Here is a 57,671-nt window from a genome sequence, read left to right on the forward strand (position 1 = left end):
CTTCCTCGTGCTCACTGTATGAAATGTCACGTCAGTTATTATTGGATATTCAGTTATCACGGTGCGTTTTAGGGAGTCCTTAAAGCTCCTCTAATTACTAAAGTCAAATGACTTCGGAAGATGCAAAAGATTTTGAAAAATTTTTTAAAAAAATTTATTCATATACATTTCACGCATCTTATTAAGAATGGATTTCAGCTTGTATGACAGCATCTGTCTGGAAATTCCCATAATCTCTGCCATCTGTGTCTGTGTCTTGTTTTCAAAGAAAATACCGTAAATAATCATGCGTTCCTCGGAGTTCAGCTGATTGATCACTTTGTGGATATCCTGCTGTTCCATTTTTGTCAGCACACTATGCTCCACATCACAATTCAGATCCGGAAAATCCTCTATCATAAAGCCTTCTCCATCAATGGACTGACCACTGTAAGGTACTTCCCTCAACATCTTGTCCACGACCTCTCCCAATTCGTTTTTGATTTCTACCTTTTTTGCCTTGCTGCTTCTATAAAAATTGTTCATCGCATACGCAACCTCTTTTGTAATCTCAATCATCTCTCCATCAATATTTGCGTAATACTTTCCTTCATAAAAATATGGGTGTTCAATATACATGTCCGTTCCTCCTGAATTTGAAATCTCGTTGCTTGTTTCAAATCCAGAAGGCGGACCTCTGTTTAGAATCATGCCTGCTCCGCCTTTATCCTGCCGGGACATACCCGCAGTTATTGGCTGAGAAATTCAGGCACGAAAAAAAGCCCCAGTAGTTTTTTTCTTAACTACTGAGGCCTTCGTCTCTTTCTTATATTCAGTTATCTATGCCTTCTTTCATCAGCATAATCATTGTATCAGGATAAAGTTCACAAAGTATCCGCAATACATTCCTATAAGTTCACATCATTATTGAAATCGTACATATTTCAGTATAAAAAGTTCACCGTGTTATTCTTCTACTTCTTTTCCATCTATATATAGTTGAAATTTATCAGGATTATTGACAACATCATAGTCCTTTCCATATTCTACAGGTCTGTATTCGGCTGTCATTACCGATTCCCCATCTTCAATATCCTCTTTCCATAAATAGATGTTCATATCAAGACTCGTCGCATATCCCCTGTCTGTGGAGAATTTTGTCGAATGAAAAGAATTCTCCTTGTACATCTGCAAAAGTTCTCTTGCAAACGCTTCTCTATCCTCAATATTTTCCCGGTTAGCTACTACGGTTAGATTTTCATCCTGATTTATGGAAAATGTTCCTACTACATCAGGTTCACCTTCCTTATGACCAGATTCAGGTTTCCCATAAATACTTCCTGTAGCAATTATCAAGATGACTGCTCCTGAGATTACTGCAATTATCTTTCTTTTCATATTTTCATTAATTTCCTTTTAATTGTTTTACTGCGTAATTGATTACTTCTTCCGGTGTGGGTCTGTCTCCTTTAAGTGTCATTTTCTTCCATTCTTCCTGCACATCCGGATCAGGATTATCAAATCCTGCATCTATGGCTATCTGCATTTCTCTGCGTACCTCTTCTGGTGTTGTGTTGTACTTTTTTGCAATTTTCTCATAAATAGTTTTCTCTCTCATTCATTTTCCTCCAATATATAAGTAGAATTACACATTGTTCTATAGAACTAATTTAGCATATTTCTATTATCATGAAAAGACACTTTACAATTTAAAGCGGAATAAAAAGTCAAAAAAAAGAAGAGCTACTTGCTCTTCCCATTTTGTCATATTACTCTTCCAATAATGTATGAATTACTTTGATAATTTTTTTCTGCTCTTTGATCGGAAGTTTTTCTATTTTCTCTGTCAGCTCATTGGTAACACCTGTAACTGAATGTGCCACAACATCAATCAAAAGAGTATCTGCAGAAACATCTAATGCATTTGCAATTGCAACAAAGGTATCCAATTTTGTAACTTTCAAGCCTCTCTCTATTACACTCACATGCGTCGGACTTAAATTTACTAATGCAGCCAGTTCCTCTTGCGTGAGATTTTTTGCTTCTCGTGCTGATTTGATTCGCTGTCCTACTGCCTTCAAATCCATCGTAACACCTCCTCCAGAACGAATAATCGTTCTGGATTTAGTATACTTGTGGATATCTTAAATATACAGAATCGCAAAGCCAAGTTCTAATTCTACAGAACTATATTTCAAGATTTTCTTTGCATATTCGTAAAATAGAGTTATGATTGAAGCAGCTAAATCAAAGGAGGTATCAAATCATGAAATCACATAAATACTGGTCCCTAGGCGCACTTTTCTGTATGTTGGGATGCATTTATTCTGGAATCAGAAAATCTATGACTGCACATAAATACTTTGCCTATTCTTCATTGCTTTGTATGGGCATGTCCATTTATTCCGGTCACAAACTGGTTTCTCCAAAGAAGAAAAAAATCACTGAATCAAACAATAGTGAAAATAATTGAACAAAAATTGACCTCTATTCATCAAAGACAAAGTTGCTGGAGAGTTTTTTCCCTCCAACAACTTTCTTCATCTTTAAGCCATTGAAACACAATACTGTCCAATCAACTTCATCCAACTATTATATTTATTCTTTTCACACACCTTTCGGCAAATTTCATTTTCCATCAGTACACAGAACATCTTATCATAATCAAATGCCCAAACAGCACCATTCACATGGTTTTCCACTGCTTTCTGATCTATGCTTTTCAAGCGTGTGACCATTTTCTCAATTTCTCCATTTCCCAAGTTACCGATATTTTTGCAGATAAACCGAAAGAAATTCAACGTTGCATATTCGTCATGCCAATGGAACTCTTCTGGATTGTTTTTTATTTTACTGGCTCGCTGCTGTTCTTTGATTATCTGAGCAGCTACACCTTTCATCGAATCTTCGTATCTCATATTACTCACCTACTCTTCCTCTACGCCCAGTGACGGTTTAAATCTTTTATCCTTTGCCTGCGGTACCACGATCTCATAAAAATAAAATCCTAAATATCCAAGGGCCTGCTTCTTCATCTTATAAAAAGAAGTCCTGCCTATTCCCAGTTCCTGCTGCACTTCCACATCTGTCTTATTGTAATGACTGCAAAAGCAGGAATGAAGAATTTCACTGAGTGTCACACCATTGGGAGCATAAAATTTCACCAGTGTCATTCCCCGATAGATCATGTCCGACAGTCCATAAATAATCATCAGGTTATTCATCTCCCGGTGCATCTTTGGCACGTTCAGCTGATGATTATAAATGCTCAGGTAGCTTAACGCATATGCCATATCTTCATTGATCTTCTCCTGGCACTCCATATCCAGTTCTTCCAATACGACCTGATTTTCCAAAATCAGCTTCTGGTAACTTGTCATCAGTTCTTTAATATCAGTATAATGTCTTTCGATTGTAACTTCCAGATAATCCTGTGCATGGCTTGCCATCTGGAAGGTAATCTCTTTCATTGATTTAATTGCATAATCTCTGTCTGTCATCAGTTTCAAAATCTCCTTATCATCATCACACTAACTGGCGGTCTTTCAGACCAGTTCGCTTTCCCCATGATTTTGATGGGAAGCAATTACTTACTACAATTTGCAGAAGCGGATATCCAAAAGGCATTGTGGGAGTTGCCTTTGCTGACCGGAATCCATCTTCTTATGTAAAACCTGCAGGAATATAAAGGGAAAGTGACTATCCCTGCCGGTTAATAATCCAAATAATATCGTCTATACCTATCTCTCCTTATGCTGTTTTTCTCTCCATAAACCATTTATCCACTTCGTAAAACAAATGGCTTTCCTGTCCCTGTATCATACAGGTGTACATCATTCCTACACCGCCTGCCTTTCTGCTGGCGCATCGCTCGATTTTCAAAATTCTGTCAATGCTATACTTTCTTCCATCCTCCCATGTAAAAAATATGGGAACCAGCTGTCCGTCTTTCCGAAACTCTGCCACTACATCTACATATACTTTGTTCATGCCGACACCTCACTATAAAATCTCGATTGCTCTTGGCGATGCCGGAATCCTTCGGATATATCCGTTTTGCTCCAACTGCTTGATTCTGGAAAAAGCAGATGATGTTGATTTCACCCCGATCAACTCTCCAAATTCCCGAACTGTCGGCGGATATCCATGCTCCTTCGTATAATTCAAAATACACTGATAACTTTCTTCCTGTTTTCTGGTTAATGCTTTTTTCAAATCTATCCCTCCAATTACCCATGAAAATAACTGTGTGGATGGACCGTGTGCGTACCAGCGTCTAAGTGGGATAAGACTTTATCCTGGTACATTGCCGCTCGCTGTATACTGAAATATCCAAACCGTCGTCTTATCTCATCTACAGTACGATCCAGCTTCTCTAACTTTTCTTTTTTCTCCTGATTTCCAAATAAATCCAACTGCACGGGAATATCATCTAACACAAGATCCGCAGCTCGGATTCCCAGGCTTCTAATGGGATGTTCCCATTTGTAATTATCTTTAAATAGCTGAAATGCTGCAGTTACAATCTCATTTGTAATATTCGTTGGCTGTCGTAAATGTATCTGTCTGGAAAAACTATACAATCCATTATCTCGAACTGTAATTTCTACTGTTTTGCATTTAAATCCATGTTTCCGCAATCGTGCAGCTACACTTTCTGCCAATGCTATTTGAATGATCCAAACATCCAGATCATTTTCCAGATCTCTCGGTGTTGTGGTGCTATTACCTATCGACTTTACTGGAGCTTCATACCCTTCCTTGCAAACCGGATCTTCATCCCAGCCATTTGCGAAAGCCCATAATACATTTCCTATTTTTCCAAAATGGCTCTCTAACAACTTTTCGTCTGATTCCGCAAGTTGCCCGATTGTCCGGATTCCAAGTTTTTGCAATTTCTTATTTGTCTGTCTTCCGACATAAAGCAAATCTGACGCAGGAAGCTGCCATATCCTGTCTTTATAATTTTCTCGATTAAACTCTGTGATTGCATCCGGCTTTTTGTAATCTGAACCAAGTTTCGCATAAATCTTATTCCAGGAAATTCCAATACTCACTGTTACTCCAAGTTCGTATTTAATCCGATGGCTGATTTCTCTCGCAATCGTCATTCCGCTTCCTTTCAGATTTCCACTATCTGATACATCCAGCCAGGCTTCATCAATTCCATATGGCTCAATTTTATCTGTATACTCTGAATAGATTTCCCTTGCCATTTGAGAAAATCGCAAATATAAATCCATCCGTGGTGGTACAAAAATAATTTCCGGGCAAACCTGTTTCGCCTGCCATAATGCCATTCCGGTTTTTACTCCTTTTTTCTTGGCAATATAATTTGCTGTCAGCACAATTCCATGCCGGGCTTCCGGATCACCACCGACTGCCAGAGGCATTCCAGCAAATTCCGGATGATGTAGCATTTCTACACTGGCATAAAAACAGTTCATATCACTATGCAGGATCACACGCTCACTCAAACTTTTCACCTCCCAGCTGCTTCCTTCAACATAATGTCTTATCAATTTCTGTATGTTTAGTATATATCGACATTTCGGAGATAGTCAAGTAACATCTTGGTTGTATTTTCTCCATTTCGGAGATTATTGTTGATTTTATTTCTAACATACGGTATAATGCATATAGAAAATTCAAATAGAAATGAGGCGAACAAATGCGTGATTTCGGGGAAATATTAGCAGAAAATAGAAAAAAGAAAGGATACTCTCAATCAGAGCTGGTAAACCTGCTTTCTCAGGAAGGTATTCAGGTCACTACAAAAGCACTCTCCAAATGGGAGAACAATGCACGAGAACCCGCTTTACATGTTTTCCTGACACTTTGCCAGTTACTTGATATCGAAGATATATATGAATCCTTCTTTGGAGAAAATCCATATAACATTATGAGTGGATTGAATGAAGAAGGCAGAAATAAATTGATTGAATTTGCTGATATTTTGAAAGCTTCTAAAAAGTTTTCTCCACTGTCTGCAAAGATTATCCCATTCCATCATCCTGTAGAAATTACCTGGGAACCAGTTTCTGCTGGTACTGGAAATTACCTGGAAGATTCTGTAAAAGAAACCTATGACGTAGGACATCTTGCTCCTGAGCAGACTGACTTTGGTGTGCGGATCTCTGGTGATAGTATGGAGCCACTTTATCATACAGACGATGTTGCATGGATTCAGAAAAAAGATTCTCTTGCTAATGGTGAAATTGGAATCTTCTATCTCAACGGCAATACTTACATCAAGGAATTACACGATGAGCCAGATGGTGTTTATCTGATCTCTTTAAATCAAAAATATCGTCCTATCCAAGTTTTGGAATCTGACTCTTTTAAGATTTTTGGAAAAGTAATCGGGAAATGCAAAGGTGCAGAAATTCCAGGATTTCATTAGATTTCAACAGCAGGTTCATGATCCTACTGATAACAATAAGCAAAGGAAGTGATTGAATGGCAATCAATAATACATTAAAAGATATTCGTGAAGAACGGAATCTCATTCAAGCAGATTTGGCTGAAGCCATAGGTTCCTGCAGCCAGACGATAGGCCGCATCGAACGTGGAGAACGAAATCCCTCTCTTGAGATTGCAATCCGGCTGGCACATTACCTGAAAGTGCCTGTAGAAGATATTTTTCAAGTTGAAGACTGAAGCACAACAGCCAGAAAACCGAGGAGTAAAATCCCCGGTTTTCCTTTTGCTCAAAAATCACTGTAATCCACTTACATTTTCTTCTTTTCTGCCTGCTCCGTCAATCAGGTCATAGCTCATATCCAAAAAGTCCAGTGTCTTAGCCTCACTGACAGAACCATCCAGTAAAATCGTGATCCAGTGCTGCTTATTCATATGGTATCCAGGTAAAAATCCATAAGTCTGAATAATCATATTCGTCATGTCCGGATCACACTTTACGTCCATGATATCAACCGGATCTTTTCCTTCTAATCCCAGTTTCGATTTTTCAACCGTCATGACCACAGCATACCATTTTCCATTCTTATGTCGTAGCACAGCATTATCTGGTGATTGTGCCCATAAATACTCCGGCACCGTACCATACTGTTTCTTCACATATTCAAAAATTTCTTCTTTCTTCACAGTTTATTCAACTCCTGATTCTTCTGATATCCTGCCCATAATCATACCATATTTTCAGTTCCCGTACTACCTGCCAAATTCTTTTGCATTTTCCCGGTTCTCCTGACTTTAACTAATAGAGGGGTAAAACAGCAAGGACAGGAAGTGAGGATACACTTCCGGAAAATCCCAATTTAGGGTACCCTGCCCTGAATTGAAAAACGCTGAAAGCAACGATACTACTGCCCTCTCAGAAAGGAGAAACTGCTAATGGCTGAAAGAAAAAGAAACAAAGAAATTCATTTTTATGTCACAGAAGAAGAACGAAAGTTAATCCGCAGGAAGATGATAGAATCAAAAACCAAGAACATGGGAGCTTATCTGCGTAAGATGGCAATCGACGGCTACATCGTCAACACAGATACAACTCCTCTGAAGAAACAGTATGAGGAAATGCACAAGATTGGCATAAATATCAACCAGATTGCAAAAAAGGTAAATACCACCGGAGATCTATATCCGGAAGAAATGCAAGAATTGAAAGAGATGGTGAAAGAACTATGGCATATATTAAGATCTTCCCCATTAAAGTAACAGACAAGAAAGCTCTGGACTATATCACGAATCCAGACAAGACTGATGAAAAACTGCTGGTTTCCAGTTTTGGCTGTTCCCCGGAAACTGCTGATCTCGAATTTTCCATGACTAGAGAAATGGCAAAAAAGAATGGAATGGACAAAGGTAATAACCTGGCATTTCATCTGATCCAGTCATTTAAACCTGGAGAAGTTGATGCCGAAACTGCCCATCGCTTAGGACAGCAATTTGCAGCCGAAGTACTGAAAGGAAAATATGAATACGTGATCAGTACCCATGTTGATAAAAAGCACATTCATAACCATATCATCTTCAACGCTGCAAGCTTTGTTGATCATCACAAGTATGTTTCCAATAAGCGGAGCTACCATAAACTCTGCAGAATCAGTAATCGTATCTGCCTGGAAAATGGACTTGCCACCAGTATGCCAACCGGAGAAAAAGGAAAAAGCTATAAAGAGAACATGGAATATCATCGTGGCACCAGTTGGAAAGCCAAGCTACGTGTTGCAGTTGATAAAGCAATCTGGACTTCCATCAACTATGAGGAATTTCTACAAAAAATGCAGTTAGCTGGATATGAAGTCCGGCAGGGAAAGCATCTTTCTTTCCGTGCACCGGAACAAAAAAATTTCACTTATATGAAATCTCTGGGAAGTTATTATACGGAAGAAAACGTCCGCATCCACTTAGCTAAAAATCGTAGCAAAGTGAAAACTCCAAAACATCTGTCCAGAGAAGCTCGCCTGTATATCAATATCTCCACGTATGTAACGACTGGCAATCGAGAAGGATTTGAACATTGGGCAAAACTCAATAATCTAAAAGAGGCAGCCCGCACCTTCAACTATCTTTCAGAAAATAACCTACTGAATTATGAGGATTTCAGGCAGCATGTTTCTGATGTTGATGCTTCTGTTAAAGCGGCTGATCAGAGAATAGCACACATCACCAGTGAGCTAAGCACGCAGAAAGTCATTCAGAAACACTGTGATTCTTACCGGCTCTGCCGTAAAGTGATAGAAGATTGCAAATCTGCAAAAAATCCAAAAGAATACCGTTCCAAGCATCTGGCAGAATACCAACTCCACGATTCACTAAAAAAAGAGCTTCAGGATCTCGGTGTTACCAAAATCCCTAGCTCTGAAAAAATCCAGAAGCGGATTGAAAATCTTGAATCTGAACAAGCTGCTACCGTCCGGGAAAAACAGAAATTACAGAAAAAGCAGAAAACACTGGATATCATTCAGCAAAATTTCTCTGTGCTGCTCGATGCTCCTGAAATCAATTCAGACTTACTTCCGGCAAAACGGGAACCTGTTTCTGTCACAAGAGATAAATAAGATTGCACTGACAACTCAATTATTCTCTTCCAAATCTTCCCAAGGTTTCAGACCCATTTCCTCCCAGGTGACACCATACGGTGCACCTCCGGAGGTATAACCGGCAATAACGAAAAATCTGTCATCTTGCAAGATTTCTTCTTTAGCCAGATTATCTCTTGTTTCTTGTTTCCGTCTTGCTCGCCTCTGCTGCTTCTTTTGTTTCGCAACAGCTGCTTTTTCTTCCGGCGTTTTCTTATGTTTTTTTGCCATAAGTGTTTCTATTATAATTCCATTCTGAATGTCTCTCAGGATACGTTCTTCATAACTCTTTTCACGCTTTTCAACAATTTTATAAAATTCTTCATATTCCGTTTTAGGAGCAAGCGATTGAACTGCCGTAAACAAACTTTTGCATATATCATTCATTTCAGTAGCATCCGGCATTCGCTGATTCTCAAGATAAAACTTCAAGTGCATTTTGTATGTTTTATCTGCTATTGCACTCTTCTGTTTTTGTTTTAAGTCTTTATAGCTTCTGTCGTTCCTCTGCATCTACAATTCCTCATCTGCCTTCTTTCTCCCGTGCCATCAAAAGCATTTTTTCAAAAGACTGAGCGAATCTTTCATCATCTTCCTCCGTCCGCTTCTTCGGTCCCTTGACATGACATTTACGGGAACTTCTTCTGGCTTTTTTACTCAGGTGACGTTCCATTAGCATCTGATCAATATTATCATCCGTGTACCATTTACCTGATTGATGAATAGCATAAGCACCTTTTCCCAATGCCATTGCAGCCACACCATAGTCCTGTGATACGACAATATCTCCTTTATGGCAGATACTAATCAGTTTATAATCTACTGCATCTGCTCCTGCACCGACAACAACAACTTTACTATAAGTCGATGACAGAACATGGTTTGTATCACACAACAACATTACCGGAACACTATTATCTTTTGCAATCTTTTCAATGATCGCAACCACTGGGCAGGCATCTGCATCAACAAATATTTGCATCTTTCTATTTCTCCTCTGAACCATTATAAGAATAAGCTCTGCTGTTCGTATTCTGCCTCTCGTTTTAGCTGAACCGGTACCTGATGCAGAATTTGCTCCATTTTCCTGTCATCGAACCAATCTTTCAGCTGTCCTTTTTCCAATATCAGCGGCATACGATCATGTACTTTTATCATAGATTCATTGGCTGCTGTAGTCATAATCACAAATCGTCGTTCATTCTCAAACCAATCACAGAAGCCAGCCATATACAATACTGGTGCATCATATCTGGAAAATGTATTTTTCTCTTTTAACCGATTCCATTCATAGAACCCACTTGCCGGTATCAAAATGCGGTGATAGAGGATTCCATTTCGAAAAGAAGGTTTATCCATAACAGATTCTGCTCTTGCATTTATAACCAGATTCTTTCCTTGTGACAATGGATATCCCCACTTGCAAACATCCAGTTTCAATCCATGTTCTGATTTTTCAATGATCGGTGCTACATTGGTTGGAAAGATATCTCCTGCAAAATGTTCCTGCCGGATCCGTTGGTCTATATCATGCACTACTTTTTCGATTTCATCTGCCATATCAGAATCAATATAATATCTACCACACATAATACTTCCTTCACTTATAGATTCTATTTCATCAAATATACATCATTTATTTCTAGGCACTTTAAACTCAGTTAATTTATAATTTTGAATCCACCCCATACATTCTTCACCATCTTCATTCTCCCAAATTATCTGTCGCCACTTTTTATATTTATCTATAATTCTAACAACTTTCCCTTCCTCAAGCTTTTCAATTACAATCGAATGGCAGTCATGCTTCAGTCGTACAATAGATTCTCTATTAACGATTCTATATTTAGTCGTATTTAGCTCCTTCGCATCATATCCCATTCCAACGATGTAATAATTATTGACTTGTTGTGTATAATTGTAATTATTTATCGTTGTTGCTGAAGAATTCGTAACTCCCAAAACAACTGATATAATCGTAATAATAAAGTTCAGCCATTCTCGTATTTCTTTAACATCTATCGTTCGTTTTTCTTCTATTGGCAAATTCTGCTTCTCTTTATTTATCGAAAGATTCGTTGCTCTTTCATATTCCGATGCAATAGTTTCTGACACCGTATCAATATCCCATTCTTCGGATTCTGAGAAAACTTGATCGGTAACTCTTCCCAATAAATTTATATGAGGCTTCTGGCATAATGGTGGAAGCCTAACACCATAAATTAACAACACCATATTGAAAAAACACTTGTGTCCTTTAATGTATTAACTGCGAAGAAAAACACAAAAGGAGTATTCACAAGTGGCTTCAGTTAATACATTATGCAAAAGTGTCCTTAATGTCAAGAACACAGTTATAAAAAATTGTAATCTTTACTCTGATAAGAATGGAGTTAAACATATTCGTATCCAAGCAAGACCTAATAAATGGCACGAGAACGACTGCCCATTCTGCCATAAATCATGCCCTGTTTATGATAAACATTCCAGTAGTATAATGCCGAGATATTACGAAGATAACTCGTAGAAAATGCAAAGTCCAGTCGCAAGTTTAGACACGATATTGCTCTTAACAGTCGTATAAAATCAACATTTGCAGGGATTTATCAAATTCCGACATACCGTCTTAGAAAATGAATAATCCCTCGCAATTCATTATGAACTACGAGGGACTGCTTACTGACTGTTAAAGCGGTAGCCGATCTCACGAACACTATCTATGGAAAAGTGAGAGTTTGTATCACAAAGTTTTTTACGAAGATTCCGAATGTGAAAGCCTACGGTATCCTTTTCATTGCCTGCTGATATTTCGCCCCACACCTTATCATAAATCTGCTCGTATGTAAGAACACGACCTTTATTGGCTGCGAGCAAGCAGAGTATATCGTACTCTTTGACGGTCAGTTCAATTTCCTGACCGTTATTGATAACTCTGCGCCGGCTCAAATTGATTTCTAAGCCGGAAAGGGATAATGTCGGCTCATATGAAATCTCTAATTTTTCAAAATCAGGGTGCTGTTTTACAAAAGCCAGCATATCGTCAAAGGCTGTTGAGTCTTGTGCTTTGAACTCCATTATTACGATTCGTCCGATATTATCACCCCCCTTGGTTAGTTTTTTTGTCTTGGACAACATAAGATTTATTGCGTGAGATAATACGATTCATCAATCGTTTTCAGAATAAAATTCACATCGTCATAACGAGAGGAATCGGACTGAGAGCCTAAACTGCATATCAAAAACTCTTTTCCGTGCTGCTGATAAAGCACAATCAAGTTATAGTCGTCAGACAGAGAGCCAGTCTTAATTCCGCATACATTTTCGTTGTAATATTCGGATGTCGGATCAAGGAAGGCGTTTGTATTCTGCCATATTTGTGTACTGCCATCAGGCAGTGTTGCCGTATAAGTGTTTTGAGATACAATTTCTCTAAACCACGAGTATTCCAACAACCGATATACTACTTCTTTCAAATCTAAAGTGGTGGTAAGTGCCTCCATATCAAAACCACTCGGATCATATAAAACTGTGTCTAAGTACCCCTGCTGTTGCAAATGCAGGTTTAAGTTCTCCATGAAAATCCTCACACGCTCTTGACAGCTTTCTGCTTGCGGCGAAAGTAATCCTCCACAATAATCAGCAACCACATAAGCTGCGTCATTCCCTGACGGTACTAACATTGCCGCAAATAGATTGTGTAAAAAGTATTCTTTTTCCTTGATTTGAGCAACAGACGAGCCAGGTTTCGTGAGTGAAATAGCACCATAGTCTGCAACAACGATACTATCAAGGTCTGCTAAAGTTGACGCATACTCAATAACAAACAGCTTGGCTAAACTTGCAGGAATTTGTGGCTCGTTCTCGTTTTTTGAAACAAATATTTCATCATCAGAACAATCCACCAAAATCAGCGATTTTGCATTATAAGAGTCAGGAAAATCTTCTTTGTAGAGAAAACCATTTATTTTATTCTTTACCTCTCTGAAATTTTCCGGCTGCATTGCCCACGGCACAAACATTATACCTATGCCGATACAAACTACAAGCAAAAACAAAAATACTCCAAATCGTTTTTTCTTACGGCGTTTTCTCTGCATATATGTGCTCACCTCCCAACACCAAAACTCCTATGTGCCATTTTTAATCGGCATAATTTGCCTGAATACACTCTGTAAATCCAGACGGATCTCCCAACTTAGCTTTATCAATATTATCACGAAGATATTTGCGTGTGGCGTCATCACAGCGATCTGTTCCCATATAAGGCATATCAAAGGCTTTTTCGAGTTCAGCTAAGGCTTTTGCCGCCCTTTCCGAATCCGTATTGTAAGTATCAAGCCATTCCTGCATCCAAGAATATTCCCAAAGGTTAGATGCTCTTGTATCGCCATATCCTATCTGAAAAGACGCTCCCGTATCTTCGCCTTCCAAAGCATCAGGCGGCGTAAAGCCCTCCGGCCAATTCAAACTCTCAATGGTCGTTAGGTATTCTTCTTCAATGGTAGCAAAGTCCGTGAAACCTCTTGTGTTTGTGTCGGAGTCCGAAGAAGTGGAGCAGCCTGCCAGCATAATCACCAGCAAAGAAATCATAACACACAATAACAGTCTGTACGGTCTTTCGGATTTTGAGATTGTTCGTTTCATTTTGTTTCCTCCTTGAATTGAGTTTTATTATCTAAGAGCCAATGCAGGCTCTAATTTTGCTGCTTTCAATGCTGGTAATAATCCGCCCAATAATGCTGTAAGCACAGACACAGCAACTGCAACAACAGCAACGCTGATTGGATAACTCGGTGTTCCCACCGGGGAATCCACAGGGAGCAACGCTCCAATACAATGCACCAAAATCAGCGAAATCAAAATAGCTGCAAGGCAAACGAATATTGATAAAATCAACTGTGAGCCTAAAACCAATGCCACAATATTTGTTCGTGAAGCACCTATCGCTCTGCGGATCAGCAACTCATGTGTGCGCTGTTCCAATGAAGATAGTCCGATATTGATCTGCCCTAATACGGAAACAAACAGCAACAAAAGCGAAGTAACCAAAAGCCCTAATTGCAGTATGGACAATACCGAATCATAGGTATCTCCAATATCACTCCGCCCAGCACTTTCCCAGTAACCGCCAATGGTATCAGTCAAAATGTCGCCAAGGGCAGAATGTATCTGTTCGATTGTCAGTCCTGTTGTGGGATGCCAATACACATTTGCATTTTGTACTTGCCACATTGCTGGTGCGAAATTGAGGATCGCCGCAGAATCCGCATAGATAGTCGGAAAATCCCTGCCATCGTTTACTACTCCGACAATATTGAATGGGGTTAACGAAAGTGTGCTTTTTACATTTCCTGCAGCATAGGGCGAATCATTAAAATAGTTTTTAGCTTCTTTGTTTATGACCACTTCAAGCGAGCCGCCCTCACTCGAAGGCTCTAACCATCTACCGGATGTCATTGGAAGATTATAGACTTGACTATATGCCTCCGTGGTGCAAACTAAATCAAAAGCCATCAGGTTTTGGTAAACATCATTCGGCGGTATTGGCGTTAAATCTTTCATTGGTGCAAATCGAATATCTTCTCCCATAGAAAAAGTAACAGCGGCTACATCATCAATGGCTTCAAATCTCTGGAATAATTGTTCCATTTTATTTCTATCGTGAAAATCGGATTCCGTTATCACGAATGAGTAAGTAGGTGACCAGCCATATACCTGTGCGTTTACGGAAATCAAATACTCCCGTCCAAGCGTACCAACTAATACCGATCCAAGCATTGCGATAATGCCTACAAGCATTGAAACACTTGTCAGAATACTTCTAAGTGGAGACAGACGAAGGTCTTTAAGTATCATTTTTAGCACAAGTTATCCTCCCTCCATCCATTTCAAAAATCGTATCACAGGTATCTGCAATATCAGGATCGTGCGTAACCAACAGCAGCATAATTCCATTTTCTTTTACGACGCTGTGCAACAGTTCCATAATCTGCGTTCCCGTCTTTTTATCCAACGCTCCCGTAGGCTCATCACATAAAATGGCTTCCGGAGATACTGCAAGCGCCCTTGCGATTGCAACTCTTTGTTGTTCACCGCCGGACAAATTGATTGGGTAATCATTTTCCTTGCTTTCTAAGCCGACACTTTTTAGCAAGCCTGTAATTATCTCGTGACGCTGTTTGGCGGTAAACGACTTTTTGGCATAGAGTAGGGGTAATTCGATATTTTCCCATACCCGCAAGTGCTTAATCAGAGAGTAGTTCTGAAATACAAATCCGATATTATTGGCTCGCAGTATAGACAGATCACGGTCTTTCAAAGCAGAAATAGATATACCATCATAAAGGTACTCGCCCTCATATTCCCGATTTAACAAGCCAATAATGGATATAAGGCTTGTTTTGCCTGAGCCGGACTTTCCGACAATGGCATAACTGCGCCCTCGTTGCAATTCCATATTAGCGTTGGTTACTGTTGTCAGCATATCGCCATTATTCAATTTGACGCTTGCTTTCAAATCCTTTATTTTGATTAAAGTCTTTTCGGAAATTCCTTTCATTTTATCAAATCCCCCTCGGATCAAGGTTTGGCGGAGTAGCAGAAACTACATCGCCCTCCTCTAAGCCGGACAGTATTTCTATATTGGCTCCGTCTGTCACACCCAATGTCACTTTTGTTTCCACTCTTTCTCCATTCGGAGTAATTACAGTAACCAATCCCGTCCCTTGTCTACCCGCTATTACCGACAGCGGCAATATAAGGACATCATTTCTCGTTGTCGCCGTTATGACTACCGTTGCACTTTGCCCCGATTTCACATCGACTGTTTGACTGATCAAGCATTGCAGAATGCCCTCTTGCGGCACGATTCCCGTAAACGCATTTTCATCTGCGGCAGGCGACACCACGGCAATCATATCGGTTGGTCCTACACCATCATATACTTGAAATTTTGCTTTCAACTCTGCATACTCCGGTAAGGTACTCAAAAAATTATCTGCCTCTACATTGAGGGCAAATCCTGTATAATGCACTATCGCTACGGGATAATTACTCGGTACGCTTTCATTGGATGGGGCAATAGAGGTAATTGTACCATCCACCGGAGATTTCAATTCTTTGCCGTTCACAGTTCCAATAATTTGCCCGGCAGTGATTTTTTCTTCTAATTCTACCGCTGTATTAAATATGCCATTTTCGGGTGAGGAAATAATAAACGGTACTGCCGGAACAATAGTCGTTTGCGTTGAAACGGTTGGAGTAATTGTCCCTCGTACAACTGATACCGTTTTTTCTGCGGATGTTGCGCTATCTGTAAGATTGTTTTCGTCTGTCTGCCCAATTGCAGAGCAGGCAGATAGCGTAAATACAAGAAACAAAATAGAACATAGCAGCATTTGTTTTCTTAGCAACTTCATCATTCCTCCTTATGCTGTATCACAAAAAATACGAGCCTCTATCTTGATACTTTTATTGTACCAAAACAGAAGCCCGTATTTTCTTGATTGCTCGTAAGGTATTCCTCTTTTTTTCTATGCAAATTCTTACAATTTTCCTACGCCAACGGCAAAGTAATTGAAAACTTGTTTTGATCCTCTTGGCTCTCTGCAACGATTGTACCATTGTGTAGTTCAACAATCTGCTTTGCAATCGCCAAACCTAATCCAGCTCCTCCACTGCTTGTACTTCTCGCTGCGTCAAGCCGATAAAACTGCTCGAAAATCCTGTTTAACTTTTCTTCCGGCAGAGTATCGCCGTGGTTACAAAAAATAATGCTGACCGTATCTTCCTGACATTGTGCGCTGATCGTGATATCCGTATTTTCAAAACTGTAGATAACCGCATTTCTCAAAAGGTTATCAAAAACACGCTGAATTTTGTCTGCGTCACATCGAAGCATTATATCATCATCAACACAAAGATTACATTGCAAATTCTTTGATTTGAGCATAGGCTTAAATTCATATACAAGTTGCTCCAGCAGGCGAGTTAAATTGATTTTCGTGTATTGTAATGTAATATCGTATATATTGAATCGTGTTATCTCGAAAAACTCGTTAATCAGATCCTCTAACCGTTCTGCCTTACCAAGAGTGATTGAAAGGTACTTTTCTCGAAGTTCCTTTGAGATTTGCGACTCATCACGCAGTAAAGTAAGATACCCGATTACAGAAGAAAGCGGTGTTTTCAAATCGTGTGCAAGATACATAATCAGGTCATTTTTTCGCTGCTCATTTTCTTTTGCAAGCCTTGCATTACTTTCAGCCTCTTGTTTTAACTGATTGATGTTAGCGGCGATTTCACTCAACTCCGGGGACATTTCAATGTAACTGACATTCTGATCGAACATTTTTCCTGTCGCAGCCTGTACCTCGTACACATAGGCGACTACTTTTTTCAAAAGTAGGTATGTCATGTATATAATACAGCCACCCCACACGATTACAGCCACTATATAAAGATATACTGTTCTGTAATACAAGTAATAATACAAAACATACTTGCGGAGAATTTCCTCTGCCATAATTCCTAAAAGAAAAGTACCGCCAAAAATAAGCACAGAGCAAATCGCACATTGAATTACATACCCTTTGAACAAGGTAGAGAGCAGATAGTTTTTTTCTTTTTTATTCAATTTCATACCCTACCCCCCAAACAGTTTTAATGAACTTCGGATTTTTTGAAGGTTCATTCAATTTTTCCCGAAGCCGCCCAATGTGCGCCATTACCGTATTGTTACTGTTGCGAAGATACTTTTCTTTCCACACGGCTTCAAATAATTCCTCCGAGGCGACAACTTTACCCTGATGTTCGCACAGATACCACAGAATAGAAAACTCCAACGGAGTCAAGGCTATTTCTTTGCCATACAAGTAGCACTTGTGGCTGACTCTGTTTATCAGTAGACCTCTGATGTCATACTCGTCTTTTTCTTCGGATTGGCTCAAATTAGGACTGTTATAGCTCTGATAACGCCTTAATTGCGTCTTTACTCTTGCCACAACCTCTAAAGGATTAAACGGTTTCGTTATATAATCATCCGCACCAATCGTAAGCCCCATAATCTTGTCGCTATCCTCAATTTTGGCGGTAAGCATAATAATAGGGAAGTAAAACTTTTCCCGAATTTTTTGGCAAAGTCGAAAACCATCAATATCCGGCAGCATAATATCAAGTATCGCTAAATCAATCTGCGACTGTTTGATACATTTCATCGCCTCTAACCCATTATAACATTTATATACTGAATAACCATCGTTACTCAAATACACTTCAAGCAGATCAACGATTTCTTTTTCGTCATCCACAATTAAAATCTTCTTGTTCATTGATCCTACACCTCATTTTCGGGTACGGCTTCCATTATGTCGCCAAAATCACACTCTAAGTATTCGCATATATTCAACAGCACGGGAAGGGTAACATTTTCATTTTTTCCGAGTTTCGCAAATGTACTTTTGCTTGCCCCGACCGCTTCTCGTAATTGACTCTTTTTCATTCCCTTGTCAATCAGAAGTTTCCAAAGTTTGTTGTACCGTACTTTCATTTCCGCACCTCCACCCAAATATAGTTTGTATTATAGCACTTTGAGAGTGAAATCGCAATTATTAAGTCTGTATTTTGAGACTTTTAGTTTTCAAACCGGCACAATATCTTTCTGATATGTAATCCAACCGCCTGCAAAATGCAGGCGGCTTGTGTATTTTAATAGGCAGGTGCGCCGTAGCCAAGAATCTCGTAATAACCGATAGAATACTCATTGACTCGGCAACTGTCGCCGGAGTTGCCCTCGACCGTATAAACCTTGCCGTTTTCGACCTTTTGAACAATACCCGTATGGTCGGATAATCCATCCTGACCACTTTCGTCTGCCCAATCGAAGAAAATAATCATTCCGGGGGCAGGCTCGGCGCTGCCATCCAGCCATTGTCCACGATCCTTAAACCATTGTACTCCGTTGACACAGCCTGCATATTTTGGGATAACTCCAGCGTCGATATAGCCGCACTCGTTGGCACACCAAGATACAAAGCAAGCACACCATTCTACACGGGAGTTAAAACCGTACCACGACCAATACGGCTGACCGTCCACATTGCCAACCAGAGAGAGTGCAACGGTCACGATCTGTCCGTCGCCGCCTGTAATGCCGTAAAGCACCTGTGACCAAAGGTAATTGTTTTCATCTGCAAGCAGTTCAGCGAGGTAGCCTTTCTGTTCTTCGTTAAAACCATATTGCGCCGCCATTTCCTCGGCAGTCTTGTGGCTGACGGTAATATACAGATAGGTTTGTGTGACCGTGCTTTCAGTTTCCACGATATTACCGTGTCCGTCATCGGTTTCGGTAATAACTGTTTCGGTCTTGCTCTCTGTTCGGGAAGATATTTGATTCATCTCCCAAAAGATGTCTTTTAAGAGTTGCTTTTTGCCATCGTCCATTGTGGCAACCTCTTGGGGGTTATCTTGATCCGTATTCGTTTTTACAGAGTAAACGGCAAGCACCTCTTTCCAAACGGCTCTGCTGCCACTCATTTCAAGAACATCATAGGATACCGAGTTCTTTTCCTCTTGCAGCTTGGTATCGTATTCGGTATTGATTTCCTGCACAACGGTCTGCATACTCATTCCAGTGCCGGAATCTTCGTCTGAGAAGAAAATGCCAAATACTGAGCCGAGGATCATACCAATCAGGCAAATCACGATAATAACCAAAACCGCCACCCAGCCGCCTGCGGCGATAGCGGCAATCAAGGCTTTCGTTCCGGCAATAATCGCTTTAATGGCAAGTGCGGTCGCTTTGGCAATCGCCTTTACCGTAACCACGGCGGCTTTTGCCGCAGCCCTTGCCGCTTGTGCTGCTCTCTGTGCAGTTTTAACCGTAATGATTGAATCCACCTAAAAATCCTGGATTGCTATGCCCCCGCTTATGCCCCTTGTCATCATAATGGTTTAAACCGCCAAAGAATCCTGGTCGACTCTCACCTACTTTATGCCCGTTATTGTCATAATGATTCATACCACCAAAAAAGGAAGGCGAACTATGTCCGATTTTCTTTCCATTTGCATCATAGTCGTTCATACCACCAAAGAATCCTGGTCTGCTCTCGCCTACTTTTTTCCGTTTGCATCATAATGGTTTATGGATCCAAAGAATCCTGGTCTGCTATATCCTTTTTTACTCATAATGTCACCCTCCTGACTCTATTAGCCTCTTGTTTGATCTCAGAATAACACACTTTTCTCATTTGGAAGTCGCATAACAGGCGACATTCTTTTATCGCATTTACATTCATTATACCATTTATAATTCTTCCGACAATACGCAATAAAGCCGGAAGCCACGTTATCATCCATGACCTCCGACTCGTTCTGCTTATTCTACACTGTCCTTACACCCAAATCAACTCCTCTCTCCGTTTTATCTTTTCCCTGCTTTTCTTGAATAATCCTCTTATTGATCTCAAGCCGTTCATGAATGGATAATTTCTTATCTTTTCCATCTACCGCCTGCTTCTGCTGTGCCGGTTTTCTATCTGTTTTTCCTACATCCTTAACAACTTCATTCGCTTCGGTACTTGTTACCCTCTCATCTGCTCTTCCTTCATATCTTTCTGCTATCTGCTGTTCTCGTCTCTCCTTCACACCTTTTTCCTCCAGATTGCAAAAACTCTGCAGATACGGAAGCACATGATTCTGCATGTCTGTCAGATCTTCCATATACTTTTGGAACTCTTCACTTCCTTTGCCTTTCTGGTAATTGATCCAATACTCATCTGTAAGCTTCATTTCATTATCATACTTCAACTGACTCACAATACCGCCATGTCCATTTCCAATATCCATTGACTTCTTAAAATGATGCAGCATCTGTTCACCTTTTTCCGCATAATATACAGTCACATATATCTTTGCAATTTTTGTAGGTTCCTCTGTCTTCGGATCACGTTTTGCATACCATTCTTTATCCATTTCTGCTGTTTTTGCATCCAGCTCAGACAGCTTCTGACATCTTGGATTCATGAGATCACTTTCTTCACAATAGTTTACATACACCATTGGTTCCATATCCTTTGGAAGTTCAGGTTCATAGGCTTTCAGTCTTTCAATCAATACTCCTGCACGAACAGACAGATCGCATTCTTCGTCTACAATATCCTTCAGATATGAAATATAGGAATGAATATTTCCACTTCTCAAATCCAGCATTACTTCCTGCACCGTATTTTCTCCCCTCTCCACATTATCTCGATACTCATACGGATCAAAAGCTTCTGCAATCTCATCCAGTGCCTCTGCCAGCTGTTCTGTGGTCATTTTCTCAGGATACATTGCTTCTCGAACATCCCTCATCGGTACATACTTGTAGTCCGGCAATGCTTCATGAATTTTCTCGATCCCTTCCCGTACCAGTGCAAGTTCTCCATAAAATCGAACATCATCCATCAGATTTCCGAATACGGTATTCCCTTTAACGATCGCAAATTCGGCTTCATCATAGTAACTGTCTTCCGGATCACGATAAATAATTCCCATTGAGCATCCCAGATACGCAGTTTTAGGATTCTCCCTATATTTTTCATAGACCGCAGCAATCTGATTAACATCGGTACTTTTTTCATAAGCTCCCATATCATGGAACTCATCACATTCTGTGGCGAAATATTCCAGATAAGGCTCTTTCTTCGGTGGCATATTATTAAGGACGTTATCAATCATGTTATAATTCGCCTCTTCCAGTTCCTCCACCTTTGCCAAAGGCTTATATTCGCCCTGGCTTTTCTGAATCTCTGCCATTACAACTTCATCCATTTCTTCTACTTTTTCCATCAACTGATCATAATCTCCACGGATGCGTTCTCCAGTCCAGCCTTCGTCTTCCAGAAGTTCCTCTGCCGCTTCTTCAATAGAAATTTGATCATTTTCATAGACGCCACCATCCATCAGACGAAAATCTTCATCGTAAAACGAATAATCATATCCTTCTTCTGTTCTCTGAATAGCAAAGTAACGTTCTCCTACCTCATATGCCAGTTCACTAAGAACCTGTTCTTCCAGATTCAGGAAAGAATCCAGCTGTTCAAAACTGATACTGTCTACAAAATGAGCGGTTACTTTTTCCCCGTCATTCAGAACTATGATATCACTGACAGACAGGGAATGCCCACGGAAATCTTCCGGTCTATCAATGTTGAACCTTTCAAAAATATCATCCAGTGACATATTTCCCGATAATTCCCCAACATAGACCAGCTTATAATCTTCTTTTTTTATCTGCATACCATGACTTTCAATAAAGCGCATATTCATAAATGCATAGTTTTCGCCCGGTGAATCGTCCTTGATCTGATAAATACCAAAGGTTCGCCTTGTTCCTAACAACAGGTTTGCCTCTTTCAAAGACTGAATCTGCGGATATTTCTGCATTTCCCATTCCAGGTTACGGAAACGCTCCAGTTCTGTCATAGACATCTGATAATGCTCCGGTCCTCGTTCAATTTCCATGCGTTCCGTGACATACATTGGTGATGAAAAATTAGTGATCAGATAGATATCTGCTCCGGCATCGTATAATTTCAGTGCTTCTTCCTGCTCAATGACACTCATAGGCTCCTGAAATGCTCCAAAATCTTCATCGGCATAATCCAGGTCATTCTCCTCTATCCGTTCCCACATCTGCGATTCCATGCCAAACAGACCTTCATGCGCCTGTATCATTTCTTTACTTGCATACTCTCCCTTGCTGCCATCGCTGCCCAGGCAATAAATCTTAGAACCCATTCTGTGATAATCCAAAGCTGCTTCTTTTCTAAGCGGCACCATGTCTTCTGCTGTATATCCATAATCACGTAATTCCAGCTTACCTATGGTTGGATCTGGTAGATCCTGAATATCCATTCTTGCATCATCCAGTAGATCCTCTACCCCTTCTTCATCTGCCTGGATCACTGCATCTGCTAGATTTCTTACCAGAGTCCTAACTTTCTCTTCCTCACCGATCAGATTCGCATATTCAAAAAGCTGTTCTTTTACATCTGTTGGAAATTCTATGCCTCTACGCTCTGCCTGACTGATCTGTCCCTGCGTGTATTCCTGCATTTTCTGTGTTTCTCTACCCGTTATCCTGTTTCTTGCCATATAAATTCCTCCTGTGTTCTAAAAAATGGCATAACCGACAGAACCTTCTTCTACCAAATTATGCCATCTTTCCTCTTTATTCCAGACCGAAGTCCCGTTTTCTGGTTTCCTTGCCAGTTTCACTTTCCCGCTGACTCTTTTCCTTATAAATCTGCAGTTTCTCATGGATAGAACCTCGTGCCGGTCTTTCTTCTTTCTCTTTTGATTCCGACTGCTCTGTTTCTGTATCTTCCCGTTCATCCATATTGAGAAGTGCATTTAACTCTGACAGTCGCTCCAGTTTTTGGTTCAGTTCCTCTTCTTTTGGAAATGGCTTCCCGACTTCCTCTTTGGCGTTTGTCATCTGCTCCTGTACCGTTTCCAGCCGTTGTTCTGCTTCTGCCAGTTTCTCCGGATAACTTTCTAAAAGATTATTGATACGAGTGATATTTCCTAGAGCATCGGCTCCCAATCGAACTTTAGCTACCGATTCATGCTTTACAGACAGGATAAACTCTTTGCTCCAACTGTCGAATTGGATTCTCATGTTAAATCCCTGATAGCTTCCAATATCCATAGCTGCATCCACAGACTTAATTTCTTTGCAGACCGCCAGAAGAGCCGCTCCTGCCTCTTTCTTTTCTGTGAACACTTTGCCACTGATTTCCATAGAAAACTGCTCTGGATCTGTGATTTTGTACTCAGAAAAATGAGCGATGTCTGCCTTGTAGCTGTCAATGATCTCTGTCAGTTTTGCAATCTGTTGTGGAAAATTCCTTGCAATATCATCTTCCAGTCGATACTGGTTATTCATGTGGTTGGCTTTTAAAAGTTTTAATTTTGCCACATCAACATCCAATGCCATCTTCTCTTTTACTGCCGGATTTCCGGTTGCAAGAGCTTTGACCTCTGCATAGGAAAGTGCCGCTTCGTCTACATCTTCACAGCTTCGCACAGGTGCTTTGCTGGTCATAATCTGAGAAATGAATTTCTGCTTGTTCTCAATCAACTGCCACATGTAGCTGTCAAATGTGGATTCAGTTACATACCGGAAGATATGAACCTTTTTATTATGGTTTCCCTGACGGATAATACGTCCTTCCCTCTGTTCCAAGTCAGATGGTTTCCAGCCAATATCCAGATGATGCAACGCAATCAGACGATCCTGCACATTGGTTCCTGCACCCATCTTTGCTGTAGAACCAATCAAAAAACGAACCTGTCCGGATTTCACTTTTCCAAACAGCTCCGTCTTCTTTGCTTCTGTATTTGCATCATGAATAAAAGCAATCTCTTTTTCCGGCACTCCTTTTTCCATCAGTTTCCGTTTCAGGTCGTCGTAGACATTAAAACTGCCATCGCCTTTCGGTGTACTCAAATCACAGAAAATCAATTGTGCTGATTTCTGTGCTGCTGTGTCTTTCCAGATTTCATAGCTTTTCTCTGCACAGACTGATATCTTGCTTTCCGGATTGTCTGGCAATAATTCGTTCACTAAACGCTGATCCAATGCTAACTTTCTTCCATCATTGGTGATTTTCAGCATATTATCAACCGCGGCATCTACTCCGCCATTTCTGACAACTTCCGCACGTTCTCCAAGGCTTTCTACGATTTCTTTCTGCTGTTCCGTTGGTTTCAGCACCACTGTTTCATATTCTGCTTCCGGCACAGGAAGCTTTAACTGATCGGAAGTCTTGATATCTGCAATCTCCTTGAACATATTCATCAGTTCCGGGATATTATAAAACCGTGCAAATCTGGACTTTGCACGATATCCTGTTCCTTCGGGAGCAAGTTCGATGCTCGTGACAACTTCTCCAAAAGTGGAAGCCCAGGAATCAAACAGTCCAAGTCCCATATTTTGTAATTTACTGTTCTGCAGATATCGCTGCATAACATATAATTCCGTCATACTATTGCTGATTGGTGTGCCCGTGGCAAAAGTAATGCCTTTTCCTCCAGTAATCTCATCCAGATACTGACATTTATTGAACATATCTGCCGACTTCTGTGCTTCGTTCTGTGCAATCCCGGCTACATTCCTCATTTTTGTATAGAGAAACGCATTTTTATAGCTGTGTGCTTCATCTACATACAAGTGATCTACTCCCAGTTCTTCAAACGTAACTACCTGATCTTTTTTTTCTTTCTGATTCAGCTTTTCCAGCCTTGTCTGCAGTGTCTTTCTGGTTTTTTCAATCTGTTTGACGGTATAACGTCCGCCATCCTGTTCATACCTTGCACTCTGAATCGCCATTTCCAGATCATCAATCTGCTTCCGCAGCATAGCTTCCTGCCTCTCATCAGAGATTGGTATACGCTCAAACTGGGAATGACCAATAATAATAGCATCGTAATTTCCCATAGCGATTCTGGCACAGAACTTTTTCCGGTTCGCCGGTTCAAAATCTTTCTTGGTTGCTACCAGGATATTGGCTCCCGGATATAACTGCAGGAATTCTGCTCCCCACTGCTCTGTCAGATGATTCGGCACGACAAATAAATTCTTCTGTGATAATCCCAGACGTTTGCTCTCCATTGCAGCCGCTACCATCTCGTAAGTCTTCCCAGCTCCTACTACATGAGCCAGAAGCACATTCTCTCCGTAAAGCTGATGTGCAACAGCATTTTTCTGATGCGGGCGAAGCTCTATTTCCGGATTCATTCCTGGGAAAGTCAAATGACTGCCATCATATTCACGGGGACGGATACTGTTAAATCGTTCATTGTAAACTTTTACCAGTCTTTCACGCCTCTGCTGATCTTTAAAAATCCAATCCTTAAATGCTACTTTCATGGCATCCTGCTTCTGTGATGCCAGCATGGTTTCTTTCTTATTGAGGACACGGATTTCATCACCATTCTCATTGACACTCTTATCATAAATGCGGACATCTTTCAGGTTCAGGGTATCTTCCAGAATCTTATAGGCATTTGCTCTCTCAGTTCCATACGTTGCATAGGCAAACGCATTCCTTGGACTATCTGCATTTTTTCCAGTAATACGCCATTCACCATTGACCTCAGAGTATTTTACCTGTATTTCCTTCTGTGCAAGATACCACGGGGTATGAAGCAGTTCCACCATAAAAGCCTGATAATCCGAAGGCTCAATCCATGTAGCTCCAACACGCACCTCAATCTCAGACGCTTCCAGATTTCTCGGCTGAACTGCCTCTAATGCACGGACATTCGGTGTAAATTCCGGACGATTCTCTGCAAAGGTTCTCGCAGTATTTAATTTATCCCTGACATTTCCGGACAGATATTCATCTCCGCTTTCCCACTGGTCTGTCAGTGGATTCTTAAAGATAACTCCAACCAGTTCTTCTGTGATTTTCTCTTCGGTCTTTCCAGTCAGCTTTGCCATATAAGGAAGGTCTACCTTTGCCCTTTCGTTAAGAGACAATGCAAGTGCTTCTGTGGCTGTCTCAACGCTTGTCACAGCGACCGCCTTTTTAATGGTTCGCTTAGTAAACATGTCCGCTTTTCGTTTCAGCGTTCCATCTTCATTCAAGTCTTCCAGTGAACACAGCAGACAATAAGAAGAGTCATCAGAAAATGCACGTTTGTTAGCATTACTTCCAATGACTCCATACTTTGCTGTGTAGGTATCATATACCTGATTCAGTTTCTCCTGCTGTTTCTGGATTTCTTCGTCTGCTACAAATTCCTCCATCTGCATGGCGATCAATTCACGAACAGTATCACGGATTGCAACCATGCCTTTCACACGTTCTGCAGTGGCGGCAGGCATTTTCACCTGATTCATCAAAGAGTTGACACGGTAATATACCTGATCATCTACCACCGTATAGCTGTAATTTCTGACATTCGGATCTGCCGGAATACTCTCTGGCATCTCATCCAGTTCTGTTTCCACATCTACTGCCGATACCATGCTTCCATGAATGTTCTTGACCGCTTCTGCAAGCTGGAGTTCAAGGTCAGCACCTTCTATCGGCATACAGGTTGTTTCCATACCATATGGACCCGATACTTCTTTCATCTCACCCAGAATCATTTCAGGATGGTCTGCAAAATACTGGTTGACTGTAATTCCATTGGTATCACTTCCAAGATTCACCCACTCCGGCATCTCTTTTGTCATGCTGTCACGCTTCTGGAAAAACAAAATATCAGCACTGACTTCTGTTCCTGCATTTGCCTTAAAAGCTGTGTTGGGCAGTCGGATTGCTCCCAACAGATCTGCCCTCTCTGCCAGATATTTTCGAACTTCTGGTGATGCCTTGTCCATAGTTCCCTTTGTTGTGATCAGAGCAGCCACACCACCTGGACGTAACTGATCTATCGTTTTGGCAAGAAAGTAATCATGAATCATGAAATTGAAGCGATCATACTGACGGTCATTGACCTTGTATGCACCAAATGGCACATTTCCGATTGTCACGTCAAAGAAATCATTGGGATAATCTGTCTTCTCAAAACCTTTGATCTGAATATTGGCATCAGGATAGAGCAGCTTTGCAATTCTGCCGCTGATTCTGTCCAATTCCACACCATAAAGTTTGGACTGGTTTAGATTCTCCGGAAGCATTCCAAAAAAGTTCCCGACTCCCATAGATGGCTCCAGGATATTTCCCTTTGTAAATCCCAGATTCTCCAACACCTGATACATACTGTCAATCACAATCGGCTGTGTATAATGAGCATTTAAGGTGGAAGCTCTGGCTGCCGCATATTCCTCTGGTGTAAGAACCGTCTTTAATTCCAGATATTCTGTCTCCCATGCAGCTTTTGTTTCATCAAATGCATCTGCAAGACCTCCCCAGCCAACGTATCGGGATAAGATTTCCTGTTCCTCTGGTGTCGCATTACGGTTCTCATCCTCACATTTCTTTAACAGCTGGATAGCCATGATATTGGCACGGAACTTTTCTTTTGCTGTCCCCTGCCCAAGCTCATCATCTGTGATGCGGAAGTTCGTTGCTGGAATCGGTTCTGATATTCCGTTAATCTCTTCCAAAGATTCTTTTTCTTCCGATACCTCAACTTCTCCAGATAATTCTTTTTCTTTTTTATCATAATCTGTCCACACACGATTAGAAATAGCAGTGAAATACGAGGACTCTTCCTCCATTATTTCTTCCCTGATTTCCCGTAATTTATCTAGGGTATCCGCATTTACTGTTTTGTTGTGATAATGATAATAAAGTACTTCTTGTCCAAGTTTTACATCCAGACGTTCCAATTCTTGTGTTGACATTCGATTCCAAATATCATCTTTTTCCGTATGAATCGTGAAACCTTCTCCATCATCATGATATTCTAATGTGTATTGAAGTTGATTCTCTTCTCCCTTAACTTTGCAATCAAAATCATGAATTGTTGTTCTGGTACCAGACATATATTCTGAATCAACTAATTGCAAATCAGTTATATCTTCAGCGGTTAAAGTATCCTGCTCCTGTTGTTCTCCTAACATCTGCTGTGCTTCTTCCAAGTCTGCCAGTTTTTGTGCTTCCTGTCGCTCTTCGTACTTTTCCATTTCCTCCGATGACAAATAATCATCTGTGCGGATTAACTGGCGGACACGTTCTGCAACCTTATTCCACTTTAATAGAACTTCTACTTCTGGATTGCCAATTTTTCCTTTTGCAAGTTTTAATCCTTTTGCATCATGTGATGCGTCGGAAGCACCTGCTCCTGGTATTCCGGGTGAAGAACCACCTGTTCCATATTCATTTTTCAGGAACTCAGCTGCATCTTTCATATCATAATGTTCCATGAAATATTCGTAAATCCGGTTACGTCCTCCGGCAGTAATGCCACCTCTTCTTAACACTGCATCAATTTCATCCTGTGTGATAAAGGAAAGCCCTAGACGTTCTACTTTAAATTGTTGATCCACCCAGGAGAAATCTCTCTGAAGGTCACGAAAACGCTGAGAATATACTGGATTGTGCTGAATTTCCCAACGATGATAATTACTCGGATTTTCATTCATATCCGCTTGTAACCATTCAAACTGCTGATAGATTTCTTTTTTTCCTTCTGGATCTGTCCAAGCGTTCCGAATGGTATCCTGCCAATCCGTATAAGACCGGTATTCTTCCGTATTTCTATTTGTATCTCGGAAATGAAGTGCCAGAAGATCTGTCATTTCTTTCTGTTCCTGCTCGATAGCATTATTGGAGATAAGATTATCAACGTAATTTCCCTCCTCATACATATCCCGGATCCTGTCAGCAGCTTCTTCCCACGTAACGATACGGTCAAAGTTTCTTCTTGCAGAGTCACCTCGCCGGATACGGATACCATCGTTGTCGTACCAGATACTGATTTTCTGATTATCTATGGTAAATCCTTTTCCTCCGGTGCCATATTCATCTTTCAGGAAGCTTTGCATTTCTTCATTGTCCAGACCTTCAATCAATCTTGCAGTAATATGAAACAGTGTATTTTTCTGCCCACTACCTGTGCGAAGGATATGATCGACTACTTCATCGGAAATAAGAAAAGCGGCCGGCTGTTCTAATGCAGCTGCCGCTTTCCTTATTTCTCCAAACTGTTCCTCTTCTGTTGGGAACAGGCTTAACTGTAAATAATCTCCTGGATCACCAGTTCCTCTGCCTGTGCTTTGATCTGGTTCATGTGTCTGGTCCATGCCATTGTGTCTGCCATCTTGTCTGGTGCCGGATCTTTCTCTAGAAGTTCGTTCATCAGGTTGTCTACTCTCTGTCTTGCCTGACTGTCGATCTCCATCAGATGACTGTCCAGACGGTTCTGCAGTGTCAGAATGTTGAACCTGGCTACCTTGTAATTTCTCAGATACTCTTTCCTCATCATTCCGTACTTCCCGATTGTTCCTCTTGTCTCTTCCAGGCTGATATCTGGAATCTGATACTCTCCGTTCTGGCTGTAAGTGATCTCTCTCATGCTCTGTTTCCTCCTTATTTTTTTCTCTATCTTCTGTGTTCTTTGTTTCACTTTCACGAATTAACGTGTTAAATTTATTATAAGCTACTTTCTTTTCTTTTGCAACCGTTTTCAGATCTTTTTCCAGATCATCCAATACATATCGTCCAATCTGCATCAATACCGGTCTGCTGATCTCATTCACAGAACTTCCAAGATGTCCCATAACCTTTAACTGGTTAAAATCCGTAATATGCCGAAAATCCTCTGCATCCAGATATTCCTGTACATCCAGTCCACATCGGTTCAGTAATACATACCAGACACTGTTTGTCATCAATTCCCGGAACTCCACTTTCTGATTCTGCTCGTCCAAATCTTCCAGAAAAGTACCTGATACATCCATTTGCAATTCATCGAAAGCATCCGGTAGCCAGGCCTGCACACTTTCTTCTGCCGCCTGGTGAAGAACCTCTGGCAAGCCTCCCTCTGTTGTTTCCAGTGCAAGCTGTTCCTGCAGATAATCTGCCACCAGTTGTTCTCCTTCCGGATTAAGGTTCCATAACTGTGGATCTCTGCCAAGATTTTTTACCTTATAAGTATCCTGCACATCAAAAACATATCGTAACTTCGTTTTTGGTCCGGATGTGTTATCTATCAGGGCAATTCCTTTGGAACCCTTTTTAATCCATCGGTACATCTTCTGGTTCCAGATTTCCATGGAAGCCACCGCTGTTGCTCCCGGACGCTGTGCATAGATCAAGAGCTGTTCCGGAAAAGTGTACCGGTACAGCCTGGATGCAGTATTTAGAAAACGTATCCACTCCTGCGGATTAGCGGAAACGTCCTTTGCCACTTCCTCCGTCAGCTGCTCCATTGCATATAATTTATTTGCCATCTGTTACTCCCTTTCTTCTTCCCACTTTTCTTCTACAACATCGGCAATCCGTTCCATTGCCCTTGTCACGGAAGGAAAGCTACTGCTATTATTTGCTTTTCCAATCTGATCAACAAGAAATTCCGGCATATCTGCAAGTGCTCCGGCAATCATAGCCTTTACCCTGATATCCTCCAGCATAAGAAGTTCTTTCACACCAAACTCTTCGCCAAATACATCCTGATATCTCCGTAAATCATCCAAAAGATATTCCGGTTTTAAATCTCTATCAATTTCCCTCCTTTTGTCTTCACCATATAAACACCAATCCATATTCTTTTCTCCTCCAACTTCAAAAAATTGGGGACTGCTCTGCACAGTCCCCATAAGCCATCGTTTTCTTTTCACTTTATAATGCTGTAGCAAGATCTCTCGCCTTACTCTTTGGGATTGTATCCGTCCCTTTTGCCTTGATTTCTGCCTTAGCTTTCTCCAATCTTCCATGGATTCCACCTTTTACTTCCGCTTTTTCGGCTACTTTTTCTTTCTCCAGACGTGCTTCCCTGCGCTCAGCATTTTCCAATACTGCGGTCTTTTTGTCACAGAACTGAACCTTATCAGAAAGCTGTTCCTGTCTTTCCACTTGTGTCTCATTGACTTCCTGTACCATCGCATTTAATTCTGGAACCTGTAAAATACCGTTATCCGGGAGAATCAGCACTTCATGAACGGAAGATGGGATGACAAAGTAATCACTTCCCAGGCATTCCCCAATCTGTTTTCGAATATCTTCCTGCAGTAACAGGGAAGCTCCATTCATCTTAGATTCATTGGTAAGGCAGAACATTGGATTCTCCACAGTTTCCATATCCAGTTTTTCATTCAAAAGATTCTTCGGTGTTCCTCCAAAAATCATAGATTCGATAATCTGTGTCATATCCACCAGTTGCACGCCTCTGTTCTTATCTGCCATCATCGCATCTGCCTGAATCTGTTCGACAGATACTCCCCATTCGTTCATCAGAGAAACAGTTACTGGAATACTGCTGATTCCCTCTCCATTTTCCTCCAGATTTACTGCATAATAAGCTGCAAAATCTCCGTGTTCTGTGACTACTTTGTCTGCCAAACGATCGGTATTCCATTCTTTGTCACAAATTCTCATCTGTAATTTGTCCTTCATCTTTTCATAATCAAGAATATCCGGAACTCCCATATCAAAAAATTCTGCTTTACCCTGTGCTTCAATACGCATATCAGCTACATCCCCAACACAAGAATCTACATCTTTCCCATTGATATATTCCTGGTAGAGGGAATCCAGATAGACCGTCGGTACGATTCTCTGATCTCCGTTTGGAATCGTAATACCTGTCAGCTTCAAACCGTTGTTTTTTTCTACTTCCTGAAGTTTAATTTCTGCGTCCCTGTAAGACTCTGGCAGATACTCCTTTACATTGTCTTTGACATATTCATAAAATTCTTTTCTGTTCATCATACGCTTTTACCCCTTTCTGATCATGTGATGGTTCATTCTTTTTCTGCTGACCATCTGCTCAGCTTTCTTCTGATAAGCCATCATTCTCTTTAAAGTTTTCTCCTGGTTTTTTCGTGCTTCCTGTCTTTTTTCCATTGCTTTCATCATAGTTTTCTGTTCCTTTCTGTGATTTTGTGTATGAAAAAGGGAGCCTCACATAGAAGCTCCCAATCATAACCGTTGGTTTCCTTATTTGTTTTTCCTTTTTCTGCTGATATAAAGTCCTGCCATACCTCCTGTGGAGATTATCAGAAGCAGGATCGGCAGCCAGATATTTGTGCTGTCACCTGTTTTTGGTGCGTTTGATACCTTCGTCTCTTCATGGGACTGTGGTGTATCCGGTGTGTTCGGTGTTTCTGGAACTTCCGGCTTCTCATTTGTCAGATTAAAGGTAACTTCTACAACCGGTGTACTGTCATCTGCATAAGCAAATGTCACTTCATGCTTGGTTTGATCCAGTGTGTATCCATCCAGTGTCTTTGTTTCCACCAGATAATACTTGATCGCTGTATCATATTTGCCGTTCTTAAATGTGGCAATCTCATACAGCTTACTTTCTGCATGACCGGCAGCATCTGTCTTTAAAGTTTCCAGAACTTTTCCTTTGCTGTCACGGAGTTCAAATTCTACCCCTTTCAGTGGTTCTCCTGACGATTTATCTGTCTTATTGAGAATCACTTTTCCCTTGGCAGTATCATCTTTCATAGCCACTTTCTGGATTTCTCCGGTATCTTTCACCTCAAATGTCACATCGGCTGTCAGAAGATATCCTTTCGGTGCCTGCTCTTCACGTAAGGTGTATTTACCGATTGGCAGTTTTTCAATATAGTGTGCTTCCTCTGTGGAAATCCAGCTCTCTACTACCTGATCATCCTTATCGAGAATTGTCAGTTTCGCACCCGGAATCTCAGTTTCTCCTGTGATATCCGTCTTACTGATCTGCACTTTTGTCACATCATCTTTCATCTCATGCTTCTGAACCTCTGCTGTATTCTCTACTGTGAAAGTAATACTTTCTGCAGTGACATATCCATCTGCCGGTTTTGTCTCTGTCATGGTGTATTCCTTACCAACAACCAGTTCTTTGATCACATGGGATTCTTCCGTAGAAGTCCATTCATCTACTGTATTGCCATCTGAATCCGTTACTTTCAGGTGTGCACCTGGAAGTTCTTTGCCTGTTGTCAGGTCTGTTTTGGTCAGCTCTACTGTGGTTGGCTGATTTTCAAAAGTAAAGTCGTAGCTTACTTCTGCCTGGTCTTCTCCAGCATATTCAAAGGTAAATTCCTGTACTTCATCTGTTGTAACAAATCCGTCCGGTGCAAAGATCTCTTTCACATAGTATTTTCCGTCTACCGGAAGATCTGCCGTAAAAGTGATCTGTCCTTTTTCATCCGTTACCCGCTGCTCAATCAGACTGTCTTTCTCAAGAAGTACCTCGCCCTTTGCATTTTTGATATTTTCACTGGTATAAAGACCGAAGACACCACCTGCAAGGACACGTTCTGTATCCTTTTCTTTCTTCAGAACCGTAATCTTTACTTTCTGACGGGCATTCTGCCATTTCTCATCATAAGTGATGACTGGTGTGTCCTGATCACGGTAAGAAAGATCAACATATCTCGGCTCTTTGTCCAGCACATAACCATGGGCTGTTTTTACTTCCTTCACATAGTATTTTCCAGCCGGGAGATCTCCCATCTGTGCAATACCATTGGAATCTGTAGTAATGGTTCCCACTTTTTCATCTGCTTTGAAATAATCTTCACTGACACCATCTGCCGCTTTGATATCTTCCGCAGCAAATACATCGAACGTCACATCTGTAAGGCTTCCGGTTACATACTCAAAAAGATGCTCCACGGTACCTTTTACATGATCCAAAAGTGTTACCTTATCCAAAAACTCTCCATTTTTGTTGATGATCAGAAGTCCTGTCGGTACTTCATCTTTCATCTCTACTTTCTGAATCTCGGCGGTATCTTCCAGAGTGAACTTCACATCCGTTGCTTTCAGATATCCATAAGGTGCCATTTCCTCACGAAGAGTGTATTCCTCTCCAACTGTCAGGCGTTTGATCACATGTGGCTGATCTTTTACAGACGTCCACTGATCCACAACATTTCCTTCTTTATCAAGAACGGTGAGTTTTGCCCCATCCAGCTCCACACCTGTTGTTACATCAGATTTCGTGATTTCTACTGTTGTCGGCTGGTTCTTTTTCACAGTTTTCAGTTTTACTGTCTTCACATCCTGTCCCTGGTAAGAAGCATCCAGATTCAGAACTTCATCAGAGGATACAAATCCCGCCGGTGCCTTTAACTCCTTCACATAATACTGTCCAAGTGGCAGATCCAGCGTACATGCCGCAAGACCATCATTATCAGAAGTCATTTCCTGTAAGAGTGTGTCTGCTTTCACGATTGCTTTTCCATCTGCCTTGATATCCGCTTTGTTATAGATACCAAAGACAGCTCCTGCTACGGTTGCACCATTTTCTGCATCCTGTTTTTCTACCTGGATTGCAACTTTCTGTCGGTCATCGCCAACAGTCACTTCCTGTTCGATCACAGGTGTATCCTGATTGGCATAGACAAATGCGACTTCTGATCTGTCATGGTTCAGTACGAATCCTTCCGGTGCAGTCTTTTCTACCACATAGTAAGAACCAAGCGGCAGATTCTCTGCAACTGCTTTTCCGTCTTCTCCAGTCGTTACCGTTGTTACCAGTGCATCTTTTGCATAGATCAGCTGTCTGTTTCCGTTTTCATCTTTCTGATAATCCGGTGTATAGATATTTTCAGCTGCATAGACATTAAATTCCGCACCCTTAAGGTATCTTTCTTCATAAACAAAATCCTTTTTGAATCCGGTCAGCATTTCACCTTTTTTATAGATCGTCAGCTTTCCTTTTACCGGATGGTTCTCGTAATCTACCGTAATAATGGCATCTCCGCTCTCAGAATCCATCTGGTATGCTGTGTTTGCATCCACCGCAATCTCTACATAGTTCTTGTTGATTGTGTACCCTTCCGGTGCGTTGACTTCCTCAATGCGGTAATGTCCGATCTTCAGATTCTTCGGCATGATCAGATATCCCTGGCTGTCCGTAAAATAGGACTTATGGGTTGTTGTCACTGGGTAAGTTGTTACCTGTTCCACATACTTCTTGTTGTCCAGGTCGTACACTTTAAATTCTGTTCCTGCAATCAGGACGGATTTCTTTGTTTCATCGTCTTTTTTCACGATTTTCAGTTTTGCCTTAAACTCTTCATCCAGAAGCACTCGCCAGATCTGTGGCTCATTTGGATGATGCTCTGTGATATTCACTTCAAAATCATCGACTGGCTTGTAGTTGTGCGGTGTTGTTGTCTCACGCACGATATAGCTTCCAAATGGTAATGGAATACTGCAGGCATACCCTTTTTCATCTGTGAAAATCTCAGTTGCTCCTTTTTCTCCACTCACTACTGGTTTTGCAGAATCAAAATCATAACTGCCATCTGCTTTCTTTGTAAGGGAAGATTTCAGATAAACTGTAAATCCAGCTCCGGATAACAGATCTGCATCTGTCTTTCCATTGTTGGCTGCTTTAATAATCTGGAATGGCTGCTTGATGACCTGCTCACTGGAAGTGCACTCTCTTTTCACTTCTGCTGTCATATCTCCTTCATAACTGCACGTAAGATCATGCTCTTCTGTATCTGCCAGGTATCCGGTCGGAGGTGTAATCTCTTTGATATAATATTTGCCAAGATACAAGCCATTTACAGAAGCCTGTCCTTTGTCATCTGTTGTAAGAGATGCTATCTGTTCTCCTGCTTTATAAATAGTTCCGGTTGCTCCGTCCGGATGCACAATATCTTCACGGGCATACAGACCATAAACTGCACCTTTCAGTGTGGCATCTCCCTGCGGTACTGCTTTTCCTGTTTCTTTATCAACTTTGAATAAATTGATCTTTGCTGTCACACGGTCATTACTGAAGGTATGGGCAAAAGATACGGTTGCTTCTTTATCATTGGTGTAAGAAAACTTGAACGTATACACATCTTCTGTATTTCTTACATAGCCTTCCGGTGCCTGATCTTCTTTTACAAAATAGGAATATCCAATCGGAAGATCCGCTGTGAATTTTGCATTCCCATCTGCTCCAGTAGTTGCTTTCTCAATCAGTGTTCCTTTTTTCACAACAACGGTTCCGTCTGCATTTCTAATATCATCGGATGCATACAGAGCAAAAATACCGCCATTCAGTGGTTTCTTGGTGTCTTTATCCTGTTTTACTACGGAAACATCTGCTTTCTGTCTCTCGTTGTTAAAAGTCACATCTGCAAATACAACTTCTTTATTCTGTCCGGCATAGGTCAGAGTCACTGGCTTTTCTTCGCTGCCGTTATAGAAATTGTCCGGTGCTTTTGCTTCTTTTACCACATAGGTTCCAAGATGCAGGTTTTTCAGTGTGACAGAACCATTCTCACCTGTTGTCAGATTTTCTTTTACCAAGTCACCTTTGCTGTACACTTTTGTGCCATAAGCAGTTACGATATCCGCTCCGGCATACACGTTATATACTGCATTTTTCTGTCTGCGGTTCTCATACTGGAATACGGTTCCACTCTCACTGACTTCTGCACCGATAAGAACCTGACCTTCTTTGTAAATGGTAAGCTCTGCCAGCTGCTCCTTGTTTTCCACGGTCACAGCCGAGGTCTTACTTGCTACCAGTTTCACATTTGTTGCCGTTGCATTTACTACATATCCCTGTGGCGCTGTGATCTCTTTCAGATAAACGGTATCCTGTGTCTTGATGATCGTAACAGAGGATTTTCCATTCTTATCTGTTGCCGGCATCTGAGTGATCAGCTTTGTACATGCCTCATCGCTGTATACACCGAATACTGCACCTGCAAGATTGACATCCGCTGTATCGTCTTTCTTTACGATTTCGATCGTAGCCTGTTCAATCCAAGACACTTTGAAATCAATATATTTTTCATCTGTCACACCTTCACCAAATACCAACGCAAGATCCTGCGTGTCAGATCCGGTGGTGATTTTATAAGCAGAGTAATCTTTTGTAATACTTCCCTTCATTGTAGAAGACCAGCTCTGTGCCACGTCACTCACCTGTGTCAGTGGTGCAGAAAGATAAAACTTTGTTCCTCCGCAAATTTCTACACTTGCACCAGCTTTACTTGTTGTGCCTGTGCTTAGATTATGAAGTTTCACACCAGACGGAAGCTTCATCGTAATTGTCTGTAGCTTATCTGCTTTGAATGTAATATCTTTGGTTCTCTGTGAATTGCCATCCACATAAGCTTTTACATCTCCATCAGAAAATGACATTGCTACATCCGGTATTTCTGGCTGTGAAACACAATAATTATACAATTTCATTGCTAAATTCTTGGCTGTACTATTCGCTCCGGAAAAAGCGTCGCCACTTCCATTAGCATAAGAAGCCGCCAGATGAACAAGAATGAATTTTGCTCCAGCACTAAGATTTCCATAACCATTCTCTTCTGTAAAGAATCCTTCATCTCCTGCTGCCTTGGTTCCGTAATAACATACCTTAGCTAATGTTTTTCCATCTCCGACTTTACTAATCGTGTAATTACCTGTTCCTGGTCCCGGTTTTGATGGCTGTACACAGTAAGCAGTCGCAGATACATTTCCAAACTGAACCGTATACTGATAGGTAAGATAAGAACCATAACCATAATCCGCATAACGATACAGAGTTCCTCTTGTAACAGATACTTTCTGTACACTTCTTGCACTTGTCTTTGCCATAAAAGTGACTGTTTCACCAGCTTCCATGGCGTATAAATCAATTCCTTCCTCTTCCGCCTGCTCCATTGCATCCGATACTGTAAGACCTGTTTCCGAATCCGTTGTATTTTCAGTATCTTCTTCCATATCCGGTAATAGTTCGCTTGCCTGAGAATCAAATTCTTCTATCTCGCTTTCCGTCACTTCCTCTGTTGGAAGCAATTCCGAGTCTGCTTCTGAATTCTCCGTTTCCTCTGTCTGCTGTTCACTGCCAGCTGTTTCTGATTCGGTTACTGCTTCACTCCCTGCAGTTTCTGTCTGCACTTCTGTTTCTTTCTCACGCACAATCAGCTTTCGGCTGATCTGGTACTTCGGATGCTCCTGATTTACCGGTTCCACATAATAGACCGCTTTGTAAGTGTCCGCATGATCTGTCGTAAAATCCTCATTCTTATCATTCTTTGCTTCCTCAAATGTGACTTTAACCTTGTTATCATCCTTGATTTCCAGTCCGGTATAATCTGATTTCACATTAAATACACTGCCTGTTTCGATTTCATAATCTTTGGCAGTCACCACCTCATCTTCATCCAGAAGGTCTTTCACTTCCTCATAAAGTGGAGGTTTCTCCTCTGGCTGGATCTCCGCTGCATATGCCGTCATCGGAGATAGCACTGTACTAAGCATTGTCATGCCTGCCAGCAAGCCAGATACTACTTTTCTAAAATTACCTTTTTTCTTCATGCTAAGGTCCTCTCTTTCATATATTTGTATTAAAACAGACAGTCCTTAGACTGCCTGCAATACACTACTTATCGTTGTGGAAAAATCAGATTGAACTGTACATTTCCCTCTCCGGGATCAACCATCTCCACAGTTGCTTCGTACTGTCTCCCTGTTTTTCTTGATACCAGATCCTTATAATGGATTTTTCCTTTAGACAGGAACTTCTTTGCTGCCGTCTTATCCATCTTTTTTCCCTGACTCGCAAGGAATTTATCATTCTTCCATAAGGTAAAAGTACAGTTCCGGTCAGAACAGTAAAAGTTTACTTTCCCTTCCTGGACATCTGCTCCACATCGGGGACATTTGCCAATGACTTCTCCTTTTGCCTTTCCCTGAAACTGATTTTTCTTTTCTTCTGAAATTCCCTGATACCTGGCAACCAGTTCCTGCATCAGTTCTGTAATCCCATTTAGGAATTCATCTGCTGTCTCTGTATTCTGGGCAATGTGATTCAATGCCATTTCCCACTCTGCGGTCATCTTCGGAGATTTAATCTCATCTGGCAGAACTGTAATCAATACATTACCATCATCTGTCGGCACCAGATTTTTCTTTTCCCTTTTCACAAAACCAGACTGAATCAGTTTTTCAATGATTGCTGCCCTTGTTGCCGGAGTACCAAGTCCTTTCTTTTCTGTATCTTCGGTCAGTTCTTCATTCCCTGCACGTTCCATCGCAGAAAGCAGGGTATCTTCTGTGTACTGTTTCGGTGGCTGTGTGAAATGCTCCGATACCAAAGAATCACAGGGACCGTAATGCTTGCCTGCCCAGATATCCAGCTCCGGCTCTTCTTTCTCAATCTTTACGCCAAAGAACTGTTTCAATTTATTTTCGATCGCCTTGAATCCTTCCTGCTTTGTTTTCTTTGCTGTGAGATAAAACGTATGATAATTGCAGGTGATCTGGCATTTATGGCTTTCATAAATATAAGGATCTGCAGTTGCTGTCAGAACCCTGGCACTGATCAGATACAAAATCTTGCGGTTTCGTTCTTTCAGTTCACCAATATCTGCTTTGGCTACTTCCATGGTTGGGATAATCGCATGGTGATCGGATACTTTCTTTGAATTTAATACCTTACTCACGTCTGGGTGATATTCCAGACCTTCAGCATAAGGCATTTTCCCAAGTAACATCTGAATCAGTGTTTCAGTGCTTTCTCCCATCTCATCTGTCAGATACTGGCTGTCTGTTCTCGGATAAGTGACCAGCTTCTGCTCATACATCTCCTGCACGGCATCCAATGTCTGCTGTGCGGTATAACCAAACATTCTGTTTGCTTCCCTCTGCAGAGTGGTCAAATCATAGAGCTTCGGAGGACGGACCGTTTTTTCTTTCACATCATCCTTTTCCACTTCGCACATACGCTCCATACAGTCCGCAGCCACTCTATCTGCATCTTCTTTTTTCTGAAAATGCTCTGTGACCGCATCCATCTCGTCAAACTTGATATGAGCCATATAATATTTTTCTTTGGTAAATTCCTTGATCTTCTGATTTCGATCCACGATCATGGCAAGTGTTGGTGTCTGTACTCTTCCAACTTTCAGATTCTGGTTATACAGAACGGAAAAAAGACGGCTCGCATTGATTCCCACCAGCCAGTCTGCCTTTGCCCTGCAAAGTGCTGACTGATAGAGACTGTCATAACACGAACCGTCTTTTAATGACGCAAATCCATCTTTAATTGCCTGTTCCTCCATGGAAGAGATCCAGAGCCGCTTCATCGGCTTTTTGCATCCTGCCTGCTCATACACCAGACGGAAGATTAGTTCTCCTTCCCGCCCGGCATCTGTAGCACAGATTACTTCATCTACTTTGGAATCTCGCATCAGTTTTTTCAAGATTCCAAACTGCTTTTTCGTGCCTTCCAATACCCTGTGTTTCCAACATTCCGGCACAATCGGCAGATCTTCATATCTCCATTTTTTATATTTTTCATCGTATTCTGATGCATCACATAATCCAACCAGATGTCCTACGCACCAGGAAACGAGATAACCGTTTCCTTCCACGTAGCCATCTTTTCTTGTTCTGGCTCCAATCACGGAAGCCAGTGCCATCGCAACCGATGGCTTTTCTGCAATCACTAACTTCATTTACTCCTGCTCCTCTTCTTCATCTTCCAGCACAGCATCATCAAAATCCTCGTCTCTCAGGATTTCTGGTTCTATACTTTCTTCCTGCTCATCTGCATCGTCTACTTCCCGCTTTTCAGATTCTGAATCTTCGGATTCATCTTCATCCTCTTCCATCTCATCCTCGTCATCATATTCATGCTTTGGTTTATAGACTTTGAAGTAATATCCTCCTGCCGCAGCTCCTACTGCAACCAGTGCAATCAGAAGATACGTTCCAAATGGACTTTTATCTTCTGGCATCTGGATTTCATCCTCTACCTTATCTTTCTCAGCTGTCTCAGTTGTTTCCGGCTTTTCTTCTTCAGCCTGTTTCTCTGGTTCTGCATAAACAGTATCTACTTCCGGAAGTGTCACGGAATCAGAAAGTGTGAAGTTCATCAGATCTTTCTCGCTGACTTCTGTAAGGAAATACACATTATCCTGAGATTTTGAATTGTCGATGATCAGATAAAAAATCTTACCACTCTTAGTTGAAATGGTATAAAACTCTTTTGTGCCTTCCGTAGCTGTTTTAGTAACAGAATCTGCTGTCTCGCCTTCTTTATTAAGCTGTTCCTCAATACCTGTCACTGTCCGATCATCCACAGTTCCTTTTGCATCTGTTGGCTCAGAAGCTTGTGCATCCTGCGGAAGCGGAGAAGTCGTTGTTTTTTCAGTTCCCGTTGCATCTGCACTGGTCGTAGTTGCCATTGCACCATTGCTGTCACTGGAGGTTTTCTGTTTCTCTGCCTGCTTCTTTGCCCATTCATAATAAGGATTCTGCAACACATACTTTTCAGAAGTATTTCCGGCACCGTCTGTTACCGTAATCTCAATCTGTTTTGTAGTAAAATCTTTCTGTGTCAGTTGCACTCTCAGCATTCCATCCTTCAGATCTGTATAAGTGGTGCCATTAACTGTTACTGCAGTAATCCCGGATACTGTATCATTCCCCTGAATCGTCAGCACACCATCTGTCAGGGAAGCAGAGAGTGTCGGCTTTTCCGTGTCATAACACTTAATAGAACGATTCTGCTCATACACCTTTCCATCACCATCTGTCACACGCACATACACTGTCTGATTTCCTGTGATCGTGATACTTCCGCTTCCAGTTACATCCTGCCAGCTTCCATCTTTTCCTGCTTTTGCTTCAATCTTTGCTATTGAGAAACCTTCCGGCATATGGCTGGCATCTACCGTAACAGCAATGGTTGTTTCTCCCTGTTTCCAGCCATCCGGTTTCTCAATCGTGATTGCAGGCGTGGTATTCTCAGCTGCATAAGCAGTCTGTGTCTGGAGCAAAGGTGTTGTCAGGCAAAGAAATGTCGTTGCTGCAAGCAGACTCTTTTTTACCCTGTTTTTAGTATTTGTTCTCTTCTTCTGTTTCATTTTTTCCAGATTCATCATCGGCTTTTATTTCCTCCTTCTGTATTTCTACCCTGCCGGGCAACTCATTTTTCATTTTCTTTTTAAAAGCTTCCAATTCCGGAATACTCATATCCATTGCACGGATAATTCTTACAATTTCCAGATTTTCTGCTTCTGTTTTTGCAATCTCCGCAGCCTTGAACCGCTTTAAATCTGCTTCATATCTGGCTTTAGATGCTTCCATTTTTTCCTTGGCTTTCTCATAATCTGCCGTTGCTTTTTCAAGACTTTTCATCTCTTCTCCTTTCCGGGCGGCTGTTATAACGCCCTTTTCCTTACCATCGCCCGAATCCATAGAAATGGCTCTGCCAGTATGGAGAGTTGATGGACGTGTACTGAACCGGATGCCCACAATGGATCATCTGACCATTGCCCACATAGATTCCAATATGCGTTACTGGTTCTCCTGCATCGTAGGTTCCGGTAAAGAAGATCAGATCTCCTGGCTGTGCTTCTGACTGGGATACTGGCGTACAAATGTTGTACAGTCCCTGTGCAGTCAGCCTTCCCGTATTTCTTACCCCGGAATGAACCAGACAGTAGCTGACAAATCCGGAACAATCGAATCCACTTGGGGAATATCCGCCCCACACATACGGTGTTCCAAGATATTTTGCAGCCTCTTCCAGTAAACGTTGCGCTGCTTCACTGGTATATTCATTACCACCAAAGCCTGTCCCTTCTCCTGTTTCCAGATAAAAGATCGGGTTTAACCGCTCTCCATTTTTCAAAAGTTCAATGTGAAGATGGCTTCCTGTAGAATTTCCGGTATTTCCTACAAGACCGATCTCATCACCTTTCGTGACGGATGCACCTGCAGATACACTCCGGCTGCTTAAATGTGCATACCGCAGTTCATAGCCTTTACTGTCCTTGATTACAACATAATTGCCATAGCTGTCGTTATAAGCAGAAGTTGTAACCGTTCCGGTCAGCCCTGCCATTACTTTTGTCCCTTCCGGTGCTCCGATATCCATACCATTGTGTAACTGATTTGCTCCTGATATTGGATGAATCCGATATCCATAATAGCTGGTCACACTGGAATACCAGTTAAAATCAACCGGTGTTGCAAACATCTGCAGGTTGCCTTTGGTATCGTTGTAGGCACTGAACAGTTCTTTCTGGAAAAATCCCAACCTGTCCTGACAGATTGACATCAGGTTTCCACTGGTCAATGTTACATTCAGCGTGTCCACATCTCTGATTCTGGTCACTTCGACTTCATTGCTTCCGTTATCATCTGCAAGATAACATTCCCAGGTCTGATGTCCATGTGCAGATGCTGCCGCATGACTGTCATAATAGACATCAAATTGTACACCGTATCTTGCGAAAGCTCCGGTATCTTCTACGGTATATTCGACACCATTCATAACTACCTTTGTTCCCATTGGAACAAACGGATTGGAAGCATCTACCGCTAAGGTATGATTGGCAGTTGGATATGCTCCACTGGCAGTCGGTCCTCCGCTCCAAATACCACAACAGATTGGACAGTTACAATATCCACTGGTCACAACCTGTCCCAAAGATTCTCCAACTCTTACTGTTGCTGTCTCCGTTACAGTCTCATTGACTGCTTCAGTAGTTAAATGATATTGCTCTGCAAACAAGGCGTCCAGCTCCGGCTTGACCTGTTCAAAAGTAAATTCTTCATACTTTGCAGACAGATAACTAATCAGGATAAACGGATCATGCTCAATAGGTCCGATGTTATATCGGTATTCCTCATGTCCTGGTTCTTCAGATTCCATATTGTTGATCCGCTCCTGCAGATTAGCTTCCAGCTGTGTGTAATACAGTTCCGCTTCCCGGATTGCCTGATCCGATGACAGATAACTGGTTCCGGTGTAAGTGATCACATTTTGTAAAAACACTGCAGAGCATGACGTGACATTCGTTATGATCAGAAACATCAATCCGATCAGAACTGCTACACTGATATACACCTTCCGGTTTTCTTTAAAAAAGTTGGTGACTTTGCCGCCAATCTTCTTGATATAATCAATCGTACCTTTTGTAGCTGTTCCTACTGTCTGTTCACTTCGCTTCGCTTTGGCATAATCCCGTTTGATCTGTTGCTTCTGAATCTGTTTTTTCAGTTTCTTCTGTTCCTGACGGGCTGCCGCCTGTGTCTGTTTCTCTTCCTGTCTTTCAAGTCTGCTTCTTTTTCTGAATGCCCTCTGTTTCCTGCGTCTGGCACTTCTCTGTTCCAGCCGGTAAACACCTTCGCCGCTTTCTTCTAACTTATGGGCACCTTCTACCGCCGCATTATCGTCTTCATTTTTGCTGATCTCACGGTGCAATGCTGCGGAAGCTGCACTTCCTGCTTTCTTGACAACAGAAGTTTTTTCTGTTTTCACAGATTCCCCTTCGCCAAACTTCAAGCGGGATTTCTTCTTTCCAGGAGCTTCTCCATCATTTGCCTGATAGACCTGTGCCTTCTTGGAATGCTGCTTTGCTTCCTTCTTCTTTTTTGCTTCCTCATAAGAAAACTTTTTGGCTTTTTCCTTCTGTTTCTGATGTCGGAAATTGACTCCATCCGTATCCATCTGGTTCAATTTCTCCATATCTTTATCATTTTTCACAGAAGCACCAGTTTCCTCATAAGCAAACTTCAAACGCTGTTTTTGTTTTGGCTTTTTGCTACCACCGGTCTGATTTCTCCGGCTGTCTCCTCTGTTTTCTGATAGATCCGCACGTTTTTCTTTCAGTCTCCCTGACTGTCCGGCTTCGGATTTTTCTGCAAGTCTGGATTCTTTTCCGACTTCAGCACGGATTCTTTTTCTATTTTGCTGTTTTCTACTCTGTCCAAGATCCTCACTTTGCTTCTCTGCCCGTATCAGTTCCGGTGCATCTCTGGATTTTTGCACAGAGGGACGAATATTTTTCCCACTCCGTTCAGACTGGCGGGAAGACTTATCCACAAGGCTTACTTCTTTTTCCCCCTGTTTTCCTCCCATCTGCACATCACTGGCACGGTTACTGACACGAACAGAAGATTTATCCGTCAGGTTTTCTTCCACCAGACCATCCTTGGTCATTTTCTGGACTTTCTTATCCCTGACTTTCATTCTCTGTTCTGCCACTGATTACTCCTCCTTCTTCGGATACCCTTTCCCTGCCTGTAATAAACAGAGAATAGCGATGCCAAATACAGCACCGCCACAAAATGTCAATCCATATGAAATTACCTGTAACATTGTTTTACTCCTCCTGTATTACCCTGCTTCGGCTGTTTCCTCCGGGCGGGTTGTCATAATCTTATAAAGGGAATTCTTCGGGAATCTGTCTACAAACGGAATAATCACATTTCCATAGAACAGAAGTCCTTCACCCTCATTACTGTTGGTTACATAAGACAGCTGGGTTGGTGAAATATTCAACTGTTTAGCCAGAATCTGCCTGTCACCGGATGCCTGGTTGAGCATATAGATAAAATCAGAGTTTTCAAAAATATTCTCGATTTCCCTGGAAGCTAAAAGATCCTTAATGTTCTGGGTAATTCCTGTCGGAATACCGCCCCATTTACGGAATCGCTTCCAGATTTCCACGCTGTAGGCTGCTGTCTGTTCTTCTTTTAAGAGAAGATGGAATTCATCCACATAGTAACGGGTGGATTTATGAGCGGAACGGTTGATCGTCACTCGGTTCCATACCTGGTCCTGCACAATCAGCATCCCGATCTTCTTCAGCTGTTTTCCAAGCTCCTTGATATCAAAACATACGATACGGTTGTTGATGTCCACATTTGTGCGATGATTAAATACATTTAGGGAACCTGTAACGTAAATCTCCAATGAAGTTGCCAGACGCTGTGCTTCCGGCTCTTCCTGTTTCCGCAACAGATTATATAAATCCTCCAGTATCGGCATCTTCTCTGGCACCGGATCAGCGAGATATTCCTGATAGACCAGCCGCACACAACGGTCAATGATCGTCTTTTCTACCGGTTCCAGTCCATTCTTTCCACCGACAATCAGTTCACACAGGGACAGAATAAAATCTGCCTTTAAGGACAGCGGATTATCTTCCTCTGAATAATTCAGGTTCAGATCCATCGGATTGATATACTGGTCTGATACCGGTGAAATCCGGATGACCTGTCCGTGCAGTGCCTGCACCAGTGGATAATACTCGGCTTCTGGATCACAAATAATAATATCGTCCTCCGTAATCAGGAAACAGTTCGTAATTTCTCTTTTTGCTGAGAAGGATTTACCGGAACCAGGTGTACCAAGAATCAGTCCATTCGGGTTCTTCAGACGCTTCCGGTCAACCATAATCATGTTGTTGGATAATGCATTCAATCCATAATAAAGAGCTTCCCCTTCCTGGAACAGTTCCTGTGTCGTAAATGGCACAAAGATCGCTGTTGCCGATGTGGTAAGCCCTCTCTGAATCTCAATTCGATTGACTCCCAGTGGAATACAGGACATCAATGCTGCTTCCTGCTGATAGTCCAGCTGTTTTAAGGAACAGTTGTATTTTTGTGCGATACCCTGTACCTGGAAGATATTGTTATCCAGCTTCTGACGCTTCTTTGCGGTATTCATCACCAACACTGTCACAAGAAACATACGCTCATTTCTGGACTGTAAATCTTCCAGCAGATTCTTTGCTTCTTCCCCGTAGGTCACAAGATCCGATGGAAGCACATCCATGTCATACCCGGAACGTACCGCCCGCTTCTGCTCTTCAATCTTCATCTTATCCAAATCTGAAATCTTGCTCTTGATCATCTTGATCGCAGAACTCTGGTCAATGGACTGGATATGAATATTGACATTGATGCTGTCATCCACATCCAGGAAATCTGCAAGCATCCGGTCTGTAAGCTCCGGTGCCAGGATCTGCAGATAACTCACGCTTCCCATGGTCTTTCCCATCAGAAATGTCTGATTCTTGGAAAAGTTAAAGGAAGTTGGTGCAATAAAGTCTTTGGTCTTTAATCCTGTTTCCGGCAGCATCTTGTACTGGAACTTAAATGGTTCAATCCGATCCTGGTTGAACACATGATACAGAATCTCCAGTCGCTCCAGACCATTTAAGGAATGTGCCTGTGCTCCCAGAACTTTAAAGTTGTTCAGGATATCGGCTTCAATCCTTTCAAGCCTTGGTCTTGCCACCTTCAGGCTTTCTGCTTCGATTCCAAAAGTGATATACTTGGTTTTCACCAGACCATTGTTTCCCTTGGAAAGCTGATTTTTTAACATGGTCCGGTACTCCTCACGAATGGCATTGAAGTCATCGTTCTGATCCGGAATATCAATACTTTTCTCAAATTCAGCCACATCCACCTGCTGATTGATAAAGGACAGCTGCACACTGATGGAAGAATCAAAGTAATTTAAAAAATCACAGTAATTCTCAAATATCGTGGTCTTATCCTCATTTAAAGCCAGCTGATAATTGATGTCATAAAACTGAATTGTCTTAGAGAAAAAGGTCTTTGTCACCTGGCAGATACCATCCTGCAGCATCCGAATATACGGAATACTCTGCTGTGCAGTTGTAGGAATGTTTTTCTGTTTCCTACGATCCCGTTCCTGCTTCTTCCTACGCTTTTCCTGTTCTCTTTCTTTTCTGCTTTTTTTGTTTCTTCTTTCCTGACGGTTTCTTTTTTCCGCCAGGGACAGACGCTCCTGCTGAGCCTCCTGCTTTGTCTTTTTTGCCATCCGGCACACCCTCCTTTTTTACAAGGGTGGAAATCTCCTGATAAAAATTTTCTGTCTTATATGGTCTTACCGCTGGACATATAAACTTCTGTCGAATGATATTTGCCACCACTTTTTCAAAGGGAAGCCCGTCTTTTTCATACATCGCCATGAAGAAAAACGGAAGCATGATCGTTACCATCAGAATGGCAGCGATACTGGAACCGATTGGTTTTCTCATGAACAGATAAAACGGAATTCCCACAACTGCGGCAAGTGAAAAGAAAATCAACTGCCGCTTTGTCAGATTTAACGCTACTTTTGTTTTGACCTTGGTAAGGTCTTTTGGTACTGGTACATACGCCATGGTATGCGCTCCTTTCCTGCCCGTTAGTGGGCATTGAATATTGATTTGCTAAGGCTTCCGGTCTTGAATAATGAAAATGCAAGAATCACGGTATACGCCGCTACTGAAAACATTGCTGCATGAAGGTCACTGGATATGGTCATTGCATTTACTAAAACTGCATAAATTCCCACACAGACCATCATGAAGAATCCCTGAAATGCCAGTGCGAACAAGCCTTTTAAATAGTTGTTTCCGATATTGCCCCATTCCTTATTGGTCATGGTGGCAAACGGAATTGGTGCTATGGAAGTATAAAGGTAAATTTCTATCATTCTTCCGTACAAAATAACGGTTATGATGATCGACAGAATCCGCATGGTAATACTGATCAACAGCGTTTCCATGGATAGCAGGAACAAATCCCCCAGTTCCATATCTTCCAGTGCATCCACAATCCTTGCGACTGCTTCTGATGCATCCACCGCTGTGTTCCCGGAGATCACCCCGGCGGCATTGTTGACCACATGCTGGCCAACATCAAAGACCGCCATCGTGATATTGAACGTATTTGTCACCAAATAAATGGCTACATACGCCTTGAAAATCCAGAGGAAAATGTTGTAAGTCTCAAATTCATGGAAATTGTTTTTCTGCGTTACCATCGTAATCAGCTCATAGCACAAGACAAAGGTGATGATCAGTCCCGCAATGGGGACAATTACTGTCTGGGAAATGTTCTGGATCAGATTAAAGATCCCTGCATTCCATCCCTGCGGTGTCTGTCCCACCTGCCCGGCTATGGTTCCCACCTGCTCATTGACAGACGTGAACATGTTATCCAAACATGACTTGATAAGCCCGATCAGGATATCCTTTATCGCTTCCGTAATTCTCTCAATGATGGTGTTCATCTACCACTCCTCTTAAGAGAACAATGTTGCCAGCTGTGGAATCAGGGTAGTTCCCAGCAGCATGATTCCGGCACCAGCCATCAGCTGTTTGATGCCCTGGCTCTTAGCGCCGGGATTGTCATTCCCATATCCTTCCAGAAGGTTTACGACACCCCACACGCCAAGACCTGCACCGATTGCGACTACAAGAGTTTTTAAAGTTGTAATTGCACTGCTAAAAAATGCCATATACATTCACCAAAACTGACTTTTTTCAGGTGTTTACGGGAATGAAAAAACACCGACTAAAAAGCCGGCGCACCTAATGTCAGTTATTCCTTTCCTTATTATTTTTCGTTCATTCCCAAGGTTACTCCGACAGATCTACTTGAATTACTTCCACCTCTTCTTCAGATTTCGGTGTGTACTGCGGATTTAACTCTTTCTCAACCTTGTATCGGTTCTTCTCGTTTTCATCTGCAAGAAGCCGATAGTTTTTGTGTTTCGTAATATCATATTTGTCTGAGAAAAATGGTCTGGCACCACGGATCTGCAGGATACATTTTCCTCCATCCATGACTGCAATCTCGTCCTCTGTCATCAACTGTTTCCCCAGTTTCTGATAATTCAGTCCAAAAGATTTCTGATTGCTTCTTGTCTCCGAAGTGTTATACAGGTCAATGGTTTCCTTACCCAGAAGCTCACTCATTTCCTTTAATGTGGTCTTCTCTTTCCCACCAAGGAATAAAGTCGTATCACAGTTGCCCAGAATGGTATCTGCACTATCCTTATACATTGCCTTTAACTGGCTCTGTGACTGCAAAATAATAGAAGCAGAGATTTCCCTGCTTCGGATGGTTGCGATCAGCTTGTCAAACTGAGGAATTTGTCCGATGTTGGCAAACTCATCAGCGATGACACGCACATGCACCGGAAGTCTGCCGCCATATTCATCATCTGCCTTGTCGCAAAGCAGATTGAAAAGCTGTGACTGCAGCATCGCAATCACAAAGTTGAATGTGGTATCCGTATCGGACATAATCAGAAACAAGGCTGTTTTCCTGTCTCCGATCTTATCCAGTTCCATTTCATCGTAAGACATGATCTCACGAAGCTCTGCGATATCAAATGGGGCAAGTCTGGCACCACAGGAAATCAAAATCGACTTCGCCGTTTTGCCAGCCGCCATTTTGTATTTTTTATACTGTCTGACCGCAAAGTGCTGCGGATCTCTTTCTTCCAGTTCCTGGAACATCATATCTACCGGGTTCTGGTAAGTTTCATCCTCTTCACGGGTTTCACTTTCATTCAGAAGATCCAGAAGAGTATTCAGATTCTTCTCCTCTTCATCACCCTCATACCAGATGAAGGCAATCAGTGCTGTGTACAGCAGTTTCTCCGCTTTCACCCAGAAATCCTCGGAAGATTTTTCTCCCTCCCCTTTGGTGTTTGCAATAATTGTCGTCACCAGTTTCAGGATATCTTTTTCAGACCGTATATAAGCAAATGGATTGTAATGAAGAGACTTAGAAAAGTTGATCGTATTCAAAACCTTAATCACATAAGGCTCATATACCACTTTCCCGGATTTATCTTTGATGACATTTCCATCTTTATCCCTCTTCGGCGGTCCCTTTGCTAACATCTTCCCGCACTCCTCGATCAGAGTGCCTTTGGGATCTGTAATGACCATGGAACAGTTCATCTGCATGACCGATGGTTTTACGAAAAAACGTGTCTTACCGGAACCACTGCCGCCGATAACTACAATATTTTTATTTCTTGCATATTTCGGTTGCTTCGGTCTGCTCTCCATCGTCAGTGCTTCTGTTGCTGTCAATGGAATGTTCATCCACGGATTTTCCGACATATAAGGTTTGATATCCTCAGCGTTTCCCCATCTGGCTGAACCATACTCGATTCCTTTTCGGAGTTTCTTTGCATCTGACTGTTTCTGCCAAACCAGCACTTTCAAAACGACTGCAACCGTAATCCCTGCCAGCAGATCTTTCCAGTTATTGCTTAACACAAAACCAGCAAAAATCCGATCTGCGTGTTCCATAGCATATAAGAGTTTGTTCCCCATATCTTCTCCCGGACTATTCCGGTAAAGAAAAAATGCCCGGTCTGCATAGAACGCAGCCAGAGCATATGGGAGATTGGTAAGAACCAGTTTCTTTTTATCCAGGGCGGACAGCCTGACCCCGATCTTATTCTTCCACTTCTGCATCAGAGGTTTGCCGATCTGTTTCTTCATCGACTCTGCTCCTGATGCCGGTTCTTTACTTTGTCCTTCGTCTTCTTTGGCATCATTGCCCGGTAAGCTGCCAGACGCTTGTGAATCGAAGGTTTATTCGCTTTTTGAATCTGTTTCTGGGAAAACTCACGGAAAGCAGCATTGAGGGCATCCTGATCACGTCCTTTGAAAAATACCAGATAAACTGGCGGCTCTTTGCTCTTGTCCTTTTTCAGAGCATAGTTAATTCCATATTTTCTGGCATAGCGTTCAAAGGACTTGATATTTTTGTTCGTGATCTCGATATTGACCATCCCGGCATTCTGCTTTGCCAGCTCTTTTACCGTGACCTTTCCCTGTTTCGGCTGATTTTTCTGTGCTTTCTTCTCTACCGATTTCTGCTTATGATGCCGCAGATACGCAGCAAGAACCTTTCTCAACAGGTCTGCTGTGATTTTGGTAGTCCGAATACAGAACGTGACCGTTTTCTGAGTTACCTCTTCCTGCATGACTTTTCCCTCCTTTCAGCGATTTAACTGCTGTCCAGATCTGTAATCATGGCAATCACCCCCTTTCAATAAAAAAGGACAGATTAACCGGTAATCAGGCTCTGTACCTGTACGAGTTTTTCTGTCCCTTCTTCTTTTCTCTTATCTTCTCCACCACAATAGATGGGAACACACATTTCAAGTATTCTGCTATAAATACGCTGATGGGCAGTATCTAAATCTGTGGATTTCATTTCATTCAGTCCCAGATTCGTTGTTACGATCAGCGGAAGCATTTTACAATAGCGGCTGTCTATCACATTATAGACCTGCTCCAAAGCAAACTCGGAATTTCGTTCTATTCCCAAGTCATCAATAATCAGCAACGGATAATCCACAAGATTTTGTATAATCTGGTTCTTATCTGCCTGATAGCTGGTCATTTCATTTAGGATCCTGGAAAAATTTGTCATCATGACACGTTCTCCCTGTTCCAAAAGTGCATTTGCAATACAGCCTGCAAAGAAACTTTTCCCGGTTCCAACTGGTCCCATCAAAAGCAATCCTACATTTTTTCTCTTCATATCTGTCCAGTTTTCTACATACTGCCTGGCAATTAGTATCTTCTGGTTGCTTCCGTTGTCATTTTCAAATTTCCATTCCCAGAATCTTCTTTCCCGAAGTCCGACGGATTTTCTCTGATAAAGCAGTCGCTGTGCTTCTTCCCGCTGCATCTTTTCATCCAGTTCCTGTCTGGCTTTCACCTCGCATTCGCACAAACAAGACACTACATGCTCAAATCCCATCAGACTGACTTTCATCTGTTTTCTTTTTCCACAGATGCCACAATGAAGACATCCCTCTTCGTCCACATAATCTGCTGTTACTTTATTTTCCATCACAGGCTTTCTCCTTCCTGAAATTCATATTTATCCATTCCTATCCTGGTTCCATCCCTTTCTGCCCAAAGACAGATTGTTGCAAAATGGTTCTGATATTCTTTTCCACTGGATTTCATATAAACAGAAAGATGATCAATCCGTTTCTGGTAATCCCATGGAAATAGCGTCATCAGCTCCTGCAGTTCAGCTTCCGACAGAACAACATTTTTAAATCTACCATACTGACTGAATTTTTCTTCCAAAGCGGGAGTATTGCCCTTACTCTTATCAGTATGATTCTTTTCAGTCTTATTTATCTTAGTATTACTTCCATCCAGATTCTTGCAGTCCGGACTTCTATTTTTTTGCGTTCCGGACTTCCAGTTTCTTGCAATCCGGATTTCCAATTCCTTGCAGTCTGGATTTCCAGTTTCTGGCGTTCCAGAAGCAAAGTATCTTACTGGCTTTCCTCTGCTCCGTTTCACAAAATTTTTCACGTATATGACAGAAGGACGATTATTCCCCTGCCGATACCGTTCGATCAATCCAATCCCATGCACACTGTCAAGCTCATAAAGAAGCTTTGTCACTGTCGTATGCGACATTCGCAACAGTTCCTGCAATTCTGCGATCGTATAAATGATATAGACATAACCATCATTGTCAATCCATCCATTTTTCTTGGATAGGCTGATTCGATCAAGCAGAATTCCATAAAGGAGCTTTGCGTCTGTGGACAGGCTTGCAAACTCTTTTTCTGTGAACAGAGCTTTGGGGATCCGAAAAAAAGAAAACTGGTCAGATTCTTCTGCTCTGAAATATTCAAAATCTGCCATAGCTTATTTCCTATTCTTCCTCACTATTAAAATCACACCCTGCTGCACTGCCTGTTCCATGACACATCTCATTAAACACAAAGTTGAAGCACATCATTAACTCGCTCAGATAATAATTCCTTGCTTCTTTATTGCAGGCATACATATCCTCGATATAAACCTCCTCGTTTCCATTCATTCGTGCGATTGTTTCCAGAACTTTCATAAACTTCTTATTAGAACAGCACTCATACTGTTCATTTACATATTTCTGAATTTCCAGCACATGTTCAGGCTTTCCTTCACAAACAGATAACACGCCAAATGCCAGATCCATACCAAACTCATAGCCATCGGCTTCTACGGCATCAATATCAAGATTACCTTCTTCATCGTAATAGCCTCGCTCTTCCATAGGAGTCAGTGGTGTCTCATATTCATCCAGATATCCCATATCTGCAATTGTTCCCAGAATATCTCTGGATGCTGCCACCATCTTGTCCATGATAATTTCTCTTTCTTCCATCGGCATATTTGCCATAATTCTGTCTAATGTCATCATTGATTCTTCCTCCATCTCATTTTCATAAATATCATTGATATAAAAGTGGTTCGCCTTTCCATTGTTTTGAACAATACGCACCAGCTTTCCAATCTTAACAAGTTCCTGTACTGCCTGATCTACGCCATATCGAGTCGTATTCAGGTCTTTCTTCATTTCGCTTTTTGGATAGATAACAAACAGATCTCCGTTATGATCTACCCAGCCATTCTGCACCGCAAATTTCAAACGATCCAGAAATAAGCTGTATAAAATTTTTGCTGTATTTGACAGATTTTTGAATTTTTCCACCTGGAACAGCATCTTTGGCACCTGCAGACAATCTACCGGCATATACTCCACCTTACTCATTGATTATTTCCTCCTTCTGTTTGTACAGCACTTCGGCTGAATTAATATTGATTTCCAGCATCCCTACAAATACCTGATAGTACAGCAGGCATATCTGTTCATCCTCTCTTGCCAGATACAATCCTTCCAGTTCATCGGACGGATGTTTCATTCCATATACCGCCTGACAGATATCATGGATTTTCTCACATTCCACACTTCTAAGATGCATCTCCAAGGTGTGGTTAAATCTCTGCCAGTCCTCCAGTTTCTGATTTACTGACATCATGCACTGGAACAGTTCCGCTGCTTCACATGCTGCTGACAGCACTACATTTTTGTTATTGATACTTCCATCGGCATTTTTCATATGCCCTACCATATACGCCTGATCTACTGAAACCATCTTTTATCCTCCTCTATCTAAACGGCATTTCCTCTTCCATGCCCTCTGGGATCTCTAAGAACCCTTCCGCATCTTCTGGAAACGGTGGTCTGTCAACTATTTTTGCACCTGCAAATTCGATCCGATTTGCATACACTTCAGTTGTATAGATCTTTTTCCCGGTATCCTTATCTTCATAATTACCTGTGACAATCTCGCCTTCCACCATGACCTTCGTTCCCTGCATCAGATAATCTCTGGCAAATTCTGCTTTCTTTGCAAAAGCCTTTACCGGAATGAAACTGACTTCATCAGAATAATTTCTTCTGACTGCCAGAACAAACTTGGCAATCTTATGAAGTCCTTTTTCATTCTCCACTTCATTGTATCCGGGATTTCTTACCAATCGCCCGGAAATAATTGTTGTATTCATTGGCATACCCCTCCTATGCTTTCATTGATTTGTAACAGATACCGATACATGGTCCACATTTTCCATAGGCACATCCGTAACATTCATCTTTTTCCAACTCTTCCTGCCTCATTTCATCGGCAAACATTCCTAACAGGGTCGTATAAATCTTTTTCATTGCCAGGAACTTTTCTTCTGCTTTTTCCATTTTCTCTTTGTAAAACGGAATCAGTTCACGAAGAACTGGATGGAAACGCTCATTTTCATCATCCCAGGCACAGATTTTCATCATACAACGTGGCTGTTTCTCATAATTGCCCAAATAATACGGGCAGAACGTACAGCCTCTTTCTTTAACAATTTCCACCGGAATCACTGGCATCTGACTTTTGATTTCCTTTGTTACATGCTTACTTTCAATTCGCTCTCTCATCTTATAAATCCTCCAAGTATATATATTTGCAAAAGGGATTTCCCCTAAATTGCCTGATTTTGGGTACAAAAAAAGAGGCAGGCTTACGATTTTATTTTCGCAAGCCTGCCTCTTATCAAATATTCAATTATTTTCCGATGATATATCGTAAGAAAACGTATACCGCACGGATTACATACACTGGAATCATGATACTTCCGATCAAAGCTCCAATGATGACACTTAATGCAGCCATCCCAAGTGTTGCTGTTATATCCATTCCTTTTGAAATTAGGATCAACCGCATTTTATGTATTCCAAATGGAAGTCCGGAAAGAAATATCCACCAGAACAAGTCTGTCTTTCCACTGACTTTCATGATAGTGGATACGATCCAGAACCAGAATAGTATAAATGCCAGTGGCAATATTGATTTTTTAATTACATCTTCTATCATCATCTTTTCATTCCTTCTGTCCAACTTCGCATATCATATTATTGTTTTTCTGCCCATGATGCTAGGAGCATAAATATCACTTCTTCTATCTGAGCTTTAGAATATGACTCAGGAAAATACTGTTTCAGCTTTTTCGCAGGAATCTGCACCTGTACTTTCTCAGTACTCTCATTCATACAGATCTGGTCAATCTCTGAATACGTCAACATCCGCTCTTTTGAAATCTGCTTCAATTCCTTTGCCTGCTTCATGGATGGTACCATATTGTGATTACTCATATACTGAAGCAATATCTGTTGTTCTTCACTTCTCAAATATGAAACTTCAACAGCTGTATTAAAGGGAAGCTTCTTCTCGTCTGCCAGTTCTAAAAGCTCTGTGATTAACTCTGTCAGATGAATATATCGAAGAATCTGTCTGGAACTATCTCCTGTATTCTGACTGACTTCTTCCGCCGCCAACTTCTTGCCAACTTGGCAAGAAGTTAAATCAGACCGTTTCCCCTGACGCTTTAACGCCTCATATTTCATTTTATAAGCAAATGCCTTTTCGCTGATCAGCAGCTCTTCTCGTTGAATGTTGGAATCTACCATGATCACCGTCGCTTCATCATCTGTAAGATCTTTGATGATAACAGGCATTTTCTCTAATCCCGCAAGTTCACATGCTCGTTTTCGCCTATGACCAGCTACCAGCTCATAACCACCGGACCCTCTCAACCGCACAATACCAGGAACCAACACGCCATATTGTGTAATGCTTTCTGATAATTCTTCCATTTTCTTATCATCTTTTACTTGAAACGGGTGATTTGGAAATGGATGAAGGCTTCCTATTGCTATCTCACAAATTCCATTGTTTGTTTCTTCGTTTGTTCCAAACAACGCATCAAGTGGCTGTAAGGAAATGGGAGTTTCTCTTTTTTTAGATGGCATCTTTCAGCACCTCCTCCGTCACTCTCCGATAAGCTTCTGTAGCTTTGCCTTTCGGATCATAAGAGAAAATACTCTGTCCTTCTCTGACTGCTTCCTTCATTCTTACAGAAAATGGAATATAATTATCAAAGATATGAATTTGACTTCCATATACATTTCTGAGAAGTTCCATATTATTTCTGGCATCATTTGTATGCGCATCGACCATCGTGAACAGAATCCCACCGACTTGCAACTTCGGATTAATCTGCTTACGAACCTTACCGATCGTTTTTAACAACTGCTGCAAGCCTTTGATTGGCAGGTAGGA

The 57,671-nt window shown here is 41.6% G+C and carries 56 protein-coding genes (1 of these 56 running past the window's edge); 5 read left to right on the forward strand and 51 right to left on the reverse strand.

The features are described from left to right. Window positions 1-144: 144 nt before the first annotated feature. The 4 genes from G4407_RS02220 to G4407_RS02235 form a co-directional block, all read right to left on the reverse strand. Window positions 145-618, reverse strand: a complete 474-nt coding sequence (locus G4407_RS02220) for a sigma-70 family RNA polymerase sigma factor (RefSeq protein WP_023922628.1) — start codon at window positions 616-618, stop codon at window positions 145-147. A gap of 327 nt (window positions 619-945) precedes the next feature. After that, entirely contained in the window at window positions 946-1,377 is a 432-nt protein-coding gene (locus G4407_RS02225; protein ID WP_012744263.1) for a hypothetical protein, read from the reverse strand. A 7-nt stretch (window positions 1,378-1,384) separates the two neighbouring features. Continuing rightward, window positions 1,385-1,597 (reverse strand): sporulation initiation factor Spo0A C-terminal domain-containing protein, encoded by a 213-nt coding sequence (locus G4407_RS02230; RefSeq protein ID WP_012744264.1) that lies wholly within the window; start codon window positions 1,595-1,597, stop codon window positions 1,385-1,387. Between the two features lie 151 nt (window positions 1,598-1,748). Next, the gene (locus tag G4407_RS02235) at window positions 1,749-2,066 is read right to left on the reverse strand and encodes a helix-turn-helix domain-containing protein (protein ID WP_008688152.1); all 318 of its coding nucleotides are present in this window, start codon (window positions 2,064-2,066) and stop codon (window positions 1,749-1,751) included. A 179-nt stretch (window positions 2,067-2,245) separates the two neighbouring features. Here G4407_RS02235 and G4407_RS02240 point away from each other — a divergent pair, with 179 nt between their 5' ends. Beyond that, window positions 2,246-2,452: a DUF6219 family protein gene (locus G4407_RS02240; protein WP_015524569.1), complete on the forward strand. Its 207-nt coding sequence runs from the start codon at window positions 2,246-2,248 to the stop codon at window positions 2,450-2,452. 73 nt (window positions 2,453-2,525) lie between these two features. Here G4407_RS02240 and G4407_RS02245 read toward each other — a convergent pair whose 3' ends face one another. The 5 genes from G4407_RS02245 to dinB all read right to left on the reverse strand — a co-directional run bounded on the left by G4407_RS02245 (window position 2,526) and on the right by dinB (window position 5,456). After that, entirely contained in the window at window positions 2,526-2,897 is a 372-nt protein-coding gene (locus G4407_RS02245; RefSeq protein ID WP_012744266.1) for a hypothetical protein, read from the reverse strand. A gap of 9 nt (window positions 2,898-2,906) precedes the next feature. Further along, on the reverse strand, window positions 2,907-3,479 hold the full coding sequence (locus tag G4407_RS02250) for an ArpU family phage packaging/lysis transcriptional regulator (RefSeq protein ID WP_012744267.1): 573 nt from the start codon (window positions 3,477-3,479) through the stop codon (window positions 2,907-2,909). A gap of 250 nt (window positions 3,480-3,729) precedes the next feature. Further along, window positions 3,730-3,969 (reverse strand): hypothetical protein, encoded by a 240-nt coding sequence (locus G4407_RS02255; RefSeq protein WP_005344271.1) that lies wholly within the window; start codon window positions 3,967-3,969, stop codon window positions 3,730-3,732. Window positions 3,970-3,981: 12 nt separating this feature from the next. Next, window positions 3,982-4,194, reverse strand: coding sequence for a LexA family protein (locus tag G4407_RS02260; protein ID WP_023922630.1), 213 nt, complete (start codon window positions 4,192-4,194; stop codon window positions 3,982-3,984). 14 nt (window positions 4,195-4,208) lie between these two features. Beyond that, window positions 4,209-5,456, reverse strand: a complete 1,248-nt coding sequence (dinB, locus tag G4407_RS02265) for a DNA polymerase IV (protein WP_023922632.1) — start codon at window positions 5,454-5,456, stop codon at window positions 4,209-4,211. A 194-nt stretch (window positions 5,457-5,650) separates the two neighbouring features. Between dinB and G4407_RS02270 the strand changes: the two genes are divergently transcribed. Continuing rightward, complete coding sequence (locus G4407_RS02270) at window positions 5,651-6,382, forward strand: helix-turn-helix domain-containing protein (RefSeq protein WP_130096559.1); 732 nt, start codon at window positions 5,651-5,653, stop codon at window positions 6,380-6,382. Window positions 6,383-6,438: 56 nt separating this feature from the next. Beyond that, a complete protein-coding gene (locus G4407_RS02275) occupies window positions 6,439-6,639 on the forward strand; it encodes a helix-turn-helix transcriptional regulator (protein ID WP_005344265.1) in 201 nt (66 codons plus the stop codon). Between the two features lie 57 nt (window positions 6,640-6,696). Here G4407_RS02275 and G4407_RS02280 read toward each other — a convergent pair whose 3' ends face one another. Beyond that, window positions 6,697-7,086, reverse strand: coding sequence for an MmcQ/YjbR family DNA-binding protein (locus G4407_RS02280; protein WP_012744272.1), 390 nt, complete (start codon window positions 7,084-7,086; stop codon window positions 6,697-6,699). 249 nt (window positions 7,087-7,335) lie between these two features. On the opposite strand from G4407_RS02280, the gene G4407_RS02285 reads away from it, so the two are divergent. After that, the gene (locus G4407_RS02285; protein WP_012744273.1) at window positions 7,336-7,659 is read left to right on the forward strand and encodes a MobC family plasmid mobilization relaxosome protein; all 324 of its coding nucleotides are present in this window, start codon (window positions 7,336-7,338) and stop codon (window positions 7,657-7,659) included. Continuing rightward, window positions 7,626-9,005, forward strand: coding sequence for a relaxase/mobilization nuclease domain-containing protein (locus tag G4407_RS02290; RefSeq protein ID WP_012744274.1), 1,380 nt, complete (start codon window positions 7,626-7,628; stop codon window positions 9,003-9,005). The genes G4407_RS02285 and G4407_RS02290 overlap by 34 nt, the downstream gene beginning before the upstream one ends. A 15-nt stretch (window positions 9,006-9,020) precedes the next feature. Here the strand turns inward: G4407_RS02290 and G4407_RS16470 are convergent, their stop codons facing one another. From G4407_RS16470 to G4407_RS02495, 41 genes are all read right to left on the reverse strand, one after another. Beyond that, the gene (locus G4407_RS16470; protein ID WP_012744275.1) at window positions 9,021-9,539 is read right to left on the reverse strand and encodes a hypothetical protein; all 519 of its coding nucleotides are present in this window, start codon (window positions 9,537-9,539) and stop codon (window positions 9,021-9,023) included. Window positions 9,540-9,549: 10 nt separating this feature from the next. Continuing rightward, the gene (locus G4407_RS02300; RefSeq protein WP_015514506.1) at window positions 9,550-10,008 is read right to left on the reverse strand and encodes a YaiI/YqxD family protein; all 459 of its coding nucleotides are present in this window, start codon (window positions 10,006-10,008) and stop codon (window positions 9,550-9,552) included. Between the two features lie 23 nt (window positions 10,009-10,031). After that, complete coding sequence (locus G4407_RS02305; RefSeq protein ID WP_012744277.1) at window positions 10,032-10,616, reverse strand: SOS response-associated peptidase; 585 nt, start codon at window positions 10,614-10,616, stop codon at window positions 10,032-10,034. Window positions 10,617-10,658: 42 nt separating this feature from the next. After that, window positions 10,659-11,261 (reverse strand): hypothetical protein, encoded by a 603-nt coding sequence (locus G4407_RS02310; RefSeq protein ID WP_012744278.1) that lies wholly within the window; start codon window positions 11,259-11,261, stop codon window positions 10,659-10,661. 441 nt (window positions 11,262-11,702) lie between these two features. After that, a complete protein-coding gene (locus G4407_RS02315; protein WP_015514508.1) occupies window positions 11,703-12,101 on the reverse strand; it encodes a winged helix-turn-helix domain-containing protein in 399 nt (132 codons plus the stop codon). A 65-nt stretch (window positions 12,102-12,166) separates the two neighbouring features. Then, a complete protein-coding gene (locus tag G4407_RS02320; RefSeq protein WP_012744280.1) occupies window positions 12,167-13,123 on the reverse strand; it encodes a D-alanyl-D-alanine carboxypeptidase family protein in 957 nt (318 codons plus the stop codon). A 43-nt stretch (window positions 13,124-13,166) separates the two neighbouring features. Beyond that, entirely contained in the window at window positions 13,167-13,670 is a 504-nt protein-coding gene (locus G4407_RS02325; RefSeq protein ID WP_015514509.1) for a hypothetical protein, read from the reverse strand. A 27-nt stretch (window positions 13,671-13,697) separates the two neighbouring features. Beyond that, window positions 13,698-14,882 (reverse strand): ABC transporter permease, encoded by a 1,185-nt coding sequence (locus tag G4407_RS02330; protein ID WP_012744282.1) that lies wholly within the window; start codon window positions 14,880-14,882, stop codon window positions 13,698-13,700. Beyond that, window positions 14,872-15,585 carry an ABC transporter ATP-binding protein gene (locus G4407_RS02335; protein ID WP_004853372.1) on the reverse strand — a complete coding sequence of 238 codons (714 nt, stop codon included), beginning with the start codon at window positions 15,583-15,585 and terminating at the stop codon, window positions 14,872-14,874. The genes G4407_RS02330 and G4407_RS02335 overlap by 11 nt, the downstream gene beginning before the upstream one ends. A gap of 4 nt (window positions 15,586-15,589) precedes the next feature. Next, entirely contained in the window at window positions 15,590-16,447 is an 858-nt protein-coding gene (locus G4407_RS02340) for a hypothetical protein (protein ID WP_025580548.1), read from the reverse strand. A gap of 134 nt (window positions 16,448-16,581) precedes the next feature. Further along, on the reverse strand, window positions 16,582-17,667 hold the full coding sequence (locus tag G4407_RS02345; protein ID WP_008703821.1) for a sensor histidine kinase: 1,086 nt from the start codon (window positions 17,665-17,667) through the stop codon (window positions 16,582-16,584). Further along, entirely contained in the window at window positions 17,654-18,355 is a 702-nt protein-coding gene (gene vanR, locus G4407_RS02350; RefSeq protein ID WP_004853366.1) for a VanR-ABDEGLN family response regulator transcription factor, read from the reverse strand. The genes G4407_RS02345 and vanR overlap by 14 nt, the downstream gene beginning before the upstream one ends. A gap of 5 nt (window positions 18,356-18,360) precedes the next feature. Beyond that, the gene (locus tag G4407_RS02355) at window positions 18,361-18,573 is read right to left on the reverse strand and encodes a helix-turn-helix domain-containing protein (RefSeq protein ID WP_008703822.1); all 213 of its coding nucleotides are present in this window, start codon (window positions 18,571-18,573) and stop codon (window positions 18,361-18,363) included. A gap of 158 nt (window positions 18,574-18,731) precedes the next feature. Further along, complete coding sequence (locus G4407_RS17250; RefSeq protein ID WP_130096560.1) at window positions 18,732-19,922, reverse strand: CHAP domain-containing protein; 1,191 nt, start codon at window positions 19,920-19,922, stop codon at window positions 18,732-18,734. Next, window positions 19,900-20,106 (reverse strand): hypothetical protein, encoded by a 207-nt coding sequence (locus G4407_RS02365; RefSeq protein ID WP_012744284.1) that lies wholly within the window; start codon window positions 20,104-20,106, stop codon window positions 19,900-19,902. The genes G4407_RS17250 and G4407_RS02365 overlap by 23 nt, the downstream gene beginning before the upstream one ends. 299 nt (window positions 20,107-20,405) lie before the next feature. Continuing rightward, on the reverse strand, window positions 20,406-23,162 hold the full coding sequence (locus G4407_RS02370; RefSeq protein WP_117764029.1) for a YodL domain-containing protein: 2,757 nt from the start codon (window positions 23,160-23,162) through the stop codon (window positions 20,406-20,408). A 76-nt stretch (window positions 23,163-23,238) separates the two neighbouring features. Continuing rightward, the gene (locus tag G4407_RS17255) at window positions 23,239-30,921 is read right to left on the reverse strand and encodes a DEAD/DEAH box helicase family protein (protein WP_173687618.1); all 7,683 of its coding nucleotides are present in this window, start codon (window positions 30,919-30,921) and stop codon (window positions 23,239-23,241) included. Between the two features lie 3 nt (window positions 30,922-30,924). Beyond that, complete coding sequence (locus tag G4407_RS02380) at window positions 30,925-31,233, reverse strand: hypothetical protein (protein ID WP_023922639.1); 309 nt, start codon at window positions 31,231-31,233, stop codon at window positions 30,925-30,927. Window positions 31,234-31,309: 76 nt separating this feature from the next. Continuing rightward, on the reverse strand, window positions 31,310-32,398 hold the full coding sequence (locus G4407_RS02385) for a DUF5688 family protein (protein WP_118342922.1): 1,089 nt from the start codon (window positions 32,396-32,398) through the stop codon (window positions 31,310-31,312). Between the two features lie 6 nt (window positions 32,399-32,404). Then, window positions 32,405-32,545 (reverse strand): hypothetical protein, encoded by a 141-nt coding sequence (locus tag G4407_RS02390; RefSeq protein WP_005344203.1) that lies wholly within the window; start codon window positions 32,543-32,545, stop codon window positions 32,405-32,407. A gap of 81 nt (window positions 32,546-32,626) precedes the next feature. Beyond that, the gene (locus G4407_RS02395) at window positions 32,627-38,956 is read right to left on the reverse strand and encodes a SpaA isopeptide-forming pilin-related protein (protein WP_118569184.1); all 6,330 of its coding nucleotides are present in this window, start codon (window positions 38,954-38,956) and stop codon (window positions 32,627-32,629) included. A gap of 68 nt (window positions 38,957-39,024) precedes the next feature. Then, a complete protein-coding gene (locus G4407_RS02400) occupies window positions 39,025-41,097 on the reverse strand; it encodes a DNA topoisomerase 3 (RefSeq protein ID WP_012744292.1) in 2,073 nt (690 codons plus the stop codon). After that, the gene (locus G4407_RS02405; protein ID WP_330521761.1) at window positions 41,098-42,528 is read right to left on the reverse strand and encodes a CD1107 family mobile element protein; all 1,431 of its coding nucleotides are present in this window, start codon (window positions 42,526-42,528) and stop codon (window positions 41,098-41,100) included. Then, the gene (locus G4407_RS02410) at window positions 42,482-42,844 is read right to left on the reverse strand and encodes a DUF4315 family protein (RefSeq protein WP_243143786.1); all 363 of its coding nucleotides are present in this window, start codon (window positions 42,842-42,844) and stop codon (window positions 42,482-42,484) included. The genes G4407_RS02405 and G4407_RS02410 overlap by 47 nt, the downstream gene beginning before the upstream one ends. Then, window positions 42,825-45,626 carry a CD1108 family mobile element protein gene (locus G4407_RS02415; RefSeq protein ID WP_044905510.1) on the reverse strand — a complete coding sequence of 934 codons (2,802 nt, stop codon included), beginning with the start codon at window positions 45,624-45,626 and terminating at the stop codon, window positions 42,825-42,827. The genes G4407_RS02410 and G4407_RS02415 overlap by 20 nt, the downstream gene beginning before the upstream one ends. An 18-nt stretch (window positions 45,627-45,644) precedes the next feature. Then, complete coding sequence (locus G4407_RS02420; protein WP_118342920.1) at window positions 45,645-45,755, reverse strand: DUF3789 domain-containing protein; 111 nt, start codon at window positions 45,753-45,755, stop codon at window positions 45,645-45,647. 18 nt (window positions 45,756-45,773) lie between these two features. Further along, entirely contained in the window at window positions 45,774-48,230 is a 2,457-nt protein-coding gene (locus G4407_RS02425) for a VirB4-like conjugal transfer ATPase, CD1110 family (RefSeq protein ID WP_027090295.1), read from the reverse strand. Beyond that, on the reverse strand, window positions 48,112-48,576 hold the full coding sequence (locus G4407_RS02430; RefSeq protein WP_012744297.1) for a PrgI family protein: 465 nt from the start codon (window positions 48,574-48,576) through the stop codon (window positions 48,112-48,114). Before G4407_RS02430 ends, G4407_RS02425 begins: the two co-directional genes overlap by 119 nt. 23 nt (window positions 48,577-48,599) lie before the next feature. Then, window positions 48,600-49,469, reverse strand: coding sequence for a VirB6/TrbL-like conjugal transfer protein, CD1112 family (locus G4407_RS02435; protein ID WP_012744298.1), 870 nt, complete (start codon window positions 49,467-49,469; stop codon window positions 48,600-48,602). 12 nt (window positions 49,470-49,481) lie between these two features. Continuing rightward, entirely contained in the window at window positions 49,482-49,697 is a 216-nt protein-coding gene (locus G4407_RS02440; protein WP_017144663.1) for a Maff2 family mobile element protein, read from the reverse strand. A gap of 121 nt (window positions 49,698-49,818) precedes the next feature. Further along, window positions 49,819-51,678, reverse strand: coding sequence for a VirD4-like conjugal transfer protein, CD1115 family (locus G4407_RS02445; RefSeq protein WP_330362118.1), 1,860 nt, complete (start codon window positions 51,676-51,678; stop codon window positions 49,819-49,821). Window positions 51,679-51,701: 23 nt separating this feature from the next. Further along, window positions 51,702-52,193 carry a PcfB family protein gene (locus G4407_RS02450; RefSeq protein ID WP_012744313.1) on the reverse strand — a complete coding sequence of 164 codons (492 nt, stop codon included), beginning with the start codon at window positions 52,191-52,193 and terminating at the stop codon, window positions 51,702-51,704. Between the two features lie 83 nt (window positions 52,194-52,276). Further along, window positions 52,277-53,071, reverse strand: a complete 795-nt coding sequence (locus tag G4407_RS02455; protein WP_012744314.1) for an ATP-binding protein — start codon at window positions 53,069-53,071, stop codon at window positions 52,277-52,279. Next, window positions 53,071-53,889, reverse strand: a complete 819-nt coding sequence (locus G4407_RS02460; protein ID WP_012744315.1) for a replication initiator protein A — start codon at window positions 53,887-53,889, stop codon at window positions 53,071-53,073. The genes G4407_RS02455 and G4407_RS02460 overlap by 1 nt, the downstream gene beginning before the upstream one ends. 10 nt (window positions 53,890-53,899) lie before the next feature. After that, window positions 53,900-54,781 (reverse strand): replication initiator protein A, encoded by an 882-nt coding sequence (locus G4407_RS02465; protein ID WP_012744316.1) that lies wholly within the window; start codon window positions 54,779-54,781, stop codon window positions 53,900-53,902. Continuing rightward, on the reverse strand, window positions 54,774-55,166 hold the full coding sequence (locus G4407_RS02470) for a hypothetical protein (RefSeq protein ID WP_012744317.1): 393 nt from the start codon (window positions 55,164-55,166) through the stop codon (window positions 54,774-54,776). The genes G4407_RS02465 and G4407_RS02470 overlap by 8 nt, the downstream gene beginning before the upstream one ends. A 13-nt stretch (window positions 55,167-55,179) precedes the next feature. Continuing rightward, a complete protein-coding gene (locus tag G4407_RS02475) occupies window positions 55,180-55,578 on the reverse strand; it encodes a single-stranded DNA-binding protein (protein WP_130096564.1) in 399 nt (132 codons plus the stop codon). 13 nt (window positions 55,579-55,591) lie between these two features. Further along, window positions 55,592-55,990: a hypothetical protein gene (locus G4407_RS02480; RefSeq protein WP_130096565.1), complete on the reverse strand. Its 399-nt coding sequence runs from the start codon at window positions 55,988-55,990 to the stop codon at window positions 55,592-55,594. A gap of 127 nt (window positions 55,991-56,117) precedes the next feature. Next, window positions 56,118-56,429, reverse strand: coding sequence for a DUF6050 family protein (locus G4407_RS02485; RefSeq protein ID WP_130096566.1), 312 nt, complete (start codon window positions 56,427-56,429; stop codon window positions 56,118-56,120). A 35-nt stretch (window positions 56,430-56,464) separates the two neighbouring features. Continuing rightward, the gene (locus G4407_RS02490) at window positions 56,465-57,361 is read right to left on the reverse strand and encodes a ParB/RepB/Spo0J family partition protein (protein ID WP_130096567.1); all 897 of its coding nucleotides are present in this window, start codon (window positions 57,359-57,361) and stop codon (window positions 56,465-56,467) included. Continuing rightward, window positions 57,351-57,671: the end of a ParA family protein gene (locus G4407_RS02495; RefSeq protein WP_129794750.1), read on the reverse strand. The gene runs 465 nt beyond the window's last position; the window shows 321 of its 786 coding nt (coding positions 466-786); its start codon lies beyond the right edge, outside the window; the stop codon is at window positions 57,351-57,353. The genes G4407_RS02490 and G4407_RS02495 overlap by 11 nt, the downstream gene beginning before the upstream one ends.

This window comes from Allocoprococcus comes (genome assembly GCF_013300725.1).
In the GTDB taxonomy this organism is placed as follows: domain Bacteria; phylum Bacillota; class Clostridia; order Lachnospirales; family Lachnospiraceae; genus Allocoprococcus; species Allocoprococcus comes_A.

What these genes read in the sequence shown, in the direction of transcription:
- G4407_RS02220 (WP_023922628.1), bottom strand. Translation starts at nt 618, where the DNA reads ATGTATATTGAACACCCATATTTTTATGAAGGAAAGTATTACGCAAAT.
- G4407_RS02225 (WP_012744263.1), bottom strand. Translation starts at nt 1,377, where the DNA reads ATGAAAAGAAAGATAATTGCAGTAATCTCAGGAGCAGTCATCTTGATA.
- G4407_RS02230 (WP_012744264.1), bottom strand. Translation starts at nt 1,597, where the DNA reads ATGAGAGAGAAAACTATTTATGAGAAAATTGCAAAAAAGTACAACACA.
- G4407_RS02235 (WP_008688152.1), bottom strand. Translation starts at nt 2,066, where the DNA reads ATGGATTTGAAGGCAGTAGGACAGCGAATCAAATCAGCACGAGAAGCA.
- G4407_RS02240 (WP_015524569.1), top strand. Translation starts at nt 2,246, where the DNA reads ATGAAATCACATAAATACTGGTCCCTAGGCGCACTTTTCTGTATGTTG.
- G4407_RS02245 (WP_012744266.1), bottom strand. Translation starts at nt 2,897, where the DNA reads ATGAGATACGAAGATTCGATGAAAGGTGTAGCTGCTCAGATAATCAAA.
- G4407_RS02250 (WP_012744267.1), bottom strand. Translation starts at nt 3,479, where the DNA reads ATGACAGACAGAGATTATGCAATTAAATCAATGAAAGAGATTACCTTC.
- G4407_RS02255 (WP_005344271.1), bottom strand. Translation starts at nt 3,969, where the DNA reads ATGAACAAAGTATATGTAGATGTAGTGGCAGAGTTTCGGAAAGACGGA.
- G4407_RS02270 (WP_130096559.1), top strand. Translation starts at nt 5,651, where the DNA reads ATGCGTGATTTCGGGGAAATATTAGCAGAAAATAGAAAAAAGAAAGGA.
- G4407_RS02275 (WP_005344265.1), top strand. Translation starts at nt 6,439, where the DNA reads ATGGCAATCAATAATACATTAAAAGATATTCGTGAAGAACGGAATCTC.
- G4407_RS02285 (WP_012744273.1), top strand. Translation starts at nt 7,336, where the DNA reads ATGGCTGAAAGAAAAAGAAACAAAGAAATTCATTTTTATGTCACAGAA.
- G4407_RS02290 (WP_012744274.1), top strand. Translation starts at nt 7,626, where the DNA reads ATGGCATATATTAAGATCTTCCCCATTAAAGTAACAGACAAGAAAGCT.
- G4407_RS16470 (WP_012744275.1), bottom strand. Translation starts at nt 9,539, where the DNA reads ATGCAGAGGAACGACAGAAGCTATAAAGACTTAAAACAAAAACAGAAG.
- G4407_RS02300 (WP_015514506.1), bottom strand. Translation starts at nt 10,008, where the DNA reads ATGCAAATATTTGTTGATGCAGATGCCTGCCCAGTGGTTGCGATCATT.
- G4407_RS02305 (WP_012744277.1), bottom strand. Translation starts at nt 10,616, where the DNA reads ATGTGTGGTAGATATTATATTGATTCTGATATGGCAGATGAAATCGAA.
- G4407_RS02310 (WP_012744278.1), bottom strand. Translation starts at nt 11,261, where the DNA reads ATGGTGTTGTTAATTTATGGTGTTAGGCTTCCACCATTATGCCAGAAG.
- G4407_RS02315 (WP_015514508.1), bottom strand. Translation starts at nt 12,101, where the DNA reads ATGGAGTTCAAAGCACAAGACTCAACAGCCTTTGACGATATGCTGGCT.
- G4407_RS02320 (WP_012744280.1), bottom strand. Translation starts at nt 13,123, where the DNA reads ATGCAGAGAAAACGCCGTAAGAAAAAACGATTTGGAGTATTTTTGTTT.
- G4407_RS02325 (WP_015514509.1), bottom strand. Translation starts at nt 13,670, where the DNA reads ATGAAACGAACAATCTCAAAATCCGAAAGACCGTACAGACTGTTATTG.
- G4407_RS02330 (WP_012744282.1), bottom strand. Translation starts at nt 14,882, where the DNA reads ATGATACTTAAAGACCTTCGTCTGTCTCCACTTAGAAGTATTCTGACA.
- G4407_RS02335 (WP_004853372.1), bottom strand. Translation starts at nt 15,585, where the DNA reads ATGAAAGGAATTTCCGAAAAGACTTTAATCAAAATAAAGGATTTGAAA.
- G4407_RS02340 (WP_025580548.1), bottom strand. Translation starts at nt 16,447, where the DNA reads ATGATGAAGTTGCTAAGAAAACAAATGCTGCTATGTTCTATTTTGTTT.
- G4407_RS02345 (WP_008703821.1), bottom strand. Translation starts at nt 17,667, where the DNA reads ATGAAATTGAATAAAAAAGAAAAAAACTATCTGCTCTCTACCTTGTTC.
- vanR (WP_004853366.1), bottom strand. Translation starts at nt 18,355, where the DNA reads ATGAACAAGAAGATTTTAATTGTGGATGACGAAAAAGAAATCGTTGAT.
- G4407_RS02355 (WP_008703822.1), bottom strand. Translation starts at nt 18,573, where the DNA reads ATGAAAGTACGGTACAACAAACTTTGGAAACTTCTGATTGACAAGGGA.
- G4407_RS02365 (WP_012744284.1), bottom strand. Translation starts at nt 20,106, where the DNA reads ATGAACGACTATGATGCAAATGGAAAGAAAATCGGACATAGTTCGCCT.
- G4407_RS02370 (WP_117764029.1), bottom strand. Translation starts at nt 23,162, where the DNA reads ATGGCAAGAAACAGGATAACGGGTAGAGAAACACAGAAAATGCAGGAA.
- G4407_RS17255 (WP_173687618.1), bottom strand. Translation starts at nt 30,921, where the DNA reads ATGGCAAATAAATTATATGCAATGGAGCAGCTGACGGAGGAAGTGGCA.
- G4407_RS02380 (WP_023922639.1), bottom strand. Translation starts at nt 31,233, where the DNA reads ATGGATTGGTGTTTATATGGTGAAGACAAAAGGAGGGAAATTGATAGA.
- G4407_RS02385 (WP_118342922.1), bottom strand. Translation starts at nt 32,398, where the DNA reads ATGATGAACAGAAAAGAATTTTATGAATATGTCAAAGACAATGTAAAG.
- G4407_RS02390 (WP_005344203.1), bottom strand. Translation starts at nt 32,545, where the DNA reads ATGATGAAAGCAATGGAAAAAAGACAGGAAGCACGAAAAAACCAGGAG.
- G4407_RS02395 (WP_118569184.1), bottom strand. Translation starts at nt 38,956, where the DNA reads ATGAAGAAAAAAGGTAATTTTAGAAAAGTAGTATCTGGCTTGCTGGCA.
- G4407_RS02400 (WP_012744292.1), bottom strand. Translation starts at nt 41,097, where the DNA reads ATGAAGTTAGTGATTGCAGAAAAGCCATCGGTTGCGATGGCACTGGCT.
- G4407_RS02405 (WP_330521761.1), bottom strand. Translation starts at nt 42,528, where the DNA reads ATGATGAATCTGGAAAAAATGAAACAGAAGAAGAGAACAAATACTAAA.
- G4407_RS02410 (WP_243143786.1), bottom strand. Translation starts at nt 42,844, where the DNA reads ATGGATTCGGGCGATGGTAAGGAAAAGGGCGTTATAACAGCCGCCCGG.
- G4407_RS02415 (WP_044905510.1), bottom strand. Translation starts at nt 45,626, where the DNA reads ATGAAAGTCAGGGATAAGAAAGTCCAGAAAATGACCAAGGATGGTCTG.
- G4407_RS02420 (WP_118342920.1), bottom strand. Translation starts at nt 45,755, where the DNA reads ATGTTACAGGTAATTTCATATGGATTGACATTTTGTGGCGGTGCTGTA.
- G4407_RS02425 (WP_027090295.1), bottom strand. Translation starts at nt 48,230, where the DNA reads ATGGCAAAAAAGACAAAGCAGGAGGCTCAGCAGGAGCGTCTGTCCCTG.
- G4407_RS02430 (WP_012744297.1), bottom strand. Translation starts at nt 48,576, where the DNA reads ATGGCGTATGTACCAGTACCAAAAGACCTTACCAAGGTCAAAACAAAA.
- G4407_RS02435 (WP_012744298.1), bottom strand. Translation starts at nt 49,469, where the DNA reads ATGAACACCATCATTGAGAGAATTACGGAAGCGATAAAGGATATCCTG.
- G4407_RS02440 (WP_017144663.1), bottom strand. Translation starts at nt 49,697, where the DNA reads ATGGCATTTTTTAGCAGTGCAATTACAACTTTAAAAACTCTTGTAGTC.
- G4407_RS02445 (WP_330362118.1), bottom strand. Translation starts at nt 51,678, where the DNA reads ATGCAGAAGTGGAAGAATAAGATCGGGGTCAGGCTGTCCGCCCTGGAT.
- G4407_RS02450 (WP_012744313.1), bottom strand. Translation starts at nt 52,193, where the DNA reads ATGCAGGAAGAGGTAACTCAGAAAACGGTCACGTTCTGTATTCGGACT.
- G4407_RS02455 (WP_012744314.1), bottom strand. Translation starts at nt 53,071, where the DNA reads ATGGAAAATAAAGTAACAGCAGATTATGTGGACGAAGAGGGATGTCTT.
- G4407_RS02460 (WP_012744315.1), bottom strand. Translation starts at nt 53,889, where the DNA reads ATGGCAGATTTTGAATATTTCAGAGCAGAAGAATCTGACCAGTTTTCT.
- G4407_RS02465 (WP_012744316.1), bottom strand. Translation starts at nt 54,781, where the DNA reads ATGAGTAAGGTGGAGTATATGCCGGTAGATTGTCTGCAGGTGCCAAAG.
- G4407_RS02470 (WP_012744317.1), bottom strand. Translation starts at nt 55,166, where the DNA reads ATGGTTTCAGTAGATCAGGCGTATATGGTAGGGCATATGAAAAATGCC.
- G4407_RS02475 (WP_130096564.1), bottom strand. Translation starts at nt 55,578, where the DNA reads ATGAATACAACAATTATTTCCGGGCGATTGGTAAGAAATCCCGGATAC.
- G4407_RS02480 (WP_130096565.1), bottom strand. Translation starts at nt 55,990, where the DNA reads ATGAGAGAGCGAATTGAAAGTAAGCATGTAACAAAGGAAATCAAAAGT.
- G4407_RS02485 (WP_130096566.1), bottom strand. Translation starts at nt 56,429, where the DNA reads ATGATGATAGAAGATGTAATTAAAAAATCAATATTGCCACTGGCATTT.
- G4407_RS02490 (WP_130096567.1), bottom strand. Translation starts at nt 57,361, where the DNA reads ATGCCATCTAAAAAAAGAGAAACTCCCATTTCCTTACAGCCACTTGAT.